56 protein-coding genes and 1 pseudogene (1 of these 57 running past the window's edge) are annotated in these 57,095 nt (G+C 39.1%); 42 read left to right on the top strand and 15 right to left on the bottom strand.

Annotated elements, in window-relative coordinates:
• Nucleotides 1–1,705: the 3' portion of a SurA N-terminal domain-containing protein gene (locus BBROOKSOX_RS00630; protein ID WP_139659232.1), read on the top strand. It extends 149 nt beyond the left edge of the window; the window shows 1,705 of its 1,854 coding nt (coding positions 150–1,854); its start codon lies beyond the left edge, outside the window; the stop codon is at nt 1,703–1,705.
• A gap of 102 nt (nt 1,706–1,807) precedes the next feature.
• On the opposite strand, the gene BBROOKSOX_RS00625 is transcribed toward BBROOKSOX_RS00630, so the two are convergent.
• Complete coding sequence (locus BBROOKSOX_RS00625) at nt 1,808–2,590, bottom strand: enoyl-ACP reductase FabI (protein WP_139659231.1); 783 nt, start codon at nt 2,588–2,590, stop codon at nt 1,808–1,810.
• A gap of 61 nt (nt 2,591–2,651) precedes the next feature.
• Between BBROOKSOX_RS00625 and BBROOKSOX_RS00620 the strand changes: the two genes are divergently transcribed.
• From BBROOKSOX_RS00620 to recJ, 4 genes are read left to right on the top strand one after another with little or no spacing between them, the layout of a single operon-like run.
• A complete protein-coding gene (locus BBROOKSOX_RS00620; RefSeq protein ID WP_139659230.1) occupies nt 2,652–4,154 on the top strand; it encodes a folate/biopterin family MFS transporter in 1,503 nt (500 codons plus the stop codon).
• Nucleotides 4,151–4,612, top strand: a complete 462-nt coding sequence (gene lspA / locus BBROOKSOX_RS00615) for a signal peptidase II (protein WP_139659229.1) — start codon at nt 4,151–4,153, stop codon at nt 4,610–4,612. Before BBROOKSOX_RS00620 ends, lspA begins: the two co-directional genes overlap by 4 nt.
• Nucleotides 4,609–5,586, top strand: a complete 978-nt coding sequence (locus BBROOKSOX_RS00610; protein WP_139659228.1) for an NAD(P)/FAD-dependent oxidoreductase — start codon at nt 4,609–4,611, stop codon at nt 5,584–5,586. Before lspA ends, BBROOKSOX_RS00610 begins: the two co-directional genes overlap by 4 nt.
• On the top strand, nt 5,580–7,271 hold the full coding sequence (gene recJ, locus BBROOKSOX_RS00605) for a single-stranded-DNA-specific exonuclease RecJ (RefSeq protein ID WP_139659227.1): 1,692 nt from the start codon (nt 5,580–5,582) through the stop codon (nt 7,269–7,271). The genes BBROOKSOX_RS00610 and recJ overlap by 7 nt, the downstream gene beginning before the upstream one ends.
• A 487-nt stretch (nt 7,272–7,758) precedes the next feature.
• On the opposite strand, the gene BBROOKSOX_RS00600 is transcribed toward recJ, so the two are convergent.
• Nucleotides 7,759–7,908 (bottom strand): hypothetical protein, encoded by a 150-nt coding sequence (locus tag BBROOKSOX_RS00600; RefSeq protein ID WP_180323793.1) that lies wholly within the window; start codon nt 7,906–7,908, stop codon nt 7,759–7,761.
• Nucleotides 7,895–8,773 carry a transposase gene (locus BBROOKSOX_RS00595; protein WP_139659226.1) on the bottom strand — a complete coding sequence of 293 codons (879 nt, stop codon included), beginning with the start codon at nt 8,771–8,773 and terminating at the stop codon, nt 7,895–7,897. The genes BBROOKSOX_RS00600 and BBROOKSOX_RS00595 overlap by 14 nt, the downstream gene beginning before the upstream one ends.
• A gap of 231 nt (nt 8,774–9,004) precedes the next feature.
• Between BBROOKSOX_RS00595 and BBROOKSOX_RS00590 the strand changes: the two genes are divergently transcribed.
• From BBROOKSOX_RS00590 to BBROOKSOX_RS00550, 9 genes are all read left to right on the top strand, one after another.
• On the top strand, nt 9,005–10,756 hold the full coding sequence (locus BBROOKSOX_RS00590) for an inverse autotransporter beta domain-containing protein (RefSeq protein ID WP_139659225.1): 1,752 nt from the start codon (nt 9,005–9,007) through the stop codon (nt 10,754–10,756).
• A gap of 114 nt (nt 10,757–10,870) precedes the next feature.
• Nucleotides 10,871–12,763: a threonine--tRNA ligase gene (gene thrS, locus BBROOKSOX_RS00585; RefSeq protein ID WP_139659224.1), complete on the top strand. Its 1,893-nt coding sequence runs from the start codon at nt 10,871–10,873 to the stop codon at nt 12,761–12,763.
• Nucleotides 12,763–13,290, top strand: coding sequence for a translation initiation factor IF-3 (infC, locus tag BBROOKSOX_RS00580; RefSeq protein ID WP_139659223.1), 528 nt, complete (start codon nt 12,763–12,765; stop codon nt 13,288–13,290). Before thrS ends, infC begins: the two co-directional genes overlap by 1 nt.
• Before the next feature lie 177 nt (nt 13,291–13,467).
• Nucleotides 13,468–13,665 carry a 50S ribosomal protein L35 gene (rpmI, locus tag BBROOKSOX_RS00575; protein ID WP_071563888.1) on the top strand — a complete coding sequence of 66 codons (198 nt, stop codon included), beginning with the start codon at nt 13,468–13,470 and terminating at the stop codon, nt 13,663–13,665.
• Between the two features lie 54 nt (nt 13,666–13,719).
• Nucleotides 13,720–14,079, top strand: coding sequence for a 50S ribosomal protein L20 (gene rplT / locus BBROOKSOX_RS00570; RefSeq protein ID WP_139659222.1), 360 nt, complete (start codon nt 13,720–13,722; stop codon nt 14,077–14,079).
• 33 nt (nt 14,080–14,112) lie between these two features.
• Entirely contained in the window at nt 14,113–14,589 is a 477-nt protein-coding gene (locus tag BBROOKSOX_RS00565; RefSeq protein WP_139659221.1) for an outer membrane lipoprotein, read from the top strand.
• 10 nt (nt 14,590–14,599) lie between these two features.
• Entirely contained in the window at nt 14,600–15,613 is a 1,014-nt protein-coding gene (pheS, locus tag BBROOKSOX_RS00560) for a phenylalanine--tRNA ligase subunit alpha (protein WP_139659220.1), read from the top strand.
• A 12-nt stretch (nt 15,614–15,625) separates the two neighbouring features.
• Nucleotides 15,626–17,989 (top strand): phenylalanine--tRNA ligase subunit beta, encoded by a 2,364-nt coding sequence (gene pheT, locus BBROOKSOX_RS00555; RefSeq protein ID WP_139659219.1) that lies wholly within the window; start codon nt 15,626–15,628, stop codon nt 17,987–17,989.
• Nucleotides 17,989–18,276, top strand: a complete 288-nt coding sequence (locus BBROOKSOX_RS00550; RefSeq protein ID WP_139659218.1) for an integration host factor subunit alpha — start codon at nt 17,989–17,991, stop codon at nt 18,274–18,276. Before pheT ends, BBROOKSOX_RS00550 begins: the two co-directional genes overlap by 1 nt.
• On the opposite strand, the gene BBROOKSOX_RS00545 is transcribed toward BBROOKSOX_RS00550, so the two are convergent.
• Nucleotides 18,273–18,731: a hypothetical protein gene (locus BBROOKSOX_RS00545; protein ID WP_139659217.1), complete on the bottom strand. Its 459-nt coding sequence runs from the start codon at nt 18,729–18,731 to the stop codon at nt 18,273–18,275. The two genes, BBROOKSOX_RS00550 and BBROOKSOX_RS00545, sit on opposite strands and share 4 nt — an antisense overlap.
• A gap of 45 nt (nt 18,732–18,776) precedes the next feature.
• Here BBROOKSOX_RS00545 and BBROOKSOX_RS00540 point away from each other — a divergent pair, with 45 nt between their 5' ends.
• Nucleotides 18,777–19,691 (top strand): DMT family transporter, encoded by a 915-nt coding sequence (locus BBROOKSOX_RS00540; RefSeq protein ID WP_139659216.1) that lies wholly within the window; start codon nt 18,777–18,779, stop codon nt 19,689–19,691.
• A 3-nt stretch (nt 19,692–19,694) separates the two neighbouring features.
• Here BBROOKSOX_RS00540 and BBROOKSOX_RS00535 read toward each other — a convergent pair whose 3' ends face one another.
• Both BBROOKSOX_RS00535 and BBROOKSOX_RS00530 read right to left on the bottom strand, forming a co-directional pair.
• On the bottom strand, nt 19,695–20,336 hold the full coding sequence (locus BBROOKSOX_RS00535; protein WP_139659215.1) for a DUF502 domain-containing protein: 642 nt from the start codon (nt 20,334–20,336) through the stop codon (nt 19,695–19,697).
• An 86-nt stretch (nt 20,337–20,422) separates the two neighbouring features.
• The gene (locus tag BBROOKSOX_RS00530; RefSeq protein WP_139659214.1) at nt 20,423–21,127 is read right to left on the bottom strand and encodes a DNA alkylation repair protein; all 705 of its coding nucleotides are present in this window, start codon (nt 21,125–21,127) and stop codon (nt 20,423–20,425) included.
• Between the two features lie 18 nt (nt 21,128–21,145).
• Between BBROOKSOX_RS00530 and BBROOKSOX_RS00525 the strand changes: the two genes are divergently transcribed.
• The 7 genes from BBROOKSOX_RS00525 (at nt 21,146) to pdxH (ending at nt 26,430) form a co-directional block, all read left to right on the top strand.
• Complete coding sequence (locus BBROOKSOX_RS00525; protein ID WP_139659213.1) at nt 21,146–21,895, top strand: HesA/MoeB/ThiF family protein; 750 nt, start codon at nt 21,146–21,148, stop codon at nt 21,893–21,895.
• The gene (gspL, locus tag BBROOKSOX_RS00520) at nt 21,895–22,764 is read left to right on the top strand and encodes a type II secretion system protein GspL (protein ID WP_139659212.1); all 870 of its coding nucleotides are present in this window, start codon (nt 21,895–21,897) and stop codon (nt 22,762–22,764) included. Before BBROOKSOX_RS00525 ends, gspL begins: the two co-directional genes overlap by 1 nt.
• Nucleotides 22,761–23,195, top strand: a complete 435-nt coding sequence (locus tag BBROOKSOX_RS00515; RefSeq protein WP_139659211.1) for a hypothetical protein — start codon at nt 22,761–22,763, stop codon at nt 23,193–23,195. The genes gspL and BBROOKSOX_RS00515 overlap by 4 nt, the downstream gene beginning before the upstream one ends.
• Nucleotides 23,196–23,229: 34 nt before the next feature.
• Nucleotides 23,230–23,787 carry a type II secretion system protein N gene (locus tag BBROOKSOX_RS00510; RefSeq protein ID WP_139659210.1) on the top strand — a complete coding sequence of 186 codons (558 nt, stop codon included), beginning with the start codon at nt 23,230–23,232 and terminating at the stop codon, nt 23,785–23,787.
• A gap of 186 nt (nt 23,788–23,973) precedes the next feature.
• A complete protein-coding gene (locus BBROOKSOX_RS00505; protein ID WP_139659209.1) occupies nt 23,974–24,426 on the top strand; it encodes a tetratricopeptide repeat protein in 453 nt (150 codons plus the stop codon).
• A complete protein-coding gene (gene gltX, locus BBROOKSOX_RS00500; protein ID WP_139659208.1) occupies nt 24,423–25,802 on the top strand; it encodes a glutamate--tRNA ligase in 1,380 nt (459 codons plus the stop codon). Before BBROOKSOX_RS00505 ends, gltX begins: the two co-directional genes overlap by 4 nt.
• Nucleotides 25,792–26,430 carry a pyridoxamine 5'-phosphate oxidase gene (gene pdxH, locus BBROOKSOX_RS00495; RefSeq protein WP_139659207.1) on the top strand — a complete coding sequence of 213 codons (639 nt, stop codon included), beginning with the start codon at nt 25,792–25,794 and terminating at the stop codon, nt 26,428–26,430. Before gltX ends, pdxH begins: the two co-directional genes overlap by 11 nt.
• Here pdxH and aroE read toward each other — a convergent pair.
• The 3 genes from aroE to BBROOKSOX_RS00480 all read right to left on the bottom strand — a co-directional run bounded on the left by aroE (nt 26,411) and on the right by BBROOKSOX_RS00480 (nt 30,448).
• The gene (aroE, locus tag BBROOKSOX_RS00490; RefSeq protein WP_139659206.1) at nt 26,411–27,220 is read right to left on the bottom strand and encodes a shikimate dehydrogenase; all 810 of its coding nucleotides are present in this window, start codon (nt 27,218–27,220) and stop codon (nt 26,411–26,413) included. The genes pdxH and aroE overlap by 20 nt on opposite strands.
• 8 nt (nt 27,221–27,228) lie before the next feature.
• Entirely contained in the window at nt 27,229–29,394 is a 2,166-nt protein-coding gene (locus tag BBROOKSOX_RS00485) for an Rne/Rng family ribonuclease (protein ID WP_139659205.1), read from the bottom strand.
• A gap of 334 nt (nt 29,395–29,728) precedes the next feature.
• A complete protein-coding gene (locus tag BBROOKSOX_RS00480; protein WP_139659204.1) occupies nt 29,729–30,448 on the bottom strand; it encodes a pteridine reductase in 720 nt (239 codons plus the stop codon).
• A 14-nt stretch (nt 30,449–30,462) separates the two neighbouring features.
• Between BBROOKSOX_RS00480 and BBROOKSOX_RS00475 the strand changes: the two genes are divergently transcribed.
• From BBROOKSOX_RS00475 to BBROOKSOX_RS00405, 15 genes are all read left to right on the top strand, one after another.
• Entirely contained in the window at nt 30,463–31,557 is a 1,095-nt protein-coding gene (locus tag BBROOKSOX_RS00475) for a class I SAM-dependent methyltransferase (RefSeq protein ID WP_139659203.1), read from the top strand.
• Nucleotides 31,558–31,563: 6 nt separating this feature from the next.
• Entirely contained in the window at nt 31,564–32,358 is a 795-nt protein-coding gene (locus BBROOKSOX_RS00470) for an undecaprenyl-diphosphate phosphatase (protein WP_139659202.1), read from the top strand.
• A complete protein-coding gene (locus tag BBROOKSOX_RS00465; protein ID WP_139659201.1) occupies nt 32,355–33,083 on the top strand; it encodes a phosphatase PAP2 family protein in 729 nt (242 codons plus the stop codon). The genes BBROOKSOX_RS00470 and BBROOKSOX_RS00465 overlap by 4 nt, the downstream gene beginning before the upstream one ends.
• The gene (gene pepN, locus BBROOKSOX_RS00460; RefSeq protein ID WP_139659200.1) at nt 33,080–35,581 is read left to right on the top strand and encodes an aminopeptidase N; all 2,502 of its coding nucleotides are present in this window, start codon (nt 33,080–33,082) and stop codon (nt 35,579–35,581) included. The genes BBROOKSOX_RS00465 and pepN overlap by 4 nt, the downstream gene beginning before the upstream one ends.
• On the top strand, nt 35,578–36,033 hold the full coding sequence (locus BBROOKSOX_RS00455; protein WP_139659199.1) for a CinA family protein: 456 nt from the start codon (nt 35,578–35,580) through the stop codon (nt 36,031–36,033). Before pepN ends, BBROOKSOX_RS00455 begins: the two co-directional genes overlap by 4 nt.
• A 12-nt stretch (nt 36,034–36,045) precedes the next feature.
• A complete protein-coding gene (dusA, locus tag BBROOKSOX_RS00450) occupies nt 36,046–36,990 on the top strand; it encodes a tRNA dihydrouridine(20/20a) synthase DusA (protein WP_139659198.1) in 945 nt (314 codons plus the stop codon).
• A 3-nt stretch (nt 36,991–36,993) separates the two neighbouring features.
• A complete protein-coding gene (gene ftsA, locus BBROOKSOX_RS00445; RefSeq protein ID WP_139659197.1) occupies nt 36,994–38,220 on the top strand; it encodes a cell division protein FtsA in 1,227 nt (408 codons plus the stop codon).
• A gap of 2 nt (nt 38,221–38,222) precedes the next feature.
• Nucleotides 38,223–39,134 carry a UDP-3-O-acyl-N-acetylglucosamine deacetylase gene (gene lpxC, locus BBROOKSOX_RS00440; RefSeq protein ID WP_139659196.1) on the top strand — a complete coding sequence of 304 codons (912 nt, stop codon included), beginning with the start codon at nt 38,223–38,225 and terminating at the stop codon, nt 39,132–39,134.
• Between the two features lie 49 nt (nt 39,135–39,183).
• Entirely contained in the window at nt 39,184–40,917 is a 1,734-nt protein-coding gene (gene ilvB / locus BBROOKSOX_RS00435; protein ID WP_139659195.1) for a biosynthetic-type acetolactate synthase large subunit, read from the top strand.
• Between the two features lie 6 nt (nt 40,918–40,923).
• Nucleotides 40,924–41,406, top strand: a complete 483-nt coding sequence (gene ilvN, locus BBROOKSOX_RS00430; protein WP_139659194.1) for an acetolactate synthase small subunit — start codon at nt 40,924–40,926, stop codon at nt 41,404–41,406.
• 150 nt (nt 41,407–41,556) lie between these two features.
• Nucleotides 41,557–42,561, top strand: coding sequence for a ketol-acid reductoisomerase (gene ilvC / locus BBROOKSOX_RS00425; protein WP_139659193.1), 1,005 nt, complete (start codon nt 41,557–41,559; stop codon nt 42,559–42,561).
• A gap of 56 nt (nt 42,562–42,617) precedes the next feature.
• Nucleotides 42,618–43,358 carry a CDP-diacylglycerol--serine O-phosphatidyltransferase gene (gene pssA / locus BBROOKSOX_RS00420; protein ID WP_139659192.1) on the top strand — a complete coding sequence of 247 codons (741 nt, stop codon included), beginning with the start codon at nt 42,618–42,620 and terminating at the stop codon, nt 43,356–43,358.
• A 176-nt stretch (nt 43,359–43,534) separates the two neighbouring features.
• Complete coding sequence (locus BBROOKSOX_RS00415; protein ID WP_139659191.1) at nt 43,535–45,067, top strand: 2-isopropylmalate synthase; 1,533 nt, start codon at nt 43,535–43,537, stop codon at nt 45,065–45,067.
• Nucleotides 45,064–45,486, top strand: a complete 423-nt coding sequence (locus tag BBROOKSOX_RS00410; protein WP_139659190.1) for a hypothetical protein — start codon at nt 45,064–45,066, stop codon at nt 45,484–45,486. Before BBROOKSOX_RS00415 ends, BBROOKSOX_RS00410 begins: the two co-directional genes overlap by 4 nt.
• The gene (locus BBROOKSOX_RS00405) at nt 45,474–46,172 is read left to right on the top strand and encodes an epoxyqueuosine reductase QueH (protein ID WP_139659189.1); all 699 of its coding nucleotides are present in this window, start codon (nt 45,474–45,476) and stop codon (nt 46,170–46,172) included. The genes BBROOKSOX_RS00410 and BBROOKSOX_RS00405 overlap by 13 nt, the downstream gene beginning before the upstream one ends.
• Here the strand turns inward: BBROOKSOX_RS00405 and argF are convergent.
• The 3 genes from argF to BBROOKSOX_RS00390 all read right to left on the bottom strand — a co-directional run bounded on the left by argF (nt 46,152) and on the right by BBROOKSOX_RS00390 (nt 48,483).
• Nucleotides 46,152–47,051: an ornithine carbamoyltransferase gene (argF, locus tag BBROOKSOX_RS00400; protein WP_139659240.1), complete on the bottom strand. Its 900-nt coding sequence runs from the start codon at nt 47,049–47,051 to the stop codon at nt 46,152–46,154. The two genes, BBROOKSOX_RS00405 and argF, sit on opposite strands and share 21 nt — an antisense overlap.
• Nucleotides 47,048–48,205 carry an aspartate aminotransferase family protein gene (locus tag BBROOKSOX_RS00395; RefSeq protein WP_139659188.1) on the bottom strand — a complete coding sequence of 386 codons (1,158 nt, stop codon included), beginning with the start codon at nt 48,203–48,205 and terminating at the stop codon, nt 47,048–47,050. Before BBROOKSOX_RS00395 ends, argF begins: the two co-directional genes overlap by 4 nt.
• Before the next feature lie 74 nt (nt 48,206–48,279).
• Nucleotides 48,280–48,483, bottom strand: coding sequence for a hypothetical protein (locus BBROOKSOX_RS00390; RefSeq protein WP_139659187.1), 204 nt, complete (start codon nt 48,481–48,483; stop codon nt 48,280–48,282).
• Nucleotides 48,484–48,647: 164 nt separating this feature from the next.
• Here BBROOKSOX_RS00390 and hpf point away from each other — a divergent pair, with 164 nt between their 5' ends.
• Together hpf and mgtE are read left to right on the top strand one after the other, a co-directional pair.
• Nucleotides 48,648–48,944, top strand: coding sequence for a ribosome hibernation-promoting factor, HPF/YfiA family (hpf, locus tag BBROOKSOX_RS00385; RefSeq protein WP_139659186.1), 297 nt, complete (start codon nt 48,648–48,650; stop codon nt 48,942–48,944).
• Between the two features lie 68 nt (nt 48,945–49,012).
• Nucleotides 49,013–50,365: a magnesium transporter gene (gene mgtE / locus BBROOKSOX_RS00380; protein ID WP_139659185.1), complete on the top strand. Its 1,353-nt coding sequence runs from the start codon at nt 49,013–49,015 to the stop codon at nt 50,363–50,365.
• An 18-nt stretch (nt 50,366–50,383) separates the two neighbouring features.
• Here mgtE and BBROOKSOX_RS00375 read toward each other — a convergent pair whose 3' ends face one another.
• Together BBROOKSOX_RS00375 and BBROOKSOX_RS00370 are read right to left on the bottom strand one after the other, a co-directional pair.
• Nucleotides 50,384–50,800 (bottom strand): DUF2007 domain-containing protein, encoded by a 417-nt coding sequence (locus BBROOKSOX_RS00375; RefSeq protein WP_139659184.1) that lies wholly within the window; start codon nt 50,798–50,800, stop codon nt 50,384–50,386.
• Between the two features lie 3 nt (nt 50,801–50,803).
• Nucleotides 50,804–52,186: a phosphomannomutase/phosphoglucomutase gene (locus tag BBROOKSOX_RS00370; RefSeq protein ID WP_139659183.1), complete on the bottom strand. Its 1,383-nt coding sequence runs from the start codon at nt 52,184–52,186 to the stop codon at nt 50,804–50,806.
• A 37-nt stretch (nt 52,187–52,223) separates the two neighbouring features.
• On the opposite strand from BBROOKSOX_RS00370, the gene BBROOKSOX_RS00365 reads away from it, so the two are divergent.
• From BBROOKSOX_RS00365 to BBROOKSOX_RS00355, 3 genes are read left to right on the top strand one after another with little or no spacing between them, the layout of a single operon-like run.
• Nucleotides 52,224–52,601, top strand: coding sequence for a SoxR reducing system RseC family protein (locus BBROOKSOX_RS00365; RefSeq protein WP_139659182.1), 378 nt, complete (start codon nt 52,224–52,226; stop codon nt 52,599–52,601).
• Between the two features lie 52 nt (nt 52,602–52,653).
• Nucleotides 52,654–55,302, top strand: a complete 2,649-nt coding sequence (aceE, locus tag BBROOKSOX_RS00360) for a pyruvate dehydrogenase (acetyl-transferring), homodimeric type (protein WP_139659181.1) — start codon at nt 52,654–52,656, stop codon at nt 55,300–55,302.
• A gap of 45 nt (nt 55,303–55,347) precedes the next feature.
• Nucleotides 55,348–56,397, top strand: a complete 1,050-nt coding sequence (locus BBROOKSOX_RS00355) for a HopJ type III effector protein (protein WP_139659180.1) — start codon at nt 55,348–55,350, stop codon at nt 56,395–56,397.
• Between the two features lie 55 nt (nt 56,398–56,452).
• On the opposite strand, the pseudogene BBROOKSOX_RS00350 reads toward BBROOKSOX_RS00355, so the two are convergent.
• Nucleotides 56,453–57,031 (bottom strand): annotated as a pseudogene (locus BBROOKSOX_RS00350) (transposase).
• Nucleotides 57,032–57,095: the final 64 nt, after the last annotated feature.

Here is a 57,095-nt window from a genome sequence, read left to right as displayed (position 1 = left end):
CTCTAAAGAGGTATATTTAAAAGAATTTAATCGTACTAAAGGACGCCTACAGCGAGAGTTGGGTAAAAACTACACCGCTGAAACCGACCATCAAGCAAAACTTTCAACGATTCAGTTAATGGTTGATAGACGCGTGTTAACGCAATTGGCAGAGGATTCAGGTTATGCAACAACACAGCGTGAATTACAGATGTCTATTCAATCAAACAATGCATTTAAAGAAGAGGGTAAGTTTTCTGTAGGAAAGTACAAAGCGCTGCTTAAAATGAATGGACTTGAAGATGTTGAATATGAACGCATGAAAACAGATGCATTGATGCAAAATCAAATCAGGTTCAATATTTTAGACTCTGCGTTTGTGACACCATCAGCACTAAAGCGTATGCAGTCGTTGAATAACCAACAGCGTAAGTTTAGCTATATTAGGCTTAATACAAAGAATTATATCGATGAAGTGAAAGTTAACCCTGAGAGTGTTAGGGAGTTTTTCGATGAAAACAAACAAGCTTTTCTTGAGCCACAAAAAGTAAAAGTTGATTTTATTGAGTTGTCAACTAAAGAAATTGCCAAAAGCATTAAAGTGAATGATGAAGAGTTGACTGGTCTTTATGAAGAGGAACAGGCGCGTTTTAGCACAGAAGAAGAACGCAAAGCCCAGCATATTTTGGTTAAGACTGAAAAATTAGCAAAGACAATTATCGCACAGTTAAAAGCAGGTGAGTCTTTTGCTGAATTGGCCGCTAAACACTCTCAAGATACAGGCTCAAAAGACAAGGGCGGTGATTTAGGGTTTTTTGCTATGGGTGCGATGGTGCCTGAGTTTGAGGCTAAGGTATTTGCCATGAAAGAGGGTGAAGTCAGTAGCCCAGTTAAAACTGATTTTGGCTACCATGTTATTAAGTTAAATAAGATTAAAGCAAAAGAAGTTAAACCTTTTGAGGCGCTACGCAGTGAATTAACCGAGCTTTACACTGAGCGTGAAGTGCAGAAATCTATTTACAAACTCACAGAGCAATTAAGTACTTTATCCTACGAGGTAGGCTTGAAAGAAACGGCCAGTCAAATGGCTTTAGAACTTAAAACTTCTGAGTTTTTTACTCAAGATACAAAAGAATATGATGCTAAGTTTGTAGCCGCAGCTTATAGTGATGAAGTCTTGAGCAAAGGCGAGAGCTCTAAGTTGATTGAATTGTCTGAAGATAAGTTTATGGTGTTAAGGATTAATGAAAAAATTCCTCAAAGAGAAAAGACATTTGACGAGGTTAAAGTTGAGATTGATAAGCATTTATCTGGATTATTAGCAAAGACTTTTATTGATAATATTGCTAATAAAATCACCGCTTTACTGAATGAGGGTGATGCAAGTACCGTTAAAAAATTAATGGACAAATATCAACTTACATGGAAAGAGGTTGGTTGGGTCAAAAGATCCTCAAGGAAAGAAAATACTGGGATTATTAAGCTCGTATTTTCCATGCCAAAGCCAAACGATGGTGTGATTTATGATGCACAAAGTTTGAATGCACAACAATCAATTGTGTTGAAATTATCAGCAATCAAAACACCTGATAAAACATCAGATAGTGCATCAAATAGTGCATTATCGAGGATGATACTTGGTTTTGAGTCTGAGGCGTTTTTTAATAGCATTCTGGAAACACTACATGAAAATACTGATATCAAAATATTCTCAGAACGATTATAAAAAACGGGCTGATACCTTGAGCCTTATAAGGAGCAGTTGCAGATAAGGGTATAAACAAAAAAAAGCCCCGCAATGCGGGGCTTTTTTTTTGGTTTTAAACGATCAATCAGGACCTTTGTCGTAAAAGTTATATCCTGAGTCGATGTAGGTAATTTCACCGGTAATACCTGAGGCTAGATCTGAACATAAGAACGCAGCGGCATTACCCACTTCTTCAATGGTTACATTGCGTTTAAGTGCTGATGAGTCGGCTGCATGATCCAGTAACTTACCAAAGTTTTTAATGCCAGACGCCGCTAAAGTCTTGATAGGACCTGCTGATACCGCATTCACACGAATGCCTTTTTCAGGGCCCATTGCTGCTGCCATATAGCGTACATTTGCCTCAAGTGAAGCCTTAGCAACACCCATTATATTGTAGTTAGGAATGGCGCGAATGGCGCCCAAGTAACTGACCGTTAATAGTGCAGCGTTTTCATTGAGCATGGATTGTGCGCCTTTTGCCAGTGCAGTAAAACTATAAGAGCTGATGTCATGGGCAGTGGCAAAGTTTTCACGGGTAGTGACATCAATATAGTTGCCATCTAGCGCTTCACGCGGTGCAAAAGCCACTGAGTGCACTAAAATGTCAAAGTCATCCCAATGACTTTTTAATTCTTTAAAGGTTTGTTCAATACCTTTATCACTAGCCACATCACATTCCATTACAATACTTGAATTGCAAACCACGCCACATTTATCAACCCGCTTTTTAAGCTTTTCATTTTGATAGGTGAGTGCAATTTCACAACCTTGTTTTGCCATGGCCTCGGCAATACCCCATGCAATTGAGCGATTAGAGGCAACACCAACCACCAACGCTTTTTTTCCATCTAAAAATCCCATAATATTCTCACTATATTAAAATAGACAAATTATAATAGGAAAATTCATTTAAATAACTGCTATGTTAAATATTTCACTTTCACCAACAAAAGCCTTGGCCGTAGTGCTGAGTGTTTTACTAACACCGATTAGAGCACTGCGTTTGCGCTATGTGCCACTCTTGTTGGTGTATTTTGCCTACGGCAGTAGTGTTTTTACCGCTATTGCTTTGAATTTTTGGGTGAAAGAGACACTGGATATGAGTGCAGCAGATTTGGCAGAGTTGGGCATATGGCTGACGGTGCCATGGACGGTGAAAATGATTTTCGGCTCATTGGTTGATAGTGTGCTGATTTTTGGATCCAACCGTAAATCTTATGTCTACATTGGTGCACTGCTCATCACCATGAGTTCTTTAATGATGATTGCGGTGGTGGGTGAGCATTCAATTGTTGCGGAGTTTTCTAAAAAGAGTGTTTATATTTTTGCCAGCGTGATTGCTGTTGTTGGTTTTGTGATGCAGGATGTGGTGGCAGATACAATGAGTACTGAGGTGATAGATAAGAGCCAGTCTAAAGAAGAAATCCATCAAGAATTAGCAAGTATTCAAGTATTGGCGCGTTTGTCATTAGGTTTTGCGATTTTTATCACGGGTTGGATTGGTGGTGAGCTGGCAGATGTTTTTAAAGATGAGCGTGAAGTAGTCTTTATGATTGCGTTATTTATACCTTTGTTGTCAATTCTTGGGGTGAGCTTGGTACGCCTTAACCCTGTGCCAATATCTAAGCTCAATAAACATGTGTTGTTTGGTGGCTTGGCTTTTGCATTGTTTGTTGTGATTATGGGTTATGCGCAAGTGCCTTATGCACAAGAGATTGTATTTGTTATCTCACTTAGCATTGTATTGATTTTACTTAATGATTTGATTGGCGATTTAGGTGAAGATGCGATTCGCCATATTAAAATGGCAATGATTATTATTTTTGTCTATCGCGCGATGCCCTCAGTCGGCGCATCTTTACAATGGTGGCAAATTGATGTGCTTGGCTTTGATGAATCGTTCTTTGCTAAGTTGTCAGCGATTGGTGGTGCGATAGCTTTGGCAGGGATGTGGTTGAGTGCTAAATTTATTGTTAAGCGCAATATTGGTGAAGTCTTGATATTTTTAACTATTATGGGCACTTTATTGTCTCTGCCGATTGTAGCAATGTATTATGATGTACACACATTATTGGGTGTTGAAGCCAGAACGGTGGTATTAGTAGATACTGCATTGGCTTCGCCGTTTGATTATATTGCTCAAGTGTTAATGTTAACTTTGGTGGCAATTTACGCCCCTGAAGGTAAAAAAGGCACTTGGTTTGCCTTGATGGCATCGCTGATGAATATTGCCTTATCTGCGGGTGGTTTGTTAACTAAGTATTTAAACAAAATCTTTGTTGTCAGTCGTGAGGTGGTGAGCGATGGCGTAGTTACTGTTGCACAAGATTACTCACAATTGGGTGATTTGTTGTGGGTGGTCGTGGTTTCAAGTTTTGTCATCCCCATCATTGTCATTATTAAATATAATCCGAGTAAATTATGAAAATTAAATCTTATTTTTTATGGGCATTAATTTTGATCGTACTTGACCAAATGAGCAAATGGCTGGCTTATGAGACTTTAGGTGGTGTTGGCAATTCAGTTGATATTAATGCATTCTTTTCTTTAACTTTTGCACATAATTATGGGGCAGCATTTAGTCTTTGGGCTAATGGTGATGGTTGGCAGCGTTATTTTTTATCAAGTGTTTCTGTTGTTGCGAGTATCGCAATTATCATTTGGATGTTTAAAACACCTTTAAAGCGAAAGTTTAAGCTTGTCAGTTTAACGCTGATTTTATCGGGCGCTATTGGTAATCTGATTGACAGAATTGCAAATGGCTTTGTGGTTGATTTTATTGATTTTCATTACCAAAGTTTTTATTGGCCAATTTTCAACTTTGCCGATATTTTTATTACTGTTGGTGTGGCATTGTTGCTAATAGTGGATTGGAAAAAATGAGCGATTGTTTAATCATTGGCGGTGGCGCAATTGGCATGATGAGCGCAAGAACGCTATCAATGGCAGGTGCTCGTGTAACTTTGCTAGACCAGCGTGAATGCGGGAAAGAATCTTCTTGGGCAGGTGGGGGTATTATCAGTCCGCTGTATCCTTGGCGCTATAGTGATTTGGTGAATGAAATCAGCATTGCCTCTCAAGCGGTGTACGGTGATTTATGCGCCACCTTGTTTGAGGATACGGGTATTGACCCTGAATATATCCAATCAGGCTTGTTAATGATGGATGAATACGACACACTCAAAGCACAAGCATGGATAGACAAATACAAGGTTACTACCAGTACACATTCTCAAGGTGCCTTATTTAAAAATATTGCACAAGTACGCAATCCAAGATTATTAAGCGCACTTAAAGTGGATATTCTTAAGCGTGGCGTTGAGATTGTTGAACACACCAAAGTTGATGATTTAATCATTAAAGACAATATTGCACTTGGCGCTAAGACTAAAAACAAAGATTATTATGCGAACAATACAATTGTCTGTGGTGGTGCTTGGAGCTCATCTTTGTTGGATAATGATAGCAAAATATTTCCTATCAAAGGACAAATGATTGTCGTTAAGGCTGAGATAAATGCGTTAGAGCACATTGTGCTTGACCAAGGTCACTATATCATTCCTAGAAAAGATGGGCAGCTTTTGATTGGCTCTACCATGGAAGATGTGGGTTTTGATAGAAGCACTGATAAGCAGGTGGGTGATGCATTACTTGCCTTTGCTACTGAGCGGCTTGCACAGTTAAAAGGGGCTAAGATTGAGCATCACTGGGCGGGCTTTCGACCCGCCAGTAAAGCAGATGTGATGGTTGGCAAACACGCGCAGTTAGAGCACCTGTATATCAATACAGGGCATTTTCGTAATGGGCTTAATATGGCGCCAGAAAGTGCCAATAGAATAACAGGTCTAATATGTTGATTAGAAAAATAGACCAAGATTTGTTTGCATCTTACTCAGATGACATCCCCACTTTCTTAAAAAATATTTATGCTGCTAGAGGTGTTTCAGAAGCGCAGTTATCTTTGGGTCTAGATAATTTACTAAGGCCTAACTTTGGACAATTGGACATTGCATTTGATTTGCTTGAAAAAGCCTTATTGAGTGATAAGCGTATTTTAATCGTGGGTGATTTTGATTGTGATGGCGCTACCGCATCGGTTGTGGCAGTTAAGTCACTACGATTGATGGGTGCTAAATATGTGGATTTTTTAGTGCCTAATCGTTTTGAGCATGGCTATGGTTTGAGTCCAGAAATTGTTGGATTGGCAATTCAAGAGAAACAACCTGATTTAATAATTACGGTTGATAATGGCATCTCAAGTTTCGATGGGGTGGCATTGGCAAAAGCATCCGCTATTAATGTGATTATTACTGATCACCACCTGCCTAGTGAGACTTTGCCCGAAGCAGATGCGATCATCAATCCCAATCTTAAAGAGTGTGAATTTGCAAGTAAAAATCTTGCGGGGGTTGGTGTGTGTTTTTATTTGATGTCAGCACTTAAAACACATCTTAGTAAGCGTGATTATTTTACTAAGCACAATATTGTATTGCCAGATTTGCGCACAGTATTAGATCTGGTGGCACTTGGTACGGTAGCAGATGTGGTTAAACTTGACCAAAATAATAGAATTTTGATTGACCAAGGGCTTAAGCGTATTCGTGCCAAACAGTGTTCGCCAGGTATCTTAGCGTTGTTGGAAATCGCAAATAGAAAAGCACAAACCTTGCAGGCTAGTGACTTGGGTTTTGCCGTAGGTCCAAGACTTAATGCAGCAGGGCGCTTGAGCGATATTTCTCGTGGTATTAAATGTTTGCTAACAGATGATATCAATGATGCCAGGCGTTATGCAGCAGAGTTAGAGCAATTTAACCAAGCCCGTAAAGAGCAGCAGGCGCTTATGCAAGAACAAGCACAAGCTATTATTGACACACAAAGTGTTGAAACTGATAAATTTGCACTGAGTTTATTCGATGCCTCTTGGCACGAGGGTATTGTTGGGATTGTTGCTGGCAAACTCAAAGAAAATTATCATTGCCCAGTGGCAGTATTTGCACAATCAGGCGAAGAATTTATAAAAGGCTCTATTCGTTCTATTGCTGATGTGCATATTAAAGATTTGTTAGATTTGATAGATAGAAAAAACCCTAATTTGATTTTAAAATTCGGCGGACATGCAATGGCGGCAGGGCTAAGCATTAAAAAAGAGAATTTTGCAGTATTTAAAAAGGTATTTAATGATTTTATTCAAGTGTATTTGAATAACGAACTTCCCAAGGCAGAACTTTTAACTGATGGGCGATTAGAAGCATTTGACATAACTTTAAACAATGCACAACGAGTGGCAGATAGCGGGCCATGGGGGCAAGGATTTGAGGCACCGATTTTTCAGGGGGACTTTGAGATAGTCAGTCAAAGAATTGTCGGTGAAAAACACCTTAAATGCAGCCTTAAACTTGTTGGCGATAATACAGTATATGACGGGATTGCATTTTTTCAAGCACCCATTGATAAAACAACAGTACAAATTGCTTACAAGTTATCCATTAATGAGTGGCAAGGAAAAACTAACTTGCAATTAATGGTTGAGCAAATTAAATAGAGACCTCTGCATAAATATGAATAATCATCAAAACGCCATTTTTCACCAACTTGACAATTTTATGAAACACAGCCATAGCTTTGGCTATGACTATATTTCATAAAATCACCAATTCGGCAAAAATTGGATTTTGCTAATCATCCCTATTTATGCAAAGGTCTCAATAAAATAGAAACACATAATAAAATTCTTACCCTTCTTAAATTCAAATGAAACCTTATTAGAGTTGTTAGAGATAGTCAAAATAGTTTAAAAAAAACTTACACAGAATGAAGGCGATGATATAATTCCAAAAATTTTTTTTAACGCTGGGGGGCAAATTTTTTAAATTTTTTAATGCCGGGGGGCAAATTTTTTAATGCCGGGGGAGCAAATTTTGCTAAGAGCAAATTTTGCTGGGGGGCAAATTTTGCCGGGGGGGCAAAATTTGCTGGGGGCAAATTTTTTTAAATGTTTTAACGCTGGGGGTAACTTTAATCACCTAAATTCAAGTTTTAAGTGCAACTTTCTGTTGTTGAATAATACCTGATTCAAACACCTCAAGCGGTGTTTGATAGTCTAGATTCTTTCTTGGTCGGTTATTCGACAAGGCGACAGCCTTGTTGACTTGTTGTTCTGATAAATTATCGAATACCATTGACAACGCTTCTTTGCACGATTAAATCAAAGACTTTACCTTCATCACCCATAAAGTGGCGCATTCTAAAAGTGGCTTGCCCATCAATGGCTTTGCCTTTTTTATCAACCAAAGGTTGCCATTGGTTATCTTTATCTACAAGAATATCTTTAAGAGATTGGCACATCTTTGCTCTGATACTAAATTCAATGTCATTCTCAAAGCAATAATCAATAATACTCGCTTGATAGCCTGCTGCGTCTATTCTAAGTTTTTTGATGTTGGTGCCTTTAGGTAGTGCATCTTGACAGGTTTTGATAAAGCCAAGATTGTCGGTATTTGGCGAAACATTGCCTGCTCTAAAGTCTGTGGCAACAATTTGTCCTGTTTGGGCTATATGCCCCACCATTGGCATATAGCTCTTATTGCCTTTATAAGTCCACTGGGCATCTGCTTTATTGGCAATGACTTCACTGGTATCAATATCAAGAGTGATATTTTTACAGTTATTGAGTGTGGCTTTAAGGAGCGTTTTATTTGCCTTTCGCAGGGCTTTAATACCTTGGTTGTCTTTACCCAAGCGTCTAAGCCAAGTGCCGATGGCTTGTGGGGTTGGTACTTGTTGATTGGTGACAAGACGCAAAGCCTTGTCTTTGGCAATATGAACAACATCGTCTAGGCATTCACCACCCTCATGTTGACTTAGTACCAAGGTATTAATGAAGGTTGAGGCTTTAAGGGCACAATTACTACCCAATGCGGGGAAGTGTTGATCTATTGTTTTTGATAAATCCAATACTTGAATAGTGTGTGCTGGTGTAATAAGTCCAATGCGAGAAGTTAAAAGTTCGTTAGTTGTATCAAGTTTATAATTTATAATGTTCATGAATGCATAAAGTTTGGTTGGTTAATGAGGGGCTTGGTTGTCTTTGGTTTTCACCTAATAGGTGAAACTGTTTTTTTGTTGAAATCATTATCCCAGTTGGGATTTGTGCGTTTTTTTGGTTTTTATTTTTGGATTGGGGGTACTCAACAAAACTTGCATAAGAGGAAGGTTATGATATAATACAAAAAACCTGGGGGTAAATTTTTTTAATGCCGGGGGGCGACTTTAATCATGAAAAACACAGTAAAATTCCAATTAAATCACTTTTTTAAAAACACGCTTTCTAGTGTGTTCAATCAATTTAAGCATTTTCTTGCGCTTAGCCTTTTAATCACATTTTCTTTTAATGCTTTTTCTGTTGATGATTCCCAGCAATTTAACAAAGAAGCCTACTTAGATCTTAGCAAGCCTTACCAACAAAACAACCCACAACCTACCCCCAAAAAAGACAACCAAGCCACGACTATACTCAAAGAAGTCGCAGGTGCAACTCGCACCGCCCTAGGCTCTACCAACTCAGACAATACCGACCAACTGGGTAATAAAGTGACCACAAGCATTAAAAACCAAGCCGTTAACAAAACCGAAGGTTTGCTTAATAATTCAGTCAACGAATTTTTAAATGCATTTGGTGCGGGTCGTAGTGAGGTGAGTATTGGTGGGATTAGTACAAAAAAACTGAATTACAGTCTTAAAACTATTCAGCCGCTCTCTGAGCTTAATGCCAACAGCAAAGAGTTAACTTTTATCCAAGCAGGCATCGCTTCTGGCGATAGCGGCAACGGTCGTCGTGCTACGATTAACTTAGGTATTGGTCATCGTCTATTGGTAGAGGACGACATGGCAATTGCCGGTATTAATGTTTTTACTGACTACCAGACCAAGTCCAGTCACAAACGCCTAAGCCTTGGTTTGGAATACCAGCGTGCTAACTTTAGTGCCAATATCAATAAATACCATATATTTTCAGACAAAAAATTAGTCAACGGCTCACAGAAAAGAGCCTTATCGGGTTATGATGTCAAGCTCAGCGGTCAAGTCCCTTATCTACCTTGGGCAAAAATCAAAGGCACTTATTATTACTGGGACGCTAAAACAGGTTCAAACATTAGGGGTAATATTTTGGGCGTGGATATTGAGCTCACGCCTTCAGTGAGCTTTGAGTTCGGTCAAGAAAACAACAACACCATCAATGCTACAAGTTACGGCAAACTCACGGTAAAACTGCCACTAGGCAATAAACAAAAATTCACCAATTTTTCGATTGCCAGCAAAGCCTTTAAAGACAGCCATAAAATGGACTTAGGCGCACTTGCTTGGGTAGAGCGTACAAATAAAATAATCGAAACAGAAGCAGTATTTACAGGCGGTTTGTTTAATGGGTTAACTTATGCACTGGTCACCTCACCTGATACTGGTAAAGTCTGGCTTGATAGAAACTTAGGCGCCCGTCAAGTTTGCACCTCGTCTACAGATGAGGCTTGTTATGGTGATTTGTACCAATGGGGACGAGCAAAAGATGGTCATGAATCTAGAACTTCAGGCAACAAAGCAATATTGGCAACTACCATCACTCCAGCAACAAGCATGTTTATTAATAGTAAATCACCTTGGGATTGGACAAGCATAGATAGTAGTGGTGCAAGCCGTATAGACGCTTGGGCAAATGGTGGAGCCAATGACATCTGCCCAGCTGGCTTTAGTGTGCCAACTGAGGCAGAACTAGCGGCAGATACTATCAGTGCTAATATTACTGGTAATGCCAGCGCCTTCTCCAGCTTCTTGAGAATCCCAGTTGCTGGCTACCGTGATCGCGAGAATGGCTCGGTTAGCTCTGTTCGCTCTAGCGCCTACTTGTGGAGTCGTTCTGCTAATGGGGTGAATGGTCGCGGTTTGAACATCACCGTAAGCATTGCAGACTTCAACAGCAACAACAGCAACTCTCGTGCCCTCGGCTTTAGTGTTCGTTGCATTAGGGATTAAGCATAGCGTGACACTTTGATTTATTGACACCCATACTGAAAGAGTGCATTACTCCCTGTTTTAAGCGTTGGTAAATAAGGTAAAATACTTCCTTTTATTTTTTAAAGTTTGTTCATGCCTATTATTACCCTGCCAGATGGTAGCGAAAAATCCTTTGACCAAGCCATTAGTGTTTTTGAGGTTGCTAAGTCAATTGGCTCAGGTTTGGCTAAGGCAACCCTTGCTGGTAAAGTAAATGGCGAGTTGGTGGACGCATCATTTGTGATTGAAGCCAACAGCACCTTGTCTATTATCACCGATAAGGACGAAGCAGGACTTGAGGTGATTCGCCATTCTAGTGCACATTTGTTGGCACAGGCGACGCAGATGCTTTATCCTGACGCACAAGTGACTATTGGACCGGTAATTGACAACGGTTTTTTCTATGATTTTGCCTATAAAGACGGTTTTTCAGAAGGTGATTTAGCCAAAATCGAAAAAAATATGAATAAGCTGGTCAAGCAAAATCTCAAGATTGAGCGTAGTGAAATGTCACGCGATGATGCGGTTCAATTTTTCACAGATAAGGGCGAGCATTACAAGGCAGAAATTATTGCCTCTATTCCTGCTGAGCAAACTTTATCGCTTTATCAACAGGGGGATTTTGTTGATTTATGTCGCGGACCACATGTGCCTTCAACCGCCAAACTTAAAGCTTTTAAATTGATGAAATTGGCAGGTGCTTATTGGCGAGGAAACAGCGATAATGAAATGCTACAACGCGTGTATGGTACGGCATGGCGCAATAAAGAAGAACTGGAAGGCTATTTACACCGCCTGGAGGAAGCTGAAAAGCGTGACCATCGTAAGATCGGCAAAACACAAGATTTGTTTCATATGCAAGAAGAAGCGCCAGGTATGGTATTTTGGCATGAGAAGGGTTGGACCCTATATCAAATCGTTGAACAATATATGCGCTCGGTATTTAGAAGTAACGGTTATAAAGAAGTACATACACCACAATTGATTGACAAAAGTCTTTGGGAAAAATCAGGACATTGGGATAAATTTGGTGATGCGATGTTTACCACATCAAGTGAGAATCGTGATTATGCAGTAAAACCCATGAATTGCCCTGCGCATATTCAGATTTATAATCAAGGCTTGAAGTCTTATCGTGATTTGCCACTGCGTTTGGCAGAGTTTGGCTCTTGCCATCGTAATGAGCCCTCAGGTACTCTGCACGGTATTATGCGAGTGCGTAATTTTGTGCAGGATGATGGGCATATTTTTTGCAGTAGTGCGCAAATTCAATCAGAAGTGTCAGCATTTATTGACTTAACTTTTAGAGTTTATAAGCATTTTGGCTTTGAAAATGTAGACATTAAACTTTCTACCCGCCCCGAAAAGCGGGTTGGCTCAGATGAAGTGTGGGACCGTGCAGAAGCAGCATTGGCACAAGCACTAGATGCCAAAGGCATAGTTTGGGAGTTGCAAGAAGGCGAGGGTGCGTTTTATGGGCCTAAGATTGAATTTGTTTTAAAAGATTGTTTAGAGCGTGAATGGCAATGTGGCACATTGCAAGTGGATTTTTCCATGCCGCAGCGTTTGGATGCACAATTTATCGCTGAAGATGGCTCTAAACAAACCCCTGTTATGTTGCACCGTGCTATTGTCGGTTCTTTAGAGAGATTTATTGGTATTTTGATCGAACATTACGAAGGTGCGTTCCCATCGTGGCTTGCACCAATCCAAGCGGTTATTTTAAATATTTCTGAAAAACAAGCTGATTTTGTGACTGATATTGAGAAAAAATTAAAAAAACAAGGCATTAGAGTGATTTCGGACTTGCGAAATGAGAAGATAGGCTTTAAAATACGGGAACATTCTATGCAGCGCTTCCCATATTTGTTAGTGATAGGTGACAGGGAAATGGAAAATAAACAAGTTTCAGTGCGCAGACGCGGTGGCGAAGACCTTGGGTCTATGTCAATTGATGCGTTTGTAGATTTAATCAATCAGGAGTAATTATTAAAAAACCAAATAGAATACGCATCAATCAATACATTAAAGCACCTCAGGTGCGCACGATTGATAGCAAAGGTGGGCAAGCTGGTGTATTAAGTATAGCAGAAGCGTTAAAAATAGCAGGAGATGCTGGATTAGATTTAGTCGAAGTATCACCAAATGCTGAGCCACCTGTTTGCAAGGTGATGGATTTTGGTAAATATCAGTATGCGCAAAAGAAGCAGCTGAGCGACCAAAAGAAGAAACAAAAGAAAACTACGGTTAAAACTATTAAATACCGCCCTGGTACAGAAGAAGGCGATTACCAAATTAAATTTAGAAATTTGGTTAAGTTTTTAGATAATGGTGACAAGGTTAAAGTGAGTATTTGGTTTCGTGGACGCGAAATGCAACACAGAGAACTGGGTATGGTTATGTTAGATAGAATTGAAAAAGATACAGAAGAATTTGCTAATGTAGAACAAAAAGCAAAGATGGAGGGTCGTCAGCTAGGCATGATGCTGGCACCCAAATCGAAAAAGAAGTGATGAGTTTAGATTAGAGTGTTTTATTTAACCTTATGGTTAAATACTCTGTCTAATCTTAGTTTCATCACTTTTTAAAGAAGTAAAAAAACTAGATTTAATCTAATTTTGTTATTTCTTTATTTTTAATAACGTTATTTGTATGAATAACAAATATGTCCAAAGGACAAGGAGAAAATTATGCCAAAGTTAAAAACCAATAGAGGCGCTGCAAAGCGCTTCAAAAAGACTGCCAGTGGCGGTTATAAGTGTAAACACTCTCACCTGCGTCACATCTTGACCAAAAAGAGTACTTCTAGAAAACGCAGTTTGCGTGCACCGGACACAGTCGAGAAGGCTGATGTACCAATGGTTCGTAAAATGTTACCCTATAGTTAATACTATACGGTAAACACTAAAATAGTTCAAAGTTAATTAATAGGAGTATAAAAAATGGCAAGAGTATCAAGGGGTGTGCAAGCACACGCAAAACATAAGAAAATTTTAAAGAAAGCTAAAGGTTACTATGGCGCAAGGTCAAAAGTCTATCGTGTTGCTAAACAAGCAGTTATCAAGGCAGGACAATACGCCTACCGTGACCGTCGTCAAAGACGCCGTCAATTTCGTCGACTTTGGATTGTGCGTATTAACGCTGAAGCGCGTAATAATGGATTGAGTTATTCAAGAATGATTGATGGTATGAACAAAGCAGGTATAGAAATTGACCGTAAAGTTTTATCAGATATTGCGATTTTTGATAAGGCGGCATTTGCAAAAATTGCTAACCAAGCGAAAGCAGCCATGTTAGAATAGAGTTTTAAATAATAAAAAAAAGGGGGTGTGCGTATGAAGCACAAGATTATTTTAATGATATTGGTTGTATTTTTGACATCTTGTCAATCTTCAACAAATCGTTTTACGCAAGATGAAAGGGGTGCAAACACTTATTCTTCTACTGAAACGGGTCAATTATCTAGCGTATTAGAAGGCAATATTATTGCTATTAAGCAAGTTCGATTATCAGGCTCTAAAGGCATGGGTTCGGGTATTGGTACGGCGTTAGGTGCTGTAGCTGGCGCTAGTGCAGTTGGTAGTGACGATAGCGACAGAGTTGCAGGTGCTGTTATTGGTGGTTTGCTGGGTGCAATGGCAGGCAAGGCAATTGAAGAAAATTCTACGGCTGACACAGGGTTTGAATTTTTAATTAAATTAAGTAGTGGTGCAATCAAAGCTTTTGTGCAAAAATCTAAGCAAGGATTGAGAGTTGGTGATCAGGTGTACATACTTCATAGTCATGGCACAACGCGTTTAACACGCAAATAGTTGATTCACAGTGATAAACGATATTCTCAGCAGAGCAAAAGGCTCCATTGAAAAAGCACAAAGTTTAGGCGAACTTGAAGATTTAAGGGTTGCACTTTTAGGTAAGAAAGGTGAACTGACGGCTCTTCTTAAGGGGCTTGGGCAGTTGAGTGCACAGGAGCGTCCTAAAATGGGTGGGGTGATTAACCAAGCCAAAGGCGTTGTGCAAGATTTACTCACCCAGCGCAAAAACAACTTAGAAACAATTGAGTTAGAAAAGCGTCTATTGAATGAAAAAATAGATGTCTCTCTGCCAGGTCGTCATGTTGAGATGGGTGGACTTCATCCGGTTACCATGACACTTAAGCGGATTCAATCTTTATTTGTGAAAAATGGTTTTGAAGTAGAGACTGGGCCTGAGATTGAGGATGATTTTCATAACTTTACCGCACTTAATATTCCTGAGCATCATCCAGCGCGCGCCATGCATGATACTTTTTATTTTGATGAAGGCTCAGTGCTAAGAACGCACACTTCACCAGTGCAAATTCGCACAATGGAAAATCAAAAACCACCCCTGCGTATTATTGCACCGGGTAAGGTATATCGTTGTGATTCAGATATTACTCATACGCCAATGTTTCATCAGGTGGAAGGTTTGATTGTTGATACAGACGCAAATTTTGCACAACTTAAAGGTTTGTTGATTGATTTTCTGCGCGGATTTTTTGAAAAACAAGATTTAAAAGTGCGCTTTCGTCCTTCCTATTTTCCCTTCACTGAGCCATCTGCAGAAGCGGACATTGAATGCGTTATTTGTGGGGGTGAAGGTTGTCGAGTTTGTAAAAAAACAGGCTGGTTAGAAGTGTTAGGCTGTGGGGTTGTTCATCCAAATGTTTTAAACTCAGTAAAGATTGATAGCGAACACTACACTGGATTGGCTTTTGGTATGGGTGTCGAGCGTTTGGCGATGTTGCGTTATGGAGTGAGCGATTTACGCTTATTCTTTGAAAATGATATTCGTTTTTTACGACAGTTCAAATAGGGTGGTTAGTAGATGAATATTTCAACAACATGGTTGCGCGAATGGATTAATCCAACTGTTAGTGATGAAGTGCTGGCGGAGCAATTAACAATGGCTGGTTTGGAGGTCGATGGTATTGCGCCAGTTGCACCTTATTTTGAAAATGTGGTGGTGGGTTATGTGGTGTCTTGTGAGAAACATCCTGATGCTGATAAATTGAATCTGTGTCAGGTAGATGTTGGCGAGAATAACAAGCTACAAATTATTTGTGGTGCAAGCAATATTCGCACTGGCTTAAAAGTGATTGTTGCTACCGTTGGTGCTGTGTTGCCAAATGGATTAAAAATCAAAAAAGCCAAACTTCGCGGTATTGAGTCATTCGGTATGATTTGTTCAGAATCTGAATTGGGTATGGCAGAAGATTCAGAGGGTGTTAGTGAGTTGGATGCTGATGCACCCATTGGTAAAAATATTAGGCAATACTTAGATTTAGATGACAATATCATTGAGTTAGACATTACACCTAATCGTGGTGATTGCTTCTCGGTATTAGGTGTGGCGCGCGAAGTCAGTGCTAATTATGGCTTACCATTTGAGATGCCTAGTATTAGCGTTTCAGTGCAAGGCACATCAAGTGTCAAGTCTCGTATTAGCAACACAACTGCTTGTCCTAAGTATTTAACTAGAAGTATTTCAGGTATTGATAATACGGTTAAAACGCCGCGATGGATAGCTGATAAACTCATGCGTTCTGGTCAGGCAACCCATTCGCCAGTGGTTGATATTACTAACTTTGTTTTATTGGAGTTAGGTCAGCCAATGCACGCCTTTGATAGGAAAAAAATCAACGGCAGTGTTGAAGTTAGAAATGCAAAATCAGGCGAAAAAGTTGAACTACTAAATGAAACCACGGCTGAACTAAAAGAAGACACTTTGGTGATTGTTGATGATAAATCAGTGCTTGCGATTGCGGGTGTCATGGGCGGTATGGACAGTGCCACTCAACCCAATAGCACAGATATTTTATTAGAAAGTGCATTTTTTGAGCCCGTATCTATTGCAGGAAAGGCGAGAAATTATGGTTTGCACACTGAATCGTCATTGCGTTTTGAGCGCGGCGTGGATTTTGCTATTACTGAGCTAGCAATGGATCGAGCCACACAATTGATTGTTGAAATTTGTGGCGGTCAAGCAAGTGACATAAATACCTGTATTGACGAGGCATCTTTGCCAGTATTAGCGCCGATTACCATTACGCAAGATAAGATTCACAAGGTGTTAGGTTTTGAATTAGACGCCAAATGGATTGAAGAAAAATTCACCAGCCTAGATTTTGAAATCAGTGCCAAGACTAAAGATTCTTGGACGATTATCCCGCCAAGTTTTAGATTTGATATTCGACTTCCAGCAGATTTAATTGAAGAATTAGCAAGATTATACGGTTATGACAAACTGCCTGTGCAGAAGTTATCACTTGATGCGAATATCAATGTTGTGCCAGAAGCTCAGATTGATAAGTACGATATTATGCAATCCTTGGTGGCGCGTGGCTATCAAGAAGTCATTACTTATAGTTTTATCTCAGAAAAATACCACAACTTGGTTGATGCTAACGTCAATAAGATTGTGTTGTCCAATCCAATTTCAGCAGATATGTCGGTGATGCGTTCATCGCTTATGTCAGGATTGCTGCAAAGCGTTGAATCAAATCAAAGACGCGGACACAGTAATGCAAGATTCTTTGAAATTGGATTGTGCTTTGACGGTGTTGAAGCAAACAAGCAGTCAAATAAATTAGCAGGCATTGTTTCTGGTAGTCGTTTTAATGCACAATGGGCAAGTAAGACAGTACCATTAGATTTCTTTGACGCAAAGGCCGACTTGGAGTCATTGCTTGAATTAACAGCACTCGCTGTTACCTTTACAGAAGACGAACACCCAACCTTGCAAAAAGGACAAACTGCCAGGATAGAGCTTAATGGAGAGCAAGTAGGCTGGATTGGTGCATTGGCACCGAATGTGGCTAAAGAATTATCACTACCTAAATGTTATTTGTTTGAAATCAGTCTAAGTGCTGTTTTGTCAGGAAGCGTCGCTAAATACGAAGCCTTCTCTCAGTATCAAGAAGTTCAGCGTGATATTGCCTTGGTGTTAAATAAAACAACCCCTGTCGCTGAATTAACAGATGGTATTAAAGCACTGCAGCAATCTGATTTTGTGGGTGTGCGTTTGTTTGATGTTTATATGGGTGAGAATATTGAATCCGGTAAAAAGAGTATTGCACTTAATCTAACTTACCAGTCACTGGAAAAAACTTTAAGCGATAAAGAGGTGGGCGCTAGAATTGATGAAGTGTTAAATTTAATGAAAAATAAGTTTTCAGCTATTTTAAGATAATGTCAATGACTAAAAAAGACATTGCTGATTTATTAGTAGAGCAAATGGGCGTCAACCATAATCAAGCATTATCAATGACAAACAACTTTTTTGATGCGATTAAAGCTTCTCTTGCCAAGGGTGAAGATGTTAAATTATCTGGCTTTGGTAATTTTATCATTAGAGAAAAAGTAGCTCGCCCAGGTAGAAACCCAAAAACCGGCGAGCCGGTTATAATTTCAGCAAGAAAAGTAGCGACTTTTAAGGCTGGATTGAAACTTAAGAAAGCAACAAAGTTAGGCGTTTAATCACTTATAGCCGACATAAAACCCTTCAAGATAGGCATTGCTTTATCAAGTAATTCTTGGTCTTGCTCAACATTTCTGATTTGGTCTTCCAACAGTTTATCCGTTTTTTTTAGCGTTATTTGATAATTATCATCAAATTCAAATGCGATAAAATAAAACCCTTTGCCTTTGTTTCTGGTTGAATGTACTGCCAAGAAGTCTGTTTCCCAGGAAAATTCGCCTTGGTAATGACTGCCATCTTTTTGTACTAAGATAGCGGTGTTACCAAAATGAAAAATAAACTTTTCTGCAGTGCAACTTGATGCGGGTTTGATTTTCAATTCACCACTATTTAGAGCATCAGAGATTTGTTTTAATTGTGGATTGCTGAGTTGTATATATTTAGCGTCTAAATAGTCATTGATATTGCTATCAGGATAATTGTTTTCTAGAAATTTAACGAGTTTTGTTAACATTGGTCTGTCTTTAGTAAAAAAAAGCCTATTATAATCGTAAAACTTATGAATAACACTCAACAAAAACGCTCTTTAGGCTTGTTATTGGCATTTTTGGGTACATTTTTATTTGCCTTAAAGTCCATATTTATTAAGTTGGCTTATTTTGAAGGGTTAAATAGTGATGTTGTTTTGATGTTGCGTATGGCGATTGCACTGCCTATTTACCTTGGTATACTGAGTTATATTTTTTGCAAAAAAGACAAATCTAAGGCGCTGACCCAAACAACCTTCTTCAGTATTATTGGACTGGGTTTTATCGGCTATTTTTTGGCATCTTTATTGGATTTAAAAGGTCTGGAAACTATTTCTGCTGGCTTGGAAAGATTGACTTTGTTTACCTATCCTATTTTTACTGCGATTTTGGGTGCGATTTTCTTTTCCACGCCATTAACTAAGCGCATCGTTATTGTATTAATCACAACTTATTTAGGGTTGTGGACTATGTTTAACCAAGAAAGTTTATTGAATGATAGTAATGATATTGGAACGGGTGTAATACTGGTATTGTTCTCAGCATTAAGTTATGCATTTTATGTATTATCTAGTAAGAAAATTATTAGCAGCATTGGCTCAGTTTTATTTACCGCAATTGCAATGAGTGCCTCTAGTGCCTTTGTGTTGTTTTTTTATTTTTTATTGTTTGATTTCTCTCAGGTGTCAATTAGTCACAATGCATGGCTTTGGATGTTTTTATTAGCGATAGTAAGCACAGTTATCCCTAGTTTCTTAATTAGTGAGGCAATTCACAGGATATCACCTTTACAAACAAGCATTGTGGGAATGTTAGGGCCTATCGTTACAATCATACTGGCAGTATTCATACTTTCTGAGCCATTTGGTGTGTATCAAATTTTAGGTATTAGTTTGGTTATGTTAGGTGTGGGGCTTCTAACTTTTAGACGCCAGATAAAAAAGTAAGCACTAGGTTGATGCGTGTTTTTGTCTCCATTGGGTAAAGGAAATTAAGCTGTTATTTGAATCTTGGTTTAAGATTTCCGTCATACTTTTTGTTCCCATTGATAACAAATAATTAAGATTGTCATTAAATTTTGCCCCTTCTATGACCAAAATATCATCTTGATGCACTTCAAACATAAAGCCACCATTGGGAATTGGACTCATTGAGAGTGTGACCGTGTAATGGTTTTTAATAATGCTTTCTTTGGTGGAATACATGAGTCCAATGTTGTATCCCGATTGTGTTAAACCTTTAATTGCTACGACTAAAACTTCATTTTTACCTTTTTTTGAGGAATTGAAAATATCGACAATGTCTTTAATTGTAGAATAAAATGGCACTTTTTTAATGAACAAATCAAAAGCAAAGGCAAGACGCGTGGTGGCAATATTACCAATAATCAATAGGGCTAATACGATGATAATAATGCCTATAATTGTCCATAAAAAAAGGTGTTCTTCAATATTCGCATTGGTTCTACTAAATAAAATATGTGTTAATATCTCGGCTTTTTCAAATAACCAATTTGCAATAAAAATGATTAATAGAATCGGTAAAATCCAAAAAAAACCTTGTAGTGCAGTGTTAATTATCTTTTTAAACATCACATTTTCTCCATTTTAAATATTGAATAATTGACTTGTTCGTCATTGTCAGGCTTACCTGTGCCTGCGCATGCTTTGTTGGCACATCAAAACTCTTTTTTCAAGTAATGCAGTCTTTCACTTTTTGGCATACGCTCAATTGCGTATCTTAAAGTAGTTCTAGGCAGTTGCGGGTAATTTTTTCGTAAAAATGTTTTGCAAATGTCAGCATCTTTTTTATATATTTCTCTAAGCATCCAGCCAATAGCCTTGTGGATTAAGTCATGTTTGTCGCCTAATAATAATTTAGCGATTTTAAGTGTTGGTGTAAATTCACCGCGCTTAATAAAAGTCCAAGTTGCCACGATGGCAATACGCCGCTCCCATAAGTCAGGTGAATGTAGAAAATTAAATAGTAGTGGTAATTTTTCTTGATGTTGGTATAGATGATTACCAACAATCTGTGGCGCGGTGGTATCAACCAAATCCCAATTATTAACCGCATGAATATTATCAATGTAATAGTTAAATACAGCGTCCTGATTGTCAAGCTGATATTGATTAACCAATATAATCAGCCCACAATGGCGCACCTCGTGAATGGGATGGTTAATGAGTTTATTAATTTCATTAAAAGCAAGTGATTTAAAACATTGCTTGGCTACTTGTCTAATTTGCGGCATACGCACACCCATAAATGCATCATGCTCTGAATATTGACCCTTGCCAGTTTTAAAAAACCACTTGTTGATTTTCTTGCGTTCAGGGGTTGCAAAAGATTCAAGTGTTTTGATTATTGTTTTTGCATTCATAGGCTATAATTTTAACTTATGGATAATCAAAATTTACTCAGATATTCTCGTCAAATTCTTTTGCCAGAAGTTGGTGAAGCAGGGCAACAAAAATTGTTAAACGCAACTGTGTTATTAATTGGCATAGGGGGCTTGGGCTCACCCTCTGCAATGTATCTTGCCGCTGCTGGTATTGGGCATTTAATTATTGCAGACTTTGATCAAGTAGAATTATCCAACCTACAGCGACAAGTGATCCATTACACAGATGATATCGGCAAAGATAAAGTAAAATCTGCTAAAGTTAAGATGTTAGCGATTAATCCTAATGTTAAAATCACTACATTGACAGATTTAAATACAGACAACATAGACGAATGGGTAAAGAAGTGCGATGTTGTACTTGATGGCACGGATAATTTTGACACACGCTTTAACATCAATCAAGCCTGCGTTGTACAGCATACACCCTTGGTATCGGCTGCTGTTATTCGTTTTGAGGGGCAACTCTCAGTGTTTAAAGGCTATGAAAAAGACCAGCCCTGCTATCAATGTCTATACCCAAGTACGGGTAATAGTGATGAGAGCTGCGTTGATAATGGTATTCTTGCACCTGTTGCAGGTATGCTTGGTACTATGCAGGCGCTACAAAGTATCAAAGTGATTTTAAATTTAGGTGAGCAACTAATAGGTAAATTAATGATAGTCGACGCATTGGATTTAAATTTTAAAACAGTACAACTCAACAAGGACAAACATTGCCCAATCTGCAATTATTTAAACATCTAATGAACAGCACTATTATTTACTACAACGAGTCTACTGAGTTTGCTAATTTGGCATTTGATAAGTCTTATATCATTGCAATTGATTCACATTTGGTCTCAACACACCATATTGAAGTGCCAAAAATGAGTTTTTCTAAAGCTAAAAAAGCCATTCCTTTTTTGTTGGAAGATGTTTTATTAGAAGACATTGAAGCGTTGGATTTTTTTCTGCAAAAGGCAGCTGACGAGCAATATTATGATGTGGTTGTGATCAGCAAAAACATTATGAATGTGCTTCGAAAAAAGCTTGAAACTACAGGTTTGAAAATTGAGCAATGCGTGGTTGATTTTATGTTGCTACCGATTGAAAAAGGCAAAGTCTATTGCACCACAGTTGAACAAGATGTGTTATTTCGTTATGGTGATTTTTTGGGCGGAAAAACAAACCAAGCGGTACTAGATGAGCTCTTTACAGATAATGAGCAAATATTGAACGAACAACTAAATGTTAAATATACTCAGAATATTAACTTTTTAAATGTTGATTGGCGTTCAAATTGGAAAGAAAAACTCTACAAATGGCGAGCAAGTGTTGTTATTTTACTATTGTTAATGGTGCTTTCCCCCGTTCAATTAATGCTGGATAATTACAATTTAACAAAAAGAGTTGACAGGCAGATAAATACCAATGAAATCTATTTTAAAAAGTTATTTCCAGAGGTTGGGCGTATTGTTGACTTGCACGCACAAATTAAGCAAAAACTCAACACATTAAGTATTGAAGAACAATCAGATAATGATCTGCTTGCCAAGATTCAATCAGATATTAAGGCAAAAACAAAGATTAAACGACTACAATTTGACAAACAAATACTTAAGGTAGAGCCATGAATTTGAGTGATATTTCTGATAAACAAAAAGCGCTGATTTTAGTGTCTGGGCTTGTTGCCTTGCTGTTGATATTTATACTGAGCATGGTTTCATTGAGCAATAAGAATAACACCTTAACAGCACAACTTGAGCGAGAAAAAGTTGTCTCTTTATCATTGTTGAAGTTGCAAGACAAGGTGTTTTACCTGAAGCTTTCTAGTGCAAAATCCAAAAGTATTATTCGAAACACTTACCACAAAGCTGAAAATAAAAACATTCATATTCAAAGCAACAATCGTATTGTATTCAGTAGCCCTTCAATGCTATTTTCTGATGTGTTAAATGGTCTTAATACGCTAAAGAACAAGTATAATATTGTGGCAGTTGAGGCAGATATTAAGAGCATTGGGGGCGGTGTAGTAAATGTTAGAATGACATTTGTACACCCATGAAATATTAAGTGAAAAATACAATATCCTATAAATTATGATGACTTTAAATATCAAATCATTTGTTGCTACTTTAAATCAGATTAAGTATTCTAACTTTCTGTTTGAGCATAAGGACAAAATTAGAAAGGGCGCTACATTATGTTTGTTTTTGTGCCTAACTTATATTTGTACACAGCTAGTGTTGAGTGTGTTGGCAAGTATGCACAAGCCAACCATAGAAAAAACGAGTATCACAATATTAAAGCCAGAACCTCAAGATATGAGCGCTTATCGTAATTTGTTTGGAAAATCTAATGATGTTGATCTTAGAGAAAGTTATAAAATAGTTAAACCAACACGACTCAATTTAACACTCATTGGAACTGTTTTTAAAGAAAAAGGTGCTTTAGCGATTATTGAAAATGCAAACAGAAAGTCAAAAGTCTATCAAAAAGGCGATAATATTGCCTCTAATGTGTTACTCAAAGATATTGCTAAAAATTATGTGGTAATTGAAACAGGTGGGAAGCTAGAAAAAGTACTGATTAAGTTTGACTATATTGATGCAAAAAAACCCCATAAAAACAAAACTTTCGATTTGAATAGTCGTTAAAAAACTGTGGAAACATTGCCTTATATTTCTATGATGCTTGATGATTTATCAAGATGGTTCAACTGCTAAAAAGAAGCACAAATGAGCCAATACAAGCATCTTACTCAAGCCAAGATAACAACATTTAGTAATTTGTGTGTATGAATCTTGTAAAATTGTGCTATTTTAAAAATCCTAAAAACTATTATGTCAAATTCTAACGAAACGGATGCCTTTGAGGCAGATTTAACCAGCGGCTTGGCTGCTTTTGATTCTAAGAACTTTTCAATGGCGTATCAATTATTAGCACCGCTTGCCATGCAAGGTAATGCTGAGAGTCTGTGGCGCCTTGGGATGATGCAGATGAATGGGCTAGGCATGGTTGAAAATCAGCCTTTAGGGTTTGAGAATTTTATCAAAGCTGCTGAGCAGGGGCACGGTTTTGCACATCACATGATTGCGGTGGCTTACATGACTGGTGAAGGTATTGAAAAGGACATTAGCAAGGCCATTGAGTGGTTTGAAAGGGCGGCTGAGTATGGTTTACAAGGGGCGATGTATGCACTGGGTATGCTGTATGAAGACGGCAAGGAAGTTGAAAAAGACCTTGAAAAAACACAGTATTGGTATGATTTAGCAGATAAAGCGAACGATTCATGAAATCAAGATTTGCGCCATCTCCAACGGGTTATTTACACATCGGTGGTGCGCGTACCGCCTTGTTTGCTTGGGCTTGGGCGAAAAAACAACAGGGCAACTTTGTCTTGCGTATTGAAGATACGGATAGGGAGCGCTCTACACAGGTATCCGTTGATGCCATCTTAGATGGAATGAATTGGCTGGGGTTGGATTATGACGAAGGTCCGTTTTATCAAACGCAGCGTTTTGAGCGTTATAAAGCAGTCATTCAACAATTATTAGATGAAGACAAGGCTTATTATTGTGAGTGCTCAAAAGAGCGATTAGATAACTTGCGAGAAACGCTAATGGCAAAAGGTGAGAAGGCTATGTATGATGGCTGTTGTCGTGATAAAGCGCTCACATCAGCCGATCACAGGGTTGTGCGTTTTAAAAATCCAATGGAAGGTATGGTGATTTTTGAGGATACAGTTAAAGGAAAAATCTCTATTGCCAATAAAGAGTTAGATGATTTGATTATTGCTCGCAGTGATGGCACACCGACTTATAATTTAACCGTTGTGGTGGATGATCATGATATGGATATTAGCCATGTTATTCGTGGGGATGATCATATCAACAATACCCCCAGACAAATTAATCTATATCAGGCGCTTAAGTGGGATTTGCCTGAGTTTGCACACCTGCCAATGATTTTGGGTAGTGATGGTGCTCGTTTGTCAAAGCGACATGGTGCAGTGAGTGTCATGGCATATCGGGATGCGGGTTTTTTACCGGAGGCATTGCTTAATTATTTGGTGCGCTTGGGTTGGTCGCATGGTGACCAAGAGGTGTTTTCTTTGGCAGAAATTGTGTCGTTGTTTGATTTAAAAGATATTAACAAAGCTCCCGCCAGTTTTAATGAAGAAAAACTATTGTGGCTTAATCAAGAATATATTAAAAATGCCACGCCCGAGCATTTGATTGAACATTTAGAGTGGCATTTGCAATATCAAAAAGTTGATACCCGTAATGGCGCGGATTTGGCACTGGTTGTTGCATCATTACAGCAGCGTTCAAAAACGCTAGTAGAGATGAGCGAAGGATTAAAAATGTTTTATCAAGATTTTGATGAGTTTGATGAAAATCTTGCTAACAAACAGTTTAAAGATAAAGTGCCGCTTGAGGTTTTGGTTAAAAAATTAAGCCAATTAGAGTGCTGGAAGGCTAATGAAATTAAAAGTATCATCAAGCAAGTCTGTGATGAATTAGAGCTTGGTTTTGGTAAGGTAGGGCAGCCCTTTAGGTTGGCACTGAGTGGCAATGGTAATGCAGGCAGTATTGACTTAGTGGCTGAGTTGATTGGCAAAGAAACCACATTAAAGCGTTTGACAAAAGCAATTAATTATGAATGTTGACTTAATTAGATTAAGACGCGAATTTACCAGTAATGGTATCTCTAGTGCTGATTTAGACAGCAATCCTTTTGTGCAATTTAAAATTTGGATGGAACAAGCCCTTGACTCTGAACTTACCTTGCCAAACGCGATGAGTCTAGCCACCAGTGATGAAAGTGGGGTGGGTATTAGAACGGTTTTATTGAAAACCTTTGATGAGCAGGGATTTGTGTTTTTTACCAATTATAATTCTAAAAAATCTAAGCAAATCAACAATAACCCCACAGTAGCATTATTGTTCCCTTGGTTGGATTTAGAGCGTCAAGTAAAGATTTCTGGCACGGTAGAAAAAATACCAACTTTAGAATCAATTAAATATTTTGCTTCTCGTCCTAAAGATTCTCAACTAGGTGCTTGGGCATCAGAGCAATCATCAATTTTAAATTCAAGGCAAGTTTTGCTTTCTGAGTTTGATGTAATGAAGCGAAAATTTGGCGAAGGCGAAGTGCCTTTGCCAGATTTTTGGGGTGGTTATCGCGTGGTGCCGGCTACGATTGAGTTTTGGCAAGGTAGAGAAAATCGCTTGCATGATAGGCTTGTTTATGTGCGTAAAGACAGTGCGTGGGAGATTAGTCGTTTAGCGCCCTGATTGCCTCAATCACTGCTTGAGTCTCAGGCTGTTTGCCCGTCCAGAATTCAAATGCGCTAGCTGCTTGTTCAACCAACATACCCAGGCCATCAACAACCATTGATGCATTATTATCCTGTGCCCAGTCCATAAAAGGGGTTTGCTTGCCATACATTAAATCATAACAAATTGCATTGTTGGCTATGCCAGTGGCAATATTTGGCATCTGCCCATCTAATGAAGCGCTGGTGGCATTGATAATAATATCAACAAGGTCGTTTTTGATTTTTTCTAAACCAAAGCCACAAGTTTCGCCATAAGGCTTGAACGCTTTAGCGAGTTGAGTGGCTTTTGACGCAGTGCGATTGGCAATCATCACCCGTGCAGGTTGTTGTTGTAATAAAGGCAATAAGATGCCGCGAGTTGCACCACCTGCGCCTAAAATTAACACAATTTTATTTTGTAAGTCAATCTCAAGATTTTTAGTTAAGTCATTAAGCAGTCCTATGCCATCAGTATTCTCACCTATTAAGGCGTCACCATCAACTTTGATGGTGTTAACTGCACCTGCAGTTTGTGCATTGATTGAGTGCTTTGTTGCTAAGTTAAAGGCGTCAATTTTGAATGGCACAGTAACATTGAAGCCTTTACCTCCTTGATTGATAAAGTTTTGTGCTGTTTCTGCAAAGCCGTCAACTGGGGCTAATATCTTATCATATTCAATCTCTACACCCGTCTGCTGTGCAAATAGTGTATGAATACGGGGAGATAGACTATGTTCAATAGGATTGCCAAAAACTGCTAATTTCATATTTATATTTACTCAGCTTTATTGCCATTAACCTCAATCTCAACCTTAAGTTCAGTCTTGTTAGCGGCATCAGTCTTGACTTTTTTTGCAACCTTGTCTGTTGATTTGGTTTTCATTTTTCCATTGCCTTGTGTTTCAACCTTAGTCACTTTTTGCTCTTCTGATTTTGGCTTTGATGCTGATTTTGTCTGAGGCTTTTCTTTGACTTGTTTTTGTGCCTTGGATGCTAAGTTAGCAGGCTTTGTTTGTTCTTGAGGTTTTCCTCTAGATTGAGCTTGCGGCTTGGAATTCTCATTTTGAGATTTATTTTGAGGTTTACCTTGAGACTTATTCTGATTCTGGGCTTTGTTTTGTTGTTTGTTGTTTTGTGCCTTATGATTTTGTTTATTCTGCTGATTGTTCTGCGTTTTATTTTGGTTATGATTACGATTGTTCTTATTACGATTCTTATTACGATTTCGATTGTTTTTATTATTGTGATTTTTTTCTGGTTTCTTTTTCTTTTTATTAGAACCAAAAATCGACTTAATCTTTCCCCAGAAAGACAATGAAGATTTGGTTTTCTTTTGATTGGGAACGCGTGTTATTGGGTGATTGGTATCAATAGCCGCTTCTTCTTTAGTGTTACTTAAGCCGTTCTCTGCAATATTTTGCTGTGGTTTAGAAATGCCCTGATAACTCTTGTGGTGTGATTTCTTATCGCCTTTTTGCTTGTTAATATTGAAGTTCGGAAATTGCATGTAAGGATTAGGTAATAGCGTAATTTTTATCTCATGCTTATTCTCTAATCTGCCAATATCAGCGCGTTTTTCATTAAGTAAATAGGTGATAACATCAACGCTAGACTGAATAGTCAGTTTTTGTGTTTGGTTAGAGGCGTTACAACCATCTTCAAGTTGCCTTAAAATACTTAATGCCAAACTTGGAACGGTTGGCGTGGTGCCACGACCTTCACAAGCAGGGCAGGTTTTTTCTACTGACTCTGTTACTGAACTCATTAAACGTTGTCTTGACATTTCTAACAGTCCAAAGCGTGAAATAGTGCCAATTTGGATACGAGCACGGTCTGAACTGGTGGCTTTTTCCATGGCTTTTTCAATGGATTTTTTGTGCTCCTCAGAGGTCATATCGATAAAGTCAACCACCACTAAACCACCAATATCACGCAGTTGCAGTTGTGCAGCGATTTCTTTGGCAGCTTCTAAGTTTGTATTGTAGGCGGTCTCTTCAATGTCAAAGCCTTTGGTAGCGCGTGCAGAGTTAATGTCAATGGCAGTCAATGCTTCAGTTGGGTCAAAGACAATAGTTGCTCCTGTGCGCAGAGACACTTCACGCTCGAAAACACTTTTTACCTGTGATTCAACACCCATGTGATTAAACAAAGAGTGTTCAGAAGCATCAAACTGTTTAATACGATCCAAGTGGTGCGGTAGAACGAAGCTAACAAATTCTTTGGCATTTTGAAAAGTTGTTAAATCGTCGATAATGACACTATCAGTGTCTTCTCTTAGGTAGTCACGCAGAGTACGAATGACAATATCACTTTCTTGATAGATTAAGAAAGGCGCGGAGCGTTTTTCTGCTGCGGTATTGATTGAGCGCCACAATTCTGATAAGTAGTCAACTTCCCATTGCAACTCTTCTAAAGTTTTACCCGCACCAGCTGTACGAATAATTAAGCCTGAGTTTTCAGGTAGGGTAATTTTTTCAATGACTTCTTTTAGCGACTGCCTGTCTGATGAAGTGATTTGTCTAGAGATGCCATTGCTTTTTGCATTGTTTGGTGTCAATATCATGTAGGCACCAGCCAAGTTGATATAAGTGCTTAGTGCAGCACCTTTGTTGCCACGCTCTTCTTTTTCAACTTGAACAATAATCTCTTGCCCTTCCTTTAAAACATCAGAAATAGTGAGTTTTTCACCTGAAGCTTTTGCATTTTCTTTTAGTATTTCGGTAACTTCTTTGAATGGTAAAAAGCCTTGTCTTTCCTTGCCGTAATCGACAAAAGCAGCTTCTAAGGATTGCTCAACTCGCGATATTTTCCCTTTGTAAATATTGCCTTTATTCTTCTGATTAAGGCTGGTTTCTATATTGAGAGAGGTAAGTTTTTTATTTCTTACAATGGCAACTCGAATCTCTTCCGAGTGCGTTGCGTTGATTAATATGTGGTTCATAATTTAGTCCTGATAATAGACTTCCTTCCACACACAGAGACTCAACATTTGCATGTTGAGTTGAATTTAGTATTGTTATTTTGAGTTGTAAATGTTTCAAAATCTTATTCTAATTGTTGTATATTGGGGTTGTCAGCCCTTTGGTTTATTGCTAATGATAAGTCTTGGTTAAAAGCTAATAAACAATTATATTCTCTATGTATGGCAAAAAAAAGCCAAATGTTTATAGTTTGTTTTGATGTTTGTTATTACACTCAAAACTTAAAAAAAATTCTTTGTTCAATGCGTTTCCTGTGTCCCCTGCATTAAGCAGTTTACATTATAACACAAAAAGCTATTGATTTAATGTGCGTCCACCATCAACGCTGATAATTTGACCGGTGATATAAGGTGAGTTTGCTAAAAATAAAACGGTGTTAGCAATATCTTCTGGGCTACCTTGTTTGTTCAAGGGTATTTTATTTAGCATCTTGTCTTTTTGTGCATCGTTGAGTTTGGCTTGGTTTTCTGGCCACAAAATTGAGCCCGGTGCAACGCCACAAACACGAATTTCTGGTGCCAGTTCCTTTGCTAAGGTTTGTGTCATCATTGCTAGACCCGCTTTGGAAATGTTATAAATTGCATGGTTTTTTAATGGGCGTTGGGCATGAATATCAACAATGTTGATAATGCAGCCTTTATTTTTTGATAAAGTTGATGATAAAGATTGCGATAGAAAAAAAGGCGCTGTTAGATTGGTATTGATGATGGTATTCCAGTCATTTTCATTGGCGTTTTGTATTGAGGTTGGGTAAAAGAGCGAGGCATTATTGACCAATATATCCAATTGTTTGATAGTATCAGCAAGTGTTTTTAGCGCTTGTAAGTCGGACAGTTCTGCTTGAATTAGCGTGACAGAATTAGCGCGCAGTTGATTAAGCTCATCAGCCAAAGTTTGTGCTTCTTTGTTAGAATTTCGATAATGAATAACGATGTTGTAGTCGTGTGCGTGCAGTGTTCTGGTGATTTGTGCGCCAATGCGTTGTGCGCCACCTGTAATGAGTGCTGTTTTCATATAAAATAACTTTCGTGAATTTAGAACAAATAATCAAAAACACTATTATACAAAAAGCTGAGCCTATTGGGTTTGATGAATTTATGAATTTGGCATTGTATTATCCAGCCAAGGGCTATTATAGTGGTGGCGCTCAGAAATTCGGCGAAAAGGGAGATTTTATTACTGCGCCTGAAACTTCGGATTTATTTGGCTTTTGCCTTGCTCGGCAGTGTGCACAAGTGTTAGAGAGTGGGGACAGTATTTTAGAATTTGGCGCAGGTAGCGGGATATTGGCAGCACAAATCTTATTTGAATTGGGTCGATTGGAGAAACTACCAAAAAACTATTACATCTTAGAGTTAAGCGCTGAATTACAGCAACGACAAAAAGACACGATTAACAAAACCCTGCCAGAATTAATGGATAGGGTGGTTTGGTTAAATAGACTGCCAAGGAACTTTTCGGGTGTGGTGATTGCCAATGAGGTGTTGGATGCTATGCCGGCGAAACGACTGATTAATCAAACCAATGGCTTTAAAGAATTAGGGGTGGACTGTCAAGATGATAAATTGGTCTGGCAAGTGCTAGAACACCTTTATGTTAATGATAAAATATCTGTACCTGTTGAAGTTTCACAGGGCTATACCACCGAAGTTAATGAAAGAGCAAGGGCGTGGATTGAAAGTCTAAGCGAGATAATGAACAAGGGCGTGGTATTACTCATTGATTATGGCATGGGACGAGATGAGTATTTCCACCCTCAGCGCAATGAAGGCACATTAAGGTGTTATTATCAACACAAGGCAAGTGACAATCCATTTGAGCATATCGGTGAGCAGGATATTACCACCTCGGTTAATTTTTCTGATATTGCTGAGCAAGCGTTTGAGTGTGGTTTTACACTTTCTGGTTACGCTACACAGGCACTATTTTTAATTTCTTTGGGTATTGATGAATATTTTCTAAATGAAAAAAACGAAAACAAACGCAGCAATTTGGCACAACAAATCAAACAATTGGTATTGCCAAATGCAATGGGGGAGAGTTTTAAAGTATTGGCATTAAGTAAAAATACGCAAGTAAAATTAAAAGGCTTTAAAGAGCAAGACTTAACTTATAAACTATAAAAAGCAATGGACTTTATTCAAACAATTGTTTTAGCGTTAATACAGGGGATTAGTGAGTTTTTACCGATATCCTCTTCTGCACATTTGATCTTAGTGCCCAAGTTAAGTGGTTGGACTGATCAAGGATTGGCGTTTGATGTAGTGGTGCATATGGGCACATTGGTTGCTGTTGTTTATTATTACAAGCATATAATCTCTCAATTATTGAGTGATTTTTACCTCTGTATTGTTGAGAGAAAAACCATCGGTGAGTCAAAATTGGCTTGGGGTGTCTTATTGGGCACGATTCCTGTGGGTATTTTTGGGTTTCTGTTTAAAGATTTTATTGCCAATGACTTGCGTTCTATTGAAATTATTACCTACACGACCCTTGTATTTGGTGTTTTGTTAGGTATTGCCGTTTTACTGGACACTAGGCGTCCACACGCTAGAGAAATATTAGCTTGGAAGGATATTGTTTTTATTGGTGTGATGCAGACATTGGCACTGGTACCGGGTGTTTCGCGCTCGGGTGTTACCATTACTGCAGGACTGCTGATAGGGCTTTCAAAAAAAGCAACCATTCAATTTGCCTTTTTATTGTCTATTCCAGTTATTACACTTTCTGTTTTGTTGATACTCATTGGTATTTATCAACAGCAACAAATGGTTGATTTAACTTTATTAGTGGTGGGTTTTGTGGTCTCTGGTATCAGTGCGTATTTGACCATCATTTTTTTCATTAGAGCGTTAAATACAATGAGTATGATGCCATTTGTGGTTTATCGTTTATTTTTAGGGATATCTTTGTTAATGTTATGAATAATATATTTTCTTTTAGGTTTAGCACTTTTGTCACACTCAATATTATTTCTTTGTTGTTAGTTTCTAGTTGGAGTTATGGTGCGACCAGAGAGTATTGGGATTGGTTAGACCGATGGGTATTTGATGCAACCAATCCTTTATTAAATGAGTTAGGAGGCGTATGGAGTTGGTTCTGGGCGGTGTTGAGTATGCGCATTGCAGATTTGATTCCATTTTTTATTATTTTGTGGTTTTTCTATGCCAAAGGTGTGATTTTTGAGAGTAAAGACAGATTGGTTGGATTGATTGGTTTTGCTTTATTAGGCGTTGTGATGTTGTTTGTGCGTGAGTTACTGGATTTTTATGTTGACTATAATCATTTAAACAGAGCCAGCCCAACGATGTTGATTGGTGAGGCAGTACGCTTATCATCAATATATCCCGATTTTGGTTTAAAAGACTATTCTGGCGACAGTTTTCCAGGTGATCACGCTGCTGTCTTGTTTACTTGGCTGGGTTACTGTCTATTCTTTGTGCGTAACAAATGGACTCCGTGGATATTATTCGTTGTGGTGTTGTTTGTAATGCCAAGACTAATGGCGGGCGCACATTGGATGAGCGATATTATGGTTGGTGGAATAAGCACAGCCCTAACAGCATTAGCATTTGGTTTATACACGCCACTGCTAAATACACCACAAAAAATACTCAACAAAATTACCAATAGGATTTTAAGAAAATGACACAACCACAAGCTATTTATCGCAAAGACTACACAGTAAGTCCGTATTTAATTCATACAACTGAGTTAAGTTTTCGTTTAGACGAGCATGAAACAATTGTCTCATCAAAGATTGATTTTTATCAAAACGCTTTAAGCGCTGATAAAAGTGGCAATTTATTTTTAAATGGCATTGATTTAGAATTGATTTCTATCTTGGTTGATGGCGTTGAACCTAAATACACTCTAGTGGAAGACGGCTTGCAACTAAGAGAGATGTCGCAGCGTTTTACTTTGGAAATACAAACCAAAATCCACCCAGAAACCAACACCAGTTTAAACGGATTGTACCAATCAAGTGGCAATTTTTGTACCCAATGTGAAGCGCATGGCTTTCGCCAAATCACTTATTATTTAGACCGTCCCGATGTATTAAGTGTATTCACCACACATATTGAAGCGGCGTTTGATAAGTATCCTGTGCTGCTGAGTAATGGCAATCTGACTGAATGTTTACATGGCAGGGCAACTTGGCACGACCCAACGCCTAAGCCTTGTTATTTATTTGCTTTGGTGGCAGGTGATTTTGCTGTTTTAGAAGACACTTACACAACACTATCGGGCACAGAGGTAGCGTTAAAAATTTATGTAGAGGCACACAATGAACATAAAACACAGTTTGCTATGGATGCACTTAAACGCGCATTCAAATGGGACGAGGGGCGTTTTGGACTTGAATATGATTTAGATATTTATATGATTGTGGCGGTTGATGATTTCAATATGGGTGCCATGGAAAACAAGGGCTTAAATGTGTTTAATTCTGCCTGCATATTAGCAGACAACAAAACGGCAACTGATGGTGATTTTATTAATATTGAAGCTATTATCGGGCACGAGTATTTCCATAATTGGACAGGCAACCGTGTGACTTGTAGAGACTGGTTTCAACTAAGTTTGAAAGAAGGTTTGACGGTATTTAGAGACCAAGAATTCACCTCTGATCTGCATTCGCGCTCAATTAAGCGTATTGATGATGTAGATATGTTGCGCACATACCAATTTGCCGAAGATGCAGGGCCAATGTCACATCCTGTACGCCCCGAAAGCTATATTGAAATGAATAATTTCTACACACTGACTGTTTATGAAAAAGGCGCGGAAGTAATTCGTATGATTCACACCTTTGTTGGCGAGGCAGGCTTCCAAAAAGGCATGAAGTTATATGTTGAGCGCCATGACGCTCAAGCAGTAACCATTGATGATTTTATCAGTAGCATGAGTGATGCTAACGGGTTTGATTTCACGCAATTTAAACATTGGTATTCACAATCTGGCACACCTGAGGTGAGTATTTCAACGCAGTATGACACAATCAAAAACACCTATACAGTAACGGTTACACAACAATCTAAGCATTTCTTTCCACTGTCATTTGCACTGCTTGATGATGCGGGTAATGAATTAGAAAAAGGTGTGTTAACCATTAAAGACAACGCCCAAAGTTTTGTCTTTGAAAATATAAAATCAGCGCCAACACCTTCTTGGTTGCGCGAGTTTTCAGCGCCAATCAAACTGGAGTGTGATTTGAGTTTTGAGCAAAGGATATTTCTGCTTAAGCATGATAAAGACAGTTTTGTTAAATGGGACAATGCCCAAAAGCTATGGTTATCTTTGATAATGGATGCAGATACTATAGATGAAGTTGCATTTTTTGATGCGATTGAATTCATGATTAAAAACACCAAAGACAACTCACTGGTTTGCGAATTGTTAACGCTACCGTCCGAGCGCGCTTTGCACAATCATCAAGCGGTTATTGATGTATTTGATATTCATCGTAAGCGTGAAATTACCATTCAAAAAATTATCACTAAACTTAAACCGTTACTGCTTGAAATCTATAAATCGTTAAACACTCAACAAACTTATGAATTTACAGCGGCAGCTGTTGGGCAAAGAGCACTAAAAAATAGATGTTTATTTTATCTAATAAAAGATGGTGAGTTGGAATTGGCAAAATCACAATTCGATAAGGCTGATTGTATGAGTGATAAATTCTGTGCATTTAATTTGTTGTTAAATAGCGACAATGAGTATCGCCAACAAATATCGGCAGATTTCTACCAAGAATTCAAAGATGACACGCAAGTCATGGATAAGTATTTTTCCGCTTTAGCGTCCAGTAATGTGTGTGATGTTGATGGTGTTAAAGCATTGATGGAGCATGCGTTATTCTCTTTTAATACACCCAATCGTTTGCGTAGTGTGGTTGGTGGTTTTGCTCACAACTATACAAATTTTCACCAGCAAGCAAGTTATGAATTTTTTACCGATGTGATACTCAGACTAAATACCAGCAACCCACAAATTGGTGCAAGACTAGTGGCAACCTACAATCATTGGAAACGCTTTACCCCTGAGTTACAAGTGCTGCAAAAACAACAACTAGAAAGAATTGCCAATACTAAAAATCTCTCTAAAGATATTTTTGAAATTGTTCAAGCTGCACTTAAATGAGCCAACTAACCGAATTATTAAAACAAAAATTACTGACCATTGCCGTAGCAGAGTCTTGTACAGGTGGACACTTATCTGCATTACTGACCCAAGAGAGCGGTGCTTCTGATTACTTTGATAGAGGTTTTATCACTTATAGCAATCAAGCAAAAGTAGAACTACTTGGTGTGAAAAAATCTACTTTAGATACCTATGGTGCCGTTAGCGAACAAACTGCATTGGAAATGGTAAAAGGAGTTATTCGTAACTCTAATACTGATATTGGGGTGTCTATCACCGGTATTGCTGGACCAACAGGCGATACCAAGAACAAACCCGTGGGTACTGTGTGTTTTGGCTTTTGTATCTCGGGTGAGTGCACTACCATTAAAAAGCATTTTGATGGCGAGCGCCAACAAGTCGTGCAAAGAAGTGTGGCTTTTGTGGCAGACACTTTGAAAGAATTGTTATAACCCAGTATATTCATGCATAAATTCTCAGTAGCACCGATGATGGATTGGACTGATAGGCATTGTCGGTATTTTCATAGACTGTTGTCAAAAGACACGCAGCTGTGGAGTGAAATGGTAACGACTAAGGCAATTCTTAATGGGGATAAAAATCGTCTGTTGGATTTTGACGCAGCAGAACATCCATTGGTATTGCAATTAGGTGGTAGCGAGTCAAATGAGATGGCGCAGTGCGCTAAGATTGCCCAAGATTGGGGTTATGATGAGGTAAACATCAATGTGGGTTGTCCATCGGATAGGGTGCAATCGGGCAGTTTTGGCGCGTGTTTGATGCAAACCCCTGAGGTGGTGGCACAGTGTGTGGATGCAATGCGCCAAGCAAGCGATATACCAGTGAGTGTGAAGTCACGCATTGGCGTGGATAACATGGAAAGTTACGAACAATTGTCAAACTTTGTCACGCAGATAGAAAATGCAGGCTGTGAAAACTTTGTGATTCATGCTAGAAAAGCTTGGTTAAAAGGATTAAGTCCAAAAGAAAATCGAACCGTACCACCACTAAATTATGACTGGGTGTATAGAATTAAAAAAAACTTCCCGCATCTTGCTATTGCTATTAACGGAGGTATTATGAGTGTTGATGAGGCTACTGTGCACTTACAATCCGTTGATAGTGTGATGTTGGGTAGGGCGGCGTATCACCAGCCGTATTTACTTAGTGAAGTAGATAATAAAATTTATCATAAAACGCTAGATGCACCATCGCGCGAACAAGTATTATTAGACTTTATTGAATATATAAAGCAACAGAATGACCAAGGGGTGCCAATTCGCTCAATGACTCGACATATTTTAGGTTTATATCACGCTCAGCCGAAGGCTAAAAAATTTAGACAATTGCTTAGTGGCAAGGTGGTTGGATTGGAACATTTGTATCAATGGTTGGACTTTACGGATTAAAAAATGGCTGATAGTAATTTCATTGCAAGCGTTGATATTGGTAGCAGTAAGATTGTTGTTTTGCTTGCGGAGTTAAAAAATAACAGAGTGGAGGTTTTTGGCTATGGGCAAGCCGATTCTGATGGTGTTCGGCGTGGTGTTGTTGAAAATGCTAAAAAAGTGGCAAAAGTCATTAAAAAGATTAAAAAAGAAGTGATTAAGGAGTATGGCGCAGATTTTCAAAATGTCAGTGTTAATATTTCAGATCCAAATCTTAAAGTATTGAATCAAAGTGCTCATACGCATGTGCCTTCTGGCAGAGTTAGGGATTCAGAGTTAAATACGGTTGTTAAGATTATTGAATCAATAATAAAGACAAAGATGCCAGACAATCATCAAGACATTAACAAGGTAACACACCACTATACTTTGGATGCAAATCCTGAACCTATCAATCAACCCCTTGGAAAAAAAGCAGATAACTTAGGTGTTAGCATGCATATTGTTACTGCATCTAATCATCATGTGGAAGCAGTTGAAAATAGTATTCACTGGAGTAATTTGGGTTCGTCTAGTATGGTGCCAAATTCAATGGCGAGTAGCAAGCCTTGTTTAACACAAGATGAAAAAGACAAAGGGGTTTGTTTGGTTGATATTGGTTCCGGTGTGACGGATTTGTCTGTCTTTAAGCAGGGCAGTATTTTTTATAGTGGCAGTCTTCAATTTGGCGTAAAACAGGCAACTCAAGACATTTCTGAAGCATTTAATACTTCTTTTCAAGAAGCAGAGCGTTTAAAAATAGAACATGGGCAGGCGCAAGTTAAATTGGGCGCTGACAGACTTATTAAGTTTCAACAAATAGATGACTCAAACTATTATTATTTGTCTCACGAATCGCTTATTGAAGTGATTAGGCAGTCTTACTTAGTGTTGTTTAAGTTGATTAGAGCAAAACTCAACGACCAAAATTTATACCGCTCGCTTAAATCAGGCTTGGTTTTAGTGGGCGGTGGTGCAAAAATGACAGATTGCGATAAGTTAATGCACAGTCTTTACAAAAAGAAAGTCAAAGTAGGGCGTGTTAATACTGATCTCATTAGTGCAAAGTATGAATGGTTGGGTCCAGAATATGCTTGTGCCTTAGGTTTGCTGTTGTTCGGTCTTGATGACTTTGAGTCTGAATCCAGCGGTAAAAGCAACAACAGTTTTTTGGGTAAAATGGGCGTTATTAAAAGGTTTAAAATTTTATAAATATGATTAAGCAAAGAACAATAAAAAAAGCAGTTAAAGCGCGTGGCATTGGCATTCATAGTGGTGCTATGGTTAATATGACGCTTATTCCCGCAGAGATTGATCATGGCGTGGTGTTTAGGCGACTGGATGTGGGTGGCAAGTTGGTTCGAGCACATAATGCCTTTGTAAACGAGGCGATTTTATCAACCAGTATCGAAAATCAAGGTGTTAAGATTTCAACCGTTGAGCATCTAATGAGTGCATTTTCAGCACTGGGTATTGACAATGTATTGGTAGAATTGGATTCATTTGAGGTGCCTATTATGGATGGTTCGTCAGCGCCCTTTATCTTCTTGGTGCAATCAGCAGGTATTGAAGATCAGGATGCACATAAGAAATTCTTTGTGATTAAAGACACTATTCGCGTAGAAAACAATGGTTCCTGGGCGCAAGTAAGCCCTCACGAAGGTTTTAAAGTAACGCTTGAGATTGATTTTGATCATAAAAAAGTTAAGGAAAGTGGGCAAAATCTTAGCATTGATTTTGCACAAAAGTCTTACCTTAAAGAAATATCCAGAGCCAGAACTTTCGGTTACATGCGTGATGTAAAAAGCATGCAAGAGAGGAATTTGGCACTTGGAGCGAGCATGGATAATGCGATTGCACTCAGTGATGATGATGTCTTAAATGAAGATGGTATGCGCTATGAGAACGAATTTGTAAAGCATAAAATTTTGGATATTGTCGGCGACCTATACTTGTTGGGTGCCAACCTAATTGGACACTACGAGGGTTATAAAACTGGACACTTGTTGAATGATCAGTTGTTGTCTGCCATCCTTAAACAACCAGACACTTGGTCAATTGAGACTTTTGAGAGTGAAAATTCTCCCGTTCAATTCTATTCAGAAGATTGGCAAAACTCCCTATAATGATATTTGTCTAGGTATAATCTTAGGGTTTTTTTCTATCAAATAAGCAATGAAGTTGAATGGCGCTCAAATATTGGTTAATTGCCTTCAAAACGAAGGTGTAGAGCATATCTTTGGATATCCAGGGGGCGCTGTATTGCATATTTACGATGCGCTTGATGCCTGTGATAATATTGCCCATATTTTGGTTCGTCATGAACAAGGCGCTGTGCACGGTGCAGATGGCTATGCACGCGTTAGTGGTAAGTGTGGTGTAGCGCTCGTTACTTCTGGCCCTGGGCTTACCAATGCAGTAACAGGTATTGCTACAGCACATATGGACTCTATTCCAATGGTGGTTATTTCGGGTCAAGTGTCCTCTGCAGTGATTGGCAATGACGCATTCCAAGAGGTGGATGCTGTTGGTATTACTCGCTCTTGTGTTAAGCATAATTTTTTGGTAAAAGACACTAACGATTTGGCAAATATTGTTAAGAAAGCGTTTCATATTGCCACCACAGGTCGTCCAGGTCCAGTATTGATTGATATTACTAAAGATACCACGATTACTGAGATTGAATTTGACGGTTATCCTAAGTCAATCAATATGCGCTCATATCAGCCTGAGACAAAAGTTGATGCAGGGCAAATTGATAAAGCAGTTGCGTTAATCACGCAAGCAAAGAAACCTATTATCTACTCAGGTGGCGGTAGTGTGATTGGCAATGCCAGTGAGATGCTACGCTCGTTTACACGCCATACTAATTTTCCAATTACCCAAACTTTAATGGGCTTGGGCGCATACCCTGCAACAGATAGTCAGTCATTGGGCATGTTAGGCATGCACGGTACTTACGAAGCCAACATGGCAATGCACGACTCAGATTGCATTATTGCTGTGGGTGCACGCTTTGATGACCGTATTACGGGTAATTTAGATAAGTTTTGCCCTTATGCAAAAATCATTCATATTGATATTGACCCATCTTCAGTGGGTAAGACAGTAGGGGTTGATGTGGCAATTATCGGACAAGTCAATGATGCTTTAAACGCCCTTATACAAGCACTCAAAGATAAGAAGTTAGTCAATATTGATGCGTGGTGGAAGCAAATCGAGCAGTGGCGTGGCGTTGATTCAATGGCGTATCAAACGAAGTCGGGTGTTATTAAACCACAAAGCGTGATTGAAGCTTTGTATGAAGTTACTCAGGGCGAGGCGATTGTTACTAGTGATGTGGGTCAGCATCAAATGTGGGCAGCGCAATATTATCCATTTGATAAGCCACGCCGTTGGATTAACTCCGGTGGCTTAGGCACAATGGGCTTTGGATTACCTGCGGCAATGGGTGCAAAATTAGCCGACCCAAAAGCAGATGTGGCTTGCGTAACTGGCGAAGGCAGTATTCAAATGATGCTGCAAGAGCTTTCAACCATGTTGCAATATGATACCCCTGTTAAAATTATTAATTTGAATAATGGCTACTTGGGTATGGTTAGACAATGGCAAGAATTTTTTTATGAAAAACGCTATGCAATGTCGTACATGGATGCATTGCCAGATTTTGTTAAATTGGCAGAAAGTTACGGACATATAGGCATTAAAGTTGAGAAAGAACAAGATTTAAAGCCGGCCTTGATTGAAGCATTCAAACAAAAAGACCGTACCGTGTTTGTTGACATTTTGACTGACCCAAGTGAAAATGTATTTCCAATGATTCCATCGGGGGCAGGACACCACGAGATGTTGTTAGCAGGTCGTGACGAGATGGCATCCGTTAACGATGAAGGGCTACATTTAGTATAAAAGATCATGAGACATATTATTTCACTACAATTGGAAAACGAATCTGGTGCGCTATCAAGGGTGGCAGGCTTGTTTTCAGCGCGTGGTTTTAACATTGAGTCACTAACGGTAGCACCGACTAATGATGAAACTCTGTCGCGTATGACCATTGTTAGTATTGGCGATGACGGTATTATTGAGCAAATTGTTAAACAACTGGATAAACTCATTGATGTGGTAACGGTAACTAACTTGACTGCCACAGAACACATTGAACGCGAATTGGCATTGGTTAAAATCGATGTTAACCCTAACTTTCGAGCTGAAATAGACAAACATATTGATGAGCATGGTGGCAAGATAGTAGACGCGAGTGAAGATACTTATACAGTTGAAGTGGTAGGAAAAAGCCAGCGAGTCAGTGATTTTTTAGAGGCAATTGATGCACTCAAAATTTTAGAAGTTTCTAGAACAGGCGTTACTGGTGTTTGTCAGAAAAGAGAATATTAGAGACCTTTGCATAAATATGAATAATCATCAAAACGCCAAGTTGGCAAAACTTGTCATTTTGCTAATCATCCCTACTTATGCAAAAGTCTCTATTAATTAAACAAAGATTTTTGTATTGATGCAAAAATCTCACAATAAAAGAGGAAAAAAATGAACAGATATTACGATAAAGATGCCGATTTAAATATTATAAAAGACATGAAAGTAGCCATCGTTGGATATGGCTCACAAGGTTATGCACACGCAAACAACTTAAAAGACTCAGGTATTGATGTTGTCGTTGCACTCAGAGAAGGCTCAACATCAGCGACAAAAGCACAAGGTTCTGGTTTGAGCGTCAAATCCGTTGAAGAAGCAACAGCGTGGGCAGATTTGGTTATGGTATTAGCACCAGATGAGTTTCAAGCAAAAATTTATGCAGATAATATTGAGCCAAACCTCAAGCAAGGTGCAACGCTTGCATTTGCACATGGTTTAAATATTCATTTTGAAATGATTAAGCCAAGAGCTGACCTGAATGTTATTATGATTGCCCCTAAGGCACCAGGTCATACCGTGCGTAGTGAATTTGTTAAGGGTGGCGGTATTCCTGACTTAATTGCTGTTGCTCAAGATGTATCTGGCAACGCCAAAGACATTGCCCTATCTTACGCATCTGCCATTGGTGGTGGTCGTACAGGCATCTTAGAGACAACTTTCAGAGAAGAAACCGAAACCGATTTATTTGGTGAGCAAGCGGTATTATGTGGTGGTACAACTGCCTTAGTTCAAGCAGGGTTTGAGACATTGGTTGAAGCCGGTTACGAGCCAGAAATGGCATACTTTGAGTGTTTGCATGAATTAAAACTCATTGTTGATTTGATGTATGAAGGGGGTATTGCCAATATGCGTTATTCAATCTCAAATACAGCTGAATACGGTGATGTAACTCGTGGTCCTCGTATTATCACCAGTGAAACCAAACTAGAAATGAAAAAAATCTTAGCTGAAATCCAAGATGGTTCATTTGCTAAAGAGTTTGTGGCTAATGTGGGCGAGCTTCCTGCGCGTCGTGAAGTTCAACGCGCACATCAAATTGAACAAGTAGGTGAGTCACTGCGTTCAATGATGCCATGGATTGCTAAGAACAAAATTATTGACCAGAGTAAAAACTAAAAGTTAGATTGAGCGCCCAACTAAGTTGGACATTTTTTTTGTTTCTAAGAGGGATCATGGCAGAAAAAAAAATAAAAAGAGGTATTTACTTATTACCCAATGTTTTAACGACATTTGGATTATTTTCAGGTTTCTTGGCGATTATTCTAGCCACTAAAGGTCAATATCTAGAGTCTGCTATTGCTATTTTTGTGGCGATGTTGTGGGATACTCTAGACGGTCGTGTTGCACGACTGACCAATACCCAAAGTGCCTTTGGTGAGCAATATGATTCGATGGCAGATATGTTATCGTTTTGTGTTGCCCCTGCACTATTGATGTATTTTTGGCAGTTTGAGCAGATGGGTAAAATTGGCTGGATAGGCGCATTTATTTATGTGGCCGCTGGTGCATTGCGTTTGGCACGCTTCAACACGCAAATAGGTGTTGAGGATAAGCGTTATTTTCAAGGCCTACCTTCGCCAGCTGCTGCTGCGCTTATTGCAGGCTTGGTATGGACCAAGGAGTTTATCGGCACAACGCCGTATGATCAATATCTTGCTATGACAAGTTGGATTATCTTAGTGAGTGCTGGCGTATTGATGGTCAGTAATATTCGTTATTATAGTTTTAAGGAAATTAATCTTAAGGGTAGGGCGTCATTCAAATTACTGTTAATCGCCATCTTAATTATTATTGTAGTGACACTATGGCCAAGTGCGATTCTGTTTACTTTCTTCTTTGTTTATGCGCTATCTGGCTTAATTATCACTATGATTGATGTGCGTAAAAAGCGTGCATTGAAAAAAAACAGGTGAGTCGTTTATATTTAAGTTATAATTTAACTATGATAAATCAGATTAGTACTTCTTTCTATAAACAACCCACTCTCTTGGCTTTGTTACGATTATTACCGTAAGGTAATCTATCATCTTGACTGGCTGAAAGGTCAGCACACCTTAAAAATACAATGTAACAAATATAGGAGACAAAAATGTCTGATAAACTAATTATTTTCGATACGACGCTAAGAGATGGTGAACAATCACCTGGTGCATCAATGACCAAAGACGAAAAAATACGCATTGCCAAAGTGTTGGAGAAAATGCATGTTGATGTCATCGAGGCAGGTTTTGCTATTGCTTCGCCTGGTGACTTTGAAGCGGTTCAAGCAGTTGCCAACAATATTCAAGACGCTACTATTTGCTCGCTTGCAAGAGCACTAGATAAAGATATTGATCGTGCTGGAGAAGCATTAAAGGGTGCGAATTCATCTCGTATCCATACCTTTATTGCTACCAGCGATATTCATATGAAGATGAAGCTGAATATGACACCTGACCAAGTAGTAAAGCAAGCCGTTCATGCGGTAAAGCGTGCCAGAAATTGGACAGATAATGTTGAGTTTTCACCCGAGGATGCAGGGCGTAGCGACGAAGACTTTCTTTGTCGTATCATCGAAGCAACAATTGATGCAGGAGCAACGACCATCAATATTCCTGATACGGTAGGCTATAACATTCCTCATCAGTTTGGTGCGACGATAAAATCACTGATTGGGCGCGTGCCAAATTCTGATAAAGCAATCTTCTCAGCGCATTGTCATAATGACTTGGGTTTGGCAGTGGCAAATTCTTTGTCTGCCGTTCTTAATGGCGCACGCCAAGTGGAGTGTACGATTAACGGTCTAGGCGAGCGTGCAGGCAATACCTCTTTGGAGGAGCTGGTCATGGCAGTGCGAACGCGTCAAGATATTTTTGCTTGTGACACCGGTATTGATGCCACACATATCCTTGCCGCATCGCGTTTGGTTTCAAGTGTGACAGGCTTTATTGTGCAACCAAACAAAGCGATTGTCGGTGCAAATGCCTTTGCTCATGAAGCAGGTATTCATCAAGATGGCGTACTTAAGCATCGTGAGACTTACGAAATTATGCGGGCTGAAGATGTGGGTTGGAATGCCAATTCACTGGTTATGGGCAAGCATTCAGGTCGTAATGCCTTTAAAGTTAGAATGCAAGAGCTTGGTGTTGAGTTTGACAGCGATGATGCACTAAATACCACCTTTAAGAGTTTCAAAGAATTGGCAGATAAGAAGCATGAAATTTTTGATGAAGACCTGCAAGCATTGGTTTCACAGTCTCAAAGTGAAGAACATGAGAGCATTCAATTGGTAGCGCTTAAAGTTTCTAGTGAAACAGGTAAGCAAAATTCAGCGCGGGTTGTGCTTTCCATTGATGATAAAGAAGTAGTGGCTACTGCTAATACTTCAGGTGCAGTAGATGCTACCTTTAGTGCGATTAATTCATTGGTCGATGTTGAGGTGAATTTGCAACTGTATTCAGTCTCAAATGTTACCCAAGGCACTGATGCACTAGGCGAAGTCAATGTGCGTCTTGAAAGTGATGGGCGCATTGTTAATGGGCAAGGGGCGGATACCGATATTGTTATTGCCAGCGCTAAGGCTTATATCAACGGCTTGAATAAAATTTTAGTGGTAACCGATAGGGCGCATCCGCAAGTATGAGTCAATTAGAGCGTAGTGATTATTTAGCAGCATTCGGTGTGCCAGCATTTTTATATGTTGAACCTACTGATGCAATAGAGGTCAGTACACAAAAAATTTGCACGCCATGTCTGGTGATTGAAACGCAAAATGCACACTCTTTTTGTCAAACTGGCAAGGTTCAAGATTTTTTATTTAAAATGTTGGGTGCTATTGGACTTAAAAAAGCCAATGTTAAATGCATTACTATTAATGCCCTTGATTTAGAACGCACGCTTGGACAATACGACGCCAAAACGGTATTATTAATGAGTAAGGGTTTATCATCCGATGTGCAGGCGCATTTTTCCATGCATCATCCAAGTGAGATTTTAGTGAATGAAACCTTTAAGCGCGAAGCGTGGGAAGTGTTAAAGCAATTACAGCAATGTCTAAAGTAGATTACTCTCTTGCGGGTTATGAGCGCCCCAAATTACAAACACCCAATGGTGAGAAAAAGCTACTCATGCATTCTTGCTGCGCCCCTTGTGCCGGTGAAATTATGGAGGCTTTGGCAGCATCAGAAATTGACACCACCATTTTTTTTTACAATCCAAATATTCATCCACAAGAAGAATATGAGCTGCGCAAAGAAGAAAATATTCGTTTTGCCCAAAAATTAGGTATGCCATTTATTGATGCGGATTACAACAAAGATGAATGGTTTGAAAGAATCAAAGGGCAGGAGGGTGAGCCAGAACGAGGTGCTCGTTGCACCACTTGTTTTGATATGCGTTTTGAAGTCACTGCTAAGTACGCCAAAGCACATGATTTTGATTTAATATCTTCCACATTAGGAATTTCTCGTTGGAAAGATATGAGCCAAATCAACGGCTGTGGCGTGCGTGCTGCTGATTCATTTGATGGTGTTACTTATTGGGATTTTAACTGGCGTAAGCAAGGTGGCTCGTCTCGAATGCTGGAGTTATCAAAACAAGAAGAATTCTACCAACAAGAATACTGTGGCTGTGTCTATTCTCTACGAGACACTAACCGCTGGCGTGTATCACGCGGTAGGGAAAAAGTGGAGCGTGGGGTTAAGTTTTATGCTGAGGCAATGGATGGTTTAGCTAAGCAAGTAAAGTAACAACGCTTTTTGTGTATGTAAACGATTTTCAGCCTCATCCCATACTAAACTTTGCGCGCCGTCAATCACATCGCTGCTAACTTCCTCCTCGCGGTGTGCTGGCAGGCAATGCATAAAGCTAGCATCGGCACTAGCTTGCTGCATTAAATCATTATTTACCTGAAAATCTTTAAAGGCAAGTTCACGCTTTGCTTGTTCATCTTCTTGACCCATGCTCGCCCAAACATCAGTAACAACCAAATCTGCATTTTTACAGGCTTCTTTTGCATTATCACATAGCTTAATATGGTCTTGATATTGCGCAATGAAAGATGATTCTGGCTCATAGCCTTTAGGTGTGGCAATATTGAGTTTGAAGCCAAATATGCTTGCGGCTTGCATATAAGTTTGGCACATATTGTTACCATCGCCAATCCAAGTAACTGTTTTTCCTTGGATATTGCCTTTATGTTCTTTATAAGTCATCATATCTGCTAATAATTGACAAGGGTGAGATTCATCAGATAGAGCGTTGATAATTGGCACATTGGCATTTTGTGAAAAAGTGTTGATATCATCGTGCGAAGACACACGCATCACAATAGCGTCAACCATTGATCCGATCACAATCGCACTGTCAACAATGGACTCGCCTCGACCTAATTGAATATCTCGTTCGGATAAAAATAGCGCATGACCGCCCAATTGCGCCATACCTGCTTCAAACGACACGCGCGTGCGTGTAGAAGATTTGTCAAAAATCATGGCTAATGTTTTGTTCTCTAACGCCTTATTGATTTGACCCGATTTATGTTCTTTTTTTAGTGTGATGGCATTATCAATGATTTGGTTTAAATCATTGGTTGATAAATCTTCAAGATCAATAAAGTGTTTCATTATAATTCTCCTATCAAGTCGCAAACAGTATCAATGATAATATCTGCCTCAGTTTGATTGATAATCAGTGGCGGTAACAGCCGTATAGAGCGCCCAGTAATATTAATCAGTAAGTGTTTACTTAGTGCTGCATTTAGTAATTGCGTACAATCTTGATTAAGTTCAATGGCAATCATCAAGCCTTTGGCGCGTATTTGGGTCATTTTGTTTGAGTTGGATAATTTTTCTTGAAAGTTTGATACTAAGTATTCCCCCATCTTGGTAGCATTGTCAAGAAGTTTATCTTTTTCAATGATTTCTAGTACACTGAGCGCTGTTTTGCAGACTAAGGGGTTGCCACCAAAAGTTGAACCATGTGTACCAGGGGTGAAAAGCGTTGCCGCCTTGCCCTTTGCTAAGCAGGCACCAATCGGCACACCATTACCCAAACCTTTGGCTAAAGTCAGCACATCAGGGGTGATATGGTTATATTGATGTGCAAACATTTTTCCTGTGCGTCCAATACCTGTTTGCACCTCGTCCAGAATAAGCAACCAGTTATTGGCTTGACAGATGGCTTGCACTTGGTTTAAGTAATCACGCTTTGGTATAATCACGCCACTCTCGCCTTGAATAGGTTCTAGCATGATAGCCACAATATTATTATTACTTGTGTGTGCTTTTATCGCATCTACATCATTAAAATCAATATGAATAAATTCGCTGACTAGCGGTGCAAAGCCCGCCTGTACTTTGTCATTACCTGTGGCAGAAAGGGTTGCCATGGTGCGACCATGAAAACTTTGATTGGCCGTTAAAATAGTTGGGTTATCAATATTATTGGCATGACCATGTAAGCGTGCAATTTTAATGGCAGCTTCATTGGCTTCTGCACCAGAATTACCAAAGAAAGCATTATCCATATTAGACAATTTGCAGAGCTTTTCAGCTAAGGTTTCTTGGTGGGCAATATGATACCAATTGCTGGTATGTAAAAGTTCACCAGCTTGCGTCTGTATCGTGGCAGTAATGTCTTTATGACAATGACCCAAACCAACGACACCAACACCCGATAACGCATCTAAATATTTTTCACCTTGCGTATCTGTTAAGTAGCAACCCTCACCTTTGGTAAAGGTAACTGCAAGCGGTGCATAGTTTGACATTAAATAAGACATAGTGTGTTGTTGCTGGCTAACCACCAAACAAAAAAGCCCCAAAATGGGGCTTTTTGTTACCAATCAAGTGCTAATTATGACTGGTATTGTAAAGGCGGTGCCATTTGATTATTGATTTCTTCCAAATCTTTCTTGTAACCTTCGTAGAAATGACCTGCAGGTGGATTTACCCACTCTTCATATGAAAAACCATTATTCTCGTTATATTCTTTGAAAGAGTTTTGCAATGCAATTCTCTTTATACTTAATTCATTACTTTCCTTGCTAACTGCATCCATCTTGATACTCCTTTGTTTGTATAATAATTCAAAAACATATAATTATACCGAAAATTAGTTTTTTGTGGTGTTTATTATTTGTCATAAATACAATAAATACCCTAATGTTTGCTTTACTTTATGGCACAATTCAATTGAATTTTTAATAATAATAAGGAGAATCTATGCAATTAAGTATTTCTGGTCATCATCTTGATATTACCGAGGCAATTAAACAACACGCAGAAGAAAAACTATCTAAAATTAAACATCATTTTGATCATTTGATTAATATTAACATGATCTTAGAAGTGGAAAAAGATGTGCAGAAAGCCGAGGCAACTATTCATATCAGCGGTGCAGATTTATTTGCAAAAGCGCACAGTGATGATATGTATGCTTCAATTGACCAGTTGGTCAATAAATTAGATGCACAAATTAGAAAACACAAAGAGAAACTCAACAACCATAGAAAAAACTAAACTTAGTTTTTTAGGGTTCCGCTATATCAAAGTAATAACGCTAATTTTAGATAAAATAATTTAGTCCAATGTCAGAAGTTAAAAACACTTCTTTCGAAGATTGCCTGCAGAAACTCATGGGGTCTCTGGAGGCATCTTTGTATGAAGAAGCCACTACACAATTTGCCAATTTGCATTCGGCAGAAATCGCTCGCCTGTTAGAAGCCATTCCACCGAAGGAAAGGGTTGTTCTTTGGTCCAATATTGATACGGGTACACAAGGTGATATTCTTAAAGACTTGAGCGAAGATGTGCGCACTCAACTACTCAGCGGAATGAGTGTTGATTCAATCGTTGAGGCCACCGAAGGTTTGGACATGGACGATTTGGCAGATATTGTGCCTGATTTACCTGAATCAGCACTACACAATTTATTGTTGACACTGGATCATAAGCACCGAGACCATTTAAAGCATGTTTTGTCTTATCCTGAAGATTCTGCAGGTGGCTTGATGAATATTGATATTATTACTGTGCGTGATGATATTACCGTACGCACTGTCATTCGTTATCTGCGTTTGTTAAAAGAAATGCCCATTGATACTGACCAGATATTTGTCGTTGATAGGGCATATAAATATCTAGGTGCAATACACATATCCACCTTGCTAACACACGAAGCACAGCAAAATATTGAGCCGTTGATTGATAAAACGCTGAAGCCCATTATTGCACAAACACCTGAAAACGAAGTGGCTCATTTGTTTGAACAGCGTGATTTGATTTCTGCGCCAGTGGTGGATGAAAACAATCAGTTAATTGGGCGTATCACTATTGATGATGTGGTTGATGTCATTCGTGACGAGGCCGAGCATTCAGTCATGTCAATGGCAGGCCTGGACGAAGAGGAAGATGTTTTTGCGCCTGTGATGCAAAGCTCTAAACGCCGTAGTATTTGGTTGGGTGTGAATTTGGTTACTGTTTTTATTGCGGTGTTTTTTATTAGTCTCTTTGAAGCTACTTTGCAAGAAAAAATTGCCCTCGCTATTTTGATGCCAGTGGTTGCATCAATGGGTGGTATTGCCGGTACACAAACACTGATTTTAGTCACCCGTGGTATTGCCACTGGCAGAATAACAAATTCCAATCTTAAAGTGTTAATGAATAAAGAAGTAGCAATTGGCTTATTAAATGGCTTGATTTGGGCATTAGTGATTGGGGTGGCGACACATTTATGGTTTGCCGACATATTGCTGAGCATGGTCATTGCTTTGGCTATTGTTGTTAATTTAATTTTTGCCGCCTTTGCAGGTGTAGTTTTACCCTCATTACTCATTAGATTTAAAATTGACCCCGCACTTGCTGGTGGTGTTATTCTTACGACTATTACTGATGTTATTGGTTTTGTGGTGTTTCTAGGTTTGGCAAGTTTGGTTGTTTAGTGGAGGTTATTCCACCGCTTAATCCTTCCATTTGTGATTGCATTGTTGACAAGTGTGTAAGGTTCTTTTTGACAGAAGGACAACAGCAACAGTGAACGATACCAAGGTAAAAAAAAGTCGGTGCAATGGAAATTTACTAACATAGCTATTGGCGTTACAATTAGGGCAATTTTTTGTATCAATTTCTGGAAAAATTTCATTTAATAGAGGTTCATATTCTCCTTGGTTGTGCATTTTTAGGATTTCCTGTGCAGCAGTCAAATTTTGTGGACTAACTCTTAATTGTATGCCTCCCAATGCTTGTGCATAACTCCAGTTCATCCATACATGGTGTTCACTTGCTAAAAATACGGGTATGCCTTCAGTTTCTAGTCGTCCTTTAGCCAGATAAGCGTCAATAGGGTGGTTGTAACTTTCAACGGCTACCAATCCCATTGGTCAAAAATTTTGAGTAGAAATATGATTAGCAGCCAACCAAATTCTGAATTTATCTTGAATTTGGCTTAAGGTTTTTTCGTTGTTTGCCTCAAAACGCAGTACTAAACAGGGTGTGGTGTTAGAAGGGCGCACCAGCCCCCAACCATTCGGGTAATCAACACGCACACCATCAATGGTAATAATTTGCACACGATCATCTTTAATAAAATCAATATTACTTGCTAATTTTTTCATGGCATCAAACTGCTGACCTTGCTTGTCAAAGTGAATGTTAATCTCTGGCGTATTGATGCTATCAGGTAGATTGGCAAAAACCTGCTCACAAGTTTTGTTGGTTTTAGATAGGATTTCTAATAATCTAGCACCTGTATAAAGCGCATCATCAAAGCCATACCAGCGTTCTTTAAAGAAAATATGACCACTCATCTCACCACCGAGCAGTGCACCTGTTTCTTTGAGCTTGGCTTTGATAAAACTGTGTCCTGTGCGTGACATAATCGCATTACCCCCGTGCTGGGTAATGTCTTTTGGTAGATTTGAGCTACATTTAACATCAAACACAATTTTAGCACCTTGATTGCGACTGAGAATATCGCGTGCATATAATATCATTTGTCTATCCGCCCAAATCACATTGCCTTTATTGTCAATTAAACCCAGTCTGTCTCCATCACCATCAAAGGCAAAACCCATGTCCGCATTGGTATCTTTGACTGCTTGAATAATATCTTCAAGATTGGCAAGTTTTGATGGGTCAGGATGATGGTTGGGGAAATTTCCATCCACCAAGCAGAATAATTTTGTGACTTTTGCACCCAATCGTTCAAACAATTTTGGTGCAATATTGCCTGCAATACCGTTACCTGCATCAATAACAATATTAAGAGGCTTGTCTAATTTAACATCAGAGACAACACGCTCTATATAGTCCTGTTCAATATCAACTCTGGTTGAAGTGCCATGGCCTTTAGAAAAATTCTGCGCTTGGATGCGCTGATAAAGTTCTTGTATTCTATCGCCCGAGAGTGTTTCACCTGCAATCATAATCTTAAAACCATTGTACTCAGGTGGATTATGCGAACCAGTAATCATCACCCCAGAAGTAGCCGCTTTGCTATAAGTAGCGTAATAGACTAATGGCGTAGGCACCATGCCGATATCTACCACATGACAGCCCGTTGATTTAAGACCCTCTTTTAAAGCACTCATCAACTCAACGCCACTGAGACGGCCATCGCGACCAATCACCACACCGCGCTCACCTTTGGCAATAGACTCACTACCAATTGCCTGACCAATGAGTTTGACGACATCAGGCGTGAGTTCATCTGCTACGATGCCACGGATATCGTAGGCTTTAAAAATAGATTGTGAGAGTGACATACTGATAAAATAGGATAAAAAATAAACACTTATTTTAATGAAAGAAAAGTTTGAAGTTATTGAGATTGAGAACCAAATGATGAAACTTAAAGTTAATCGTTCATCAGGGTGTCACAGTTGCTCAGCCAATGGTGGCTGTGGTACAGGCATATTGGCAAAATATTTTGACCATTATTCGGTGTTCAATAAGCCCCTACAAGATGGCGTGGCAATTGGTGATTTGGTAACTTTGGAAATATCAGCAAAAGAATTGTTTTATCGTGCTTCTCAACTCTATATGCTGCCACTACTTGCATTATTTGCAGGTGGGTTATTGGGTGATATCATATACCCCGAGCACGAAGCAGGGCAAATTATTCTTGCTTTCATGGGTTTTTCTGCTTCAATTCTGTTAGTGAAATATTTTGTCAAGTGAGTCTACAAATTTGGGATAATTACCGCTTTATTCTAAAAGAAAAAAATACATTATGTCAGCTCAAGACCTCGACCCTTTAGAAACCCAAGAATGGCTAGAAGCCTTTAAATCTGTTGCTAGAATAGAAGGGGATGACCGTGCAAAGTTTTTGCTAAACCAACTAATGGATATGGCACATAAAGAAGGTATGGATTTGCCAACAGGCGTCAATACTTCTTACCTAAACTCTATTGCCAAAGAAAAAGAGGTGGCAACAGACATTAACGCCGATATTGAAGAAAGAATTTCAGCTATTGTTCGTTGGAATGCAATGGTAATGGTGGTCAAGGCTAATCAATTGCCCTATGATTTAGGTGGGCATATTGCTTCGTTTGCCTCAAGTGCTACCTTGTATGAAGTGGGTTTTAATCATTTTTATCGTGGTCCTGATGCCGAGCAAGGTGCAGACTTAATCTTTTTTCAAGGACATATTTCACCGGGTATTTACTCGCGTGCTTTTTTAGAAGGGCGCATCACTGAGGCGCAAATGTTGTTATTTCGTCAAGAAGCAGGTAAAGACGGTCTCAGTTCTTATCCGCACCCGTGGTTGATGCCTGATTTTTGGCAGTTCCCGACCGTGTCAATGGGGCTAGGCCCCATTATGGCGATTTACCAAGCACGCTTTATGAAATATCTGCATCATCGTGAGATCAAACAAACGGACAAACGCACCGTTTGGGCATATTTGGGTGATGGCGAAATGGATGAGCCTGAGTCACTTGGCGCTATTTCAGTAGCCGGTCGTGAAAAACTGGATAATTTGATTTTTGTGATTAATTGCAACTTGCAACGCCTTGATGGCCCAGTGCGTGGTAATGGCAAAATTATTCAAGAGCTTGAGGGCATGTTCCGTGGTGCGGGTTGGAATGTGCTTAAAGTCATTTGGGGTGGTGAATGGGATAAACTACTTGAAAAAGACACCACTGGATTGCTAAAAAAACGCATGGAAGAAGTGGTAGATGGAGAATACCAAGCTTACAAAGCTAAAGACGGCGCTTATGTGCGACAACATTTCTTCGGTAAATATCCAGAATTATTAGCGATGGTTGCGCATCTTAGCGATGATGAGATTTATGCACTGAATCGTGGCGGACATGATCCATTTAAAGTATTTCAAGCGTATCGTGCTGCCAAAAAATGTAGTGACAAACCAACGGTTATCTTAGCCAAGACAGTTAAAGGCTACGGTATGGGTGAAGCAGGCGAAGGTCAAAATACGACGCACTCACAGAAAAAACTGGGCCTTGAGCAAGTTGCAAAATTTGCCGAGCGTTTTGATATTCCAGTAACCAAAGAAGATGTTAAACAACTTAACTTTTACAAGCCAGCACAAGACAGCGAAGAGATGACATACATGAACACTCAACGCCAAAAACTGGGTGGTTCATTGCCAGTGCGCTCGTTTGAATTAGAAAATTTACAAGCGCCAGAATTAGACACTTTCAGTGCCTTATTAAAATCCAGTGGTGAGCGTGAAATGTCAACCACCATGGCACTTAACCGTATTATGGCTTTATTGGTGCGTGACAAACAACTTGGACCTAAAGTCGTGCCAATCATCCCTGATGAAGCACGCACCTTTGGTATGGAAAGCTTGTTCAGGCAGCTCGGTATTTACTCGGCTTCAGGTCAACTTTATCAACCAGAAGACTCTGATAAAGTCATGTGGTACAAGGAAGACAAGAAGGGGCAGGTGTTGCAAGAAGGCATTAATGAAGCCGGTGCGGTGTCTGATTGGATTGCTGCGGCAACATCGTATGCAACGCATAATATCACTATGATTCCGTTTTATATTTATTATTCTAAATTTGGTTTTCAGCGTGTAGGTGACTTAATTTGGGCGGCAGGTGATATGCAAGCCAAGGGTTTCTTAATTGGCGGTACGGCAGGGCGCACTACCCTAAATGGCGAGGGTTTACAGCATGAAGATGGCGATTCGCATATTGTTGCTAACACCATTCCAAATTGTATTTCTTATGACCCAACTTATGCGTATGAGTTGGCAGTGATTGTTCAAAGTGGACTGCGCAGAATGTATGAAAATCATGAGAATATTTTTTACTACATTACTGTTATGAATGAAATTTACACGCACCCAGAAATGCCAACAGGCACACAAGAGGGCATTATCAGAGGTATTTACCCATTGAAAAAAGTAGGCACTGGTGATACACAGGTGCAATTGTTAGGTTCTGGCACCATTCTTAGAGAAGTTGAAAAAGCCGCGCAAATGCTTGCTGATGATTGGGGGGTGAAGTCCAGTATCTGGTCAGTAACCAGTTTCAATGAATTAACGCGTGAAGCTCAAGCGATTGATAGAGAAAATAGATTTAGTCTAGCGTCACCAAAGGTGCCTTACATTACTCAATGCTTAGCTGATACAAAGGGTCCTGTCATTGCTACCACTGACTATATGCGTAACTATGCTGAGCAAGTGCGTAAGTATATTCCGGGTCGTTATGAAGTGTTGGGTACCGATGGTTTTGGTCGTTCAGATTCACGCGCTGCACTCAGAGATTTCTTTGAAGTGGATGCAAATTATGTGACAATTGCTGCGCTGAAAGCCTTGGTTGATGAGGGTGAAATGGAAGCATCCGTAGTGAGTGATGCGATTAAAAAATATGGTGTTGACATAGGAAAACCAAACCCAATGACAGTATAACGGTAATATTATTGAGCAATTATTAAAGACATTAGGAGCGTTGGCATGACACAAGAAGAGTATTTAGAGGCGCTTAGGTCAGGTGCAAAAATGAATTTTAATGATCTGATTAAGCTTATTAATGAGAACTACAACTATACCCCAGCATCCTTTATCAATGGTGATTTACAAAATACTGCCACTGAAAATCAAGGCAGTGCTAAATTATTTTGTTTTGGTGTTATTCATCAATTGACAAAACTCGAAGTCCTACATTGTTTTGGTGAACACTACCAAGGCGTTCTTAACGACCCCCAAGGTGATTCTCACCAAAATATCCGAAATTTCATTATCTATGGTTGGGAAGGTTTAAAGTTTGATTCTCCTGTGCTGGTTGAAACCAGCAATCCCAAATATCCTTTACAAGCGGATTCTAAACAAAATTTTGGAACTACTCTTATACGATCAATCAATCAATTATATGATTTTATGGGGTATTATGTTAAAAAAAATTTTATTATAAGAGACCTTTGCATAAATATGAATAATCATCAAAACACCATTTTTCACCAACTTGACAAGTTTATAAAACACAGCCATAGCTTTGCTATGACTATATTTCGTAAAATTACCCATTCGGCAAAACTTGGTGTTTTGATGAGTATTCATATTTATGCAAAAGTCTTTATAATTATCACTATTGTAAGTGGAGGTAGATATGTTTTATTTCAATCCGAAACAGTAAACAATACAACTAACATCACAAACAATACAACTAACATTATAAACAATACAACTAACACCACAAACAATCCACCTATTGCCTCTATCGCCGCCGCCGTCCCGATCGTAGCCCAAGTAGTCATTGACATAGAGTCATTATTTGAAGTCATTGACATAGAGCCATTATCTAAAGTCATTGACATAGAGTCATTATTTGAAGTCATTGACATAGAGCCATTCAAACAAAAACAACAAGAAATTGATGACTTGAACCTTACTCTATCTACTGCCGCCACCAATATTGCCGAACAAGCAATACACCCAACAGTAAATCAAATTTTTGAAGAAATTGAAAATGATCTTGCAGCAATAGTCCCTGAGGAGGTCAAGTAAACTTCTTTCTGTAAATTACCATCTATTCCATCGATTTCTCGTTCATTAAAAAAACCTACCCGTTATTATTGTCCAAAGACAAATAAGCCTTAGAGCTTTGCCACTGCTCTGAGACTTCCATCACCACGGCCGTAACCAGCCTCAAACAAGAATCCTCATTAGCAAATATTTTAGCCACTTTTGTTCGCTGTTTAACACTTTGATTAAGTCGCTCAATCATATTGCTTGCTCTTAGTCTCTTCCTGTTAAATTCACACAAATCCAAGCCAAACACTGTTAAACCTTCAGGGATATTATCCTCAGCCCACTGGGTGAGCTTTGGCATACTGTCTTGATATTTATCAATCAACAAATCCAATTGTCTTTTAGCCTCATTAGCACTCGGTGCATTAAAGACTGCGCGTGTGTCTGCTGCTACAGCCCTCTTCTTGCTTTGCTTGGTGACATAGGCTTGAGCATTTTGTTGAAGATGGAGCTGACAGCGTTGCTAGGCAACGCCTGGCATGATGGCTTTTCTAACGGCTTTAATGCCACTGTGAGCATCACTGATGATGAGTTTAGTGCCATGCATGCCACGCTTTTGTGAATCCCCTAGAAACTCACGCCAATAGACCTCTGCCTCACTCAAACTCACCTGAACGCCAAGTACTTCACGCTTGCCTTTGTCATCAATACCGAGTGCAATTAACACGGCACAG

It is taken from the genome of bacterium endosymbiont of Bathymodiolus sp. 5 South (genome assembly GCF_900128535.1).
GTDB lineage: Bacteria > Pseudomonadota > Gammaproteobacteria > PS1 > Pseudothioglobaceae > Thiodubiliella.
Note: the sequence above shows the minus strand (reverse complement) of the source record. Positions and strands in the feature narration are given on the sequence as shown.

Excerpts from the sequence above, each read along its gene's own strand:
- ftsA (WP_139659197.1), top strand. The coding sequence starts at position 36,994 with ATGGCTGATAGTAATTTCATTGCAAGCGTTGATATTGGTAGCAGTAAG.
- BBROOKSOX_RS00470 (WP_139659202.1), top strand. The coding sequence starts at position 31,564 with ATGGACTTTATTCAAACAATTGTTTTAGCGTTAATACAGGGGATTAGT.
- rplT (WP_139659222.1), top strand. The coding sequence starts at position 13,720 with ATGGCAAGAGTATCAAGGGGTGTGCAAGCACACGCAAAACATAAGAAA.
- BBROOKSOX_RS00370 (WP_139659183.1), bottom strand. The coding sequence starts at position 52,186 with ATGTCACTCTCACAATCTATTTTTAAAGCCTACGATATCCGTGGCATC.
- ilvN (WP_139659194.1), top strand. The coding sequence starts at position 40,924 with ATGAGACATATTATTTCACTACAATTGGAAAACGAATCTGGTGCGCTA.
- BBROOKSOX_RS00355 (WP_139659180.1), top strand. The coding sequence starts at position 55,348 with ATGACACAAGAAGAGTATTTAGAGGCGCTTAGGTCAGGTGCAAAAATG.
- BBROOKSOX_RS00480 (WP_139659204.1), bottom strand. The coding sequence starts at position 30,448 with ATGAAAACAGCACTCATTACAGGTGGCGCACAACGCATTGGCGCACAA.
- rpmI (WP_071563888.1), top strand. The coding sequence starts at position 13,468 with ATGCCAAAGTTAAAAACCAATAGAGGCGCTGCAAAGCGCTTCAAAAAG.
- BBROOKSOX_RS00405 (WP_139659189.1), top strand. The coding sequence starts at position 45,474 with ATGTCTAAAGTAGATTACTCTCTTGCGGGTTATGAGCGCCCCAAATTA.
- BBROOKSOX_RS00505 (WP_139659209.1), top strand. The coding sequence starts at position 23,974 with ATGTCAAATTCTAACGAAACGGATGCCTTTGAGGCAGATTTAACCAGC.
- hpf (WP_139659186.1), top strand. The coding sequence starts at position 48,648 with ATGCAATTAAGTATTTCTGGTCATCATCTTGATATTACCGAGGCAATT.
- BBROOKSOX_RS00620 (WP_139659230.1), top strand. The coding sequence starts at position 2,652 with ATGTTAAATATTTCACTTTCACCAACAAAAGCCTTGGCCGTAGTGCTG.
- BBROOKSOX_RS00550 (WP_139659218.1), top strand. The coding sequence starts at position 17,989 with ATGTCAATGACTAAAAAAGACATTGCTGATTTATTAGTAGAGCAAATG.
- BBROOKSOX_RS00540 (WP_139659216.1), top strand. The coding sequence starts at position 18,777 with ATGAATAACACTCAACAAAAACGCTCTTTAGGCTTGTTATTGGCATTT.
- BBROOKSOX_RS00610 (WP_139659228.1), top strand. The coding sequence starts at position 4,609 with ATGAGCGATTGTTTAATCATTGGCGGTGGCGCAATTGGCATGATGAGC.
- ilvC (WP_139659193.1), top strand. The coding sequence starts at position 41,557 with ATGAACAGATATTACGATAAAGATGCCGATTTAAATATTATAAAAGAC.
- recJ (WP_139659227.1), top strand. The coding sequence starts at position 5,580 with ATGTTGATTAGAAAAATAGACCAAGATTTGTTTGCATCTTACTCAGAT.
- gltX (WP_139659208.1), top strand. The coding sequence starts at position 24,423 with ATGAAATCAAGATTTGCGCCATCTCCAACGGGTTATTTACACATCGGT.
- BBROOKSOX_RS00530 (WP_139659214.1), bottom strand. The coding sequence starts at position 21,127 with ATGAATGCAAAAACAATAATCAAAACACTTGAATCTTTTGCAACCCCT.
- BBROOKSOX_RS00625 (WP_139659231.1), bottom strand. The coding sequence starts at position 2,590 with ATGGGATTTTTAGATGGAAAAAAAGCGTTGGTGGTTGGTGTTGCCTCT.
- BBROOKSOX_RS00455 (WP_139659199.1), top strand. The coding sequence starts at position 35,578 with ATGAGCCAACTAACCGAATTATTAAAACAAAAATTACTGACCATTGCC.
- dusA (WP_139659198.1), top strand. The coding sequence starts at position 36,046 with ATGCATAAATTCTCAGTAGCACCGATGATGGATTGGACTGATAGGCAT.
- lpxC (WP_139659196.1), top strand. The coding sequence starts at position 38,223 with ATGATTAAGCAAAGAACAATAAAAAAAGCAGTTAAAGCGCGTGGCATT.
- BBROOKSOX_RS00415 (WP_139659191.1), top strand. The coding sequence starts at position 43,535 with ATGTCTGATAAACTAATTATTTTCGATACGACGCTAAGAGATGGTGAA.
- lspA (WP_139659229.1), top strand. The coding sequence starts at position 4,151 with ATGAAAATTAAATCTTATTTTTTATGGGCATTAATTTTGATCGTACTT.
- aroE (WP_139659206.1), bottom strand. The coding sequence starts at position 27,220 with ATGAAATTAGCAGTTTTTGGCAATCCTATTGAACATAGTCTATCTCCC.
- pssA (WP_139659192.1), top strand. The coding sequence starts at position 42,618 with ATGGCAGAAAAAAAAATAAAAAGAGGTATTTACTTATTACCCAATGTT.
- pheT (WP_139659219.1), top strand. The coding sequence starts at position 15,626 with ATGAATATTTCAACAACATGGTTGCGCGAATGGATTAATCCAACTGTT.
- gspL (WP_139659212.1), top strand. The coding sequence starts at position 21,895 with ATGAACAGCACTATTATTTACTACAACGAGTCTACTGAGTTTGCTAAT.
- pepN (WP_139659200.1), top strand. The coding sequence starts at position 33,080 with ATGACACAACCACAAGCTATTTATCGCAAAGACTACACAGTAAGTCCG.
- BBROOKSOX_RS00525 (WP_139659213.1), top strand. The coding sequence starts at position 21,146 with ATGGATAATCAAAATTTACTCAGATATTCTCGTCAAATTCTTTTGCCA.
- BBROOKSOX_RS00390 (WP_139659187.1), bottom strand. The coding sequence starts at position 48,483 with ATGGATGCAGTTAGCAAGGAAAGTAATGAATTAAGTATAAAGAGAATT.
- BBROOKSOX_RS00535 (WP_139659215.1), bottom strand. The coding sequence starts at position 20,336 with ATGTTTAAAAAGATAATTAACACTGCACTACAAGGTTTTTTTTGGATT.
- BBROOKSOX_RS00510 (WP_139659210.1), top strand. The coding sequence starts at position 23,230 with ATGATGACTTTAAATATCAAATCATTTGTTGCTACTTTAAATCAGATT.
- BBROOKSOX_RS00515 (WP_139659211.1), top strand. The coding sequence starts at position 22,761 with ATGAATTTGAGTGATATTTCTGATAAACAAAAAGCGCTGATTTTAGTG.
- aceE (WP_139659181.1), top strand. The coding sequence starts at position 52,654 with ATGTCAGCTCAAGACCTCGACCCTTTAGAAACCCAAGAATGGCTAGAA.
- BBROOKSOX_RS00375 (WP_139659184.1), bottom strand. The coding sequence starts at position 50,800 with ATGGGATTGGTAGCCGTTGAAAGTTACAACCACCCTATTGACGCTTAT.
- ilvB (WP_139659195.1), top strand. The coding sequence starts at position 39,184 with ATGAAGTTGAATGGCGCTCAAATATTGGTTAATTGCCTTCAAAACGAA.
- BBROOKSOX_RS00410 (WP_139659190.1), top strand. The coding sequence starts at position 45,064 with ATGAGTCAATTAGAGCGTAGTGATTATTTAGCAGCATTCGGTGTGCCA.
- BBROOKSOX_RS00595 (WP_139659226.1), bottom strand. The coding sequence starts at position 8,773 with ATGAACATTATAAATTATAAACTTGATACAACTAACGAACTTTTAACT.
- pdxH (WP_139659207.1), top strand. The coding sequence starts at position 25,792 with ATGAATGTTGACTTAATTAGATTAAGACGCGAATTTACCAGTAATGGT.
- mgtE (WP_139659185.1), top strand. The coding sequence starts at position 49,013 with ATGTCAGAAGTTAAAAACACTTCTTTCGAAGATTGCCTGCAGAAACTC.
- BBROOKSOX_RS00395 (WP_139659188.1), bottom strand. The coding sequence starts at position 48,205 with ATGTCTTATTTAATGTCAAACTATGCACCGCTTGCAGTTACCTTTACC.
- BBROOKSOX_RS00590 (WP_139659225.1), top strand. The coding sequence starts at position 9,005 with ATGAAAAACACAGTAAAATTCCAATTAAATCACTTTTTTAAAAACACG.
- BBROOKSOX_RS00365 (WP_139659182.1), top strand. The coding sequence starts at position 52,224 with ATGAAAGAAAAGTTTGAAGTTATTGAGATTGAGAACCAAATGATGAAA.
- BBROOKSOX_RS00465 (WP_139659201.1), top strand. The coding sequence starts at position 32,355 with ATGAATAATATATTTTCTTTTAGGTTTAGCACTTTTGTCACACTCAAT.
- BBROOKSOX_RS00485 (WP_139659205.1), bottom strand. The coding sequence starts at position 29,394 with ATGAACCACATATTAATCAACGCAACGCACTCGGAAGAGATTCGAGTT.
- BBROOKSOX_RS00545 (WP_139659217.1), bottom strand. The coding sequence starts at position 18,731 with ATGTTAACAAAACTCGTTAAATTTCTAGAAAACAATTATCCTGATAGC.
- thrS (WP_139659224.1), top strand. The coding sequence starts at position 10,871 with ATGCCTATTATTACCCTGCCAGATGGTAGCGAAAAATCCTTTGACCAA.
- BBROOKSOX_RS00565 (WP_139659221.1), top strand. The coding sequence starts at position 14,113 with ATGAAGCACAAGATTATTTTAATGATATTGGTTGTATTTTTGACATCT.
- BBROOKSOX_RS00600 (WP_180323793.1), bottom strand. The coding sequence starts at position 7,908 with ATGGTATTCGATAATTTATCAGAACAACAAGTCAACAAGGCTGTCGCC.